Source organism: Limisphaera sp. 4302-co, from assembly GCF_049537155.1.
GTDB lineage: Bacteria > Verrucomicrobiota > Verrucomicrobiia > Limisphaerales > Limisphaeraceae > Limisphaera.
On the sequence record NZ_JBMVQZ010000006.1, the window covers coordinates 1 to 56,416 of the forward strand.

A 56,416-nucleotide genomic window follows, 5' to 3' on the forward strand; every position below is an offset into this window, starting at 1 on the left:
TTTTGCAGAAGTGCCTGGCTTGTACAAGCTTGAAGTTCAGGTAGCGACCCCCTGGGTTTTGGCTGGTTTGGGCTCGCTACCTGGGTTTTCGGGGGTGCGGTTGGGGGTGTGGAGGTCCGCGGAGGTCCGGGGTCGGGCTGACGCGAGCGGGGTGAAGGCGGGCTGCGGTGTGGGTGGTGAGTCAAATGAGGTAGCAGACGACGCGGTCGGTGCAGACCATGGTGCCGGCGGTGAGGGTTTGGCGGGCGGCGTGGGCGTCGAGGCGATAGGCCACGAGGCGGTCCTGCTCCGGGTCGATGAGGTCCAGGAGGGTGAGCCAGAGGGTTTCGAACGTGTCCGGGTCGAGGTGGCATTCGAAGATGGAGTATTGAACGCGTACGCCGTAGTCCTCGCAGGCTTTGGCCACGCGGGCGAGGCGTTTGGGGTCGGCGATGTCGTAGGCGAGCACGATGAGCATACGGTCTTGTGCGGGAGGTTTGTGGGCGTAGGGTGCAGCGGGGAAGGCTTCGTACCACCAGGGGTTCATGGTGCGGGTTCAGTTGATGAGGAAGGGTTCGAAGGAGTCGGGGTTTTCGAGTGCGGTTTTGAACATGACGGCCTGTTGTTCGAGTTGTTGTCTGATGGTGGTGCGGTGGCCGACGGCTTCGCTGAGGAACTGGCGTTCCATGCGGCGCTCGTATTGGAGGAAGAATTTTCGGCGGCCGTCGGGGTTGAGGAAGCAGCCGCCGTCGCGGGATTCGAAGTGGCCGTGGTTGAGGATGCGATGGGAAAAGAGGTCGAGGGCGAGGGCTTCGACCAGGGCGGGGCGGAAGGGTTCGATCAGGTCGAGTGCCAGGGACCAGCGGCCGTCGTCGGGCGCATGGAGGGTGCCGAGGGCGGGGTCGAGGCCGTGTGCGTGGCAGAAGGCGGTGGCTTCGCTGTAGAGGAGGGTGGCGGCGAAGGAGATACAGGCGTTGACGGGGTTGAGTGGGGGTCGGGTGGAGCGGCGTTCGAAGGGGAAATCGTCGGGCAGGAAGGTGGCCCAGGCCTGGTAGTAGCAGGCGGTGGCCAGGCCTTCAAAGCCACGGAGTTCGTCGAGGGTGCCGGCCTGGCGTACGGGGGTGAACAGTCCCTCGAGCCGGTCGATGGTCTGGCGGGTGAGGGTGGTTTCGGGGTCGGGGGGCTCCTGTTGGGGTCGGCCGGCCTGAAGGCGCTGCAGCACGCGGCGTTGGTTGTAGAGCTTGGCGGCCACGATGCGCCGTGCGATCTGCAGGGCGAAGGCGGGGTTCAAAGTGCGCTGGTACTGGCGGATTCGGGTTTGGCCGGCGGGCTGGAGGGCGGGGAGGAAGCCGCCCAGGTAACGGCCCTGCCAGGAGAAGATCTGTACGGGGATGCCGCGGCGGAGGAGTTCGGCCAGGGCGGGGGAGGTGAAATGGACGTCCTCGCCTGCGACGACGCGTTCGAGGTCGTGTAGGGGGATGGGCCAGAGGAGGGTTTCTTCGCCGGTTTCGGGGTCGGGACCGTGCACCTCGAGTCGTTCGCTGGTGAGGCGGACGTGGAGGTTGGGTTGTGTGAGGATGGCTGTGGGCATGGCAGCGGTCGGGTTCAGGTTCGAGCGGGATGGGTGAGGGGCCGGGCGGCGCGGGGCGTCGTGGTTCGGACCGCCGGGGCCCGGCGCGCGGACCGGTTGTGGCGCGGGCGGGCGGTGCAGTCGGTCTGAGCGGGTGTGTGATGGTCGTTCGGCATATCCGGTCATTTTGGTAGCGCGGGCGGGCGGGGTTTTGCCAGTGTTCGGAGGTCTGCGGAGGTCCGGCCGTGGCGGCGCTGCTGCGGGGGTGCGGGAGGGTGGTCCGGGCGTGGGGGGGCAAACCGGGCAGGGGGGGCCGCTTTACACTGGGAACGGGGCGTCTCTATGCTGCGGGGGTGCGCACGGTTCATGTATCGCTGGGGGAACGGAGTTACGACATTCACGTGGGGACGGGCCTGTTGCCGCGGCTGGGTGAGTGGTGCCGTGAGTTGGGGCTCAGCCGGCGTGCTGCGGTGATTACGGACACGCGGGTGGCGGAGCATCATCTGGAGGCGGTGATGCGGAGTCTGCGGGCGGCGGGGTTCGATCCGGTGGCGGTGACGGTGCCGGCGGGGGAGGGGTCGAAGCAGTGGCGGCAGGTGCAGCGGTGTCACGATGCGCTGGCAGCGGCGCGGTTGGAACGGCGGTCGTTGGTGGTGGCGTTGGGCGGGGGTGTGGTGGGGGACCTGGCCGGGTTTGTGGCGGCGACGTACCTGCGGGGGGTGCCGTTTGTGCAGGTGCCCACGACGTTGTTGGCGCAGGTGGACAGTTCGGTGGGGGGCAAGGTGGGGATCAACCTGCGGGCGGGGAAGAATCTGGTGGGGGCGTTTTACCAGCCGCGGTTGGTGGTGGCGGATCTGGAGACGCTGGGGACGTTGCCGGAGCGGGAGTACCGGGCCGGGTTGGCGGAGGTGATCAAGTACGGGGCGATCGCCGACGCGGCTTTGCTGGGGCTGGTGGAGTCGGGCATGGACCGGCTGTTGCGGAAGGACCCGGGCGTGTTGGAGCCTGTGGTGGCGCGTTGTTGCGAGATCAAGGCGGAGGTGGTGTCGGCCGACGAGCGGGAGGGCGGGCGGCGGGAGATCCTCAATTTCGGGCACACGATCGGGCACGCGTGGGAGGCGCTGGCGGGGTACGGCCGTTGGCTGCATGGTGAGGCGATTGCCGTGGGGCAGGTGCTGGAGGCGGAGCTGTCGTGCCGGCGGTTGGGTCTGGCGCGGGGCGATCGTGACCGGCTGGAACGCGTTTTGGCGGCGGCCGGGTTGCCGACGCGGGTGCGTTGGACCGGACGCCGGGTGGATCGGTTGTTGGAGGTGATGCGTCTGGACAAGAAGGTGCGGGACGGGCGGATCCGGTTCGTGCTGTTGGCGGAACTGGGTCGGGCCGAGTGGGGGCATGTGGTCGAGGAGGCGCAGATCCGGGAGGTTTTGTTGGGATAGGGAAAGGGGGTGGCGATGGCCGGCGTGGTGGAGACGATGGTGCGGGAGTATTTCGAGCAGCTGGGCTTTCTGGTGCGCCAGGAGCGGAAGTACGTGACGCCGTCGCGGCGGGAGGCCGAGGACGGCGACTTTCTGGTGGTGCATCCGCAGCCGGTGCAGGGTGAGGAGGCCCTGCCGTTTGTGCTGGGGACGGCCGAGGTGCTGCGGTTGGCGCGTGCGGTGGTGGGGGTGCGGGGCTGGCACGTGGAGGTGCTGAGCCCGGCGCGGCTGCGGTCCGTGCCGGAGGTGCTGCGGTTTGTGGAGCCCTCGGCGTGGAAGCGGGCCCTGCACGCGCTGGGGCCGGGGCCGACACCCCACCGGTTGCTGGTGATATCGGGTTTGCCACGCGACGAGTCGGAGCGACAGGAGACGGTGGAAGTGCTGCGCCGGCGTGGGGTGGACGGTGTGTTGCCGTTGCGGACGATTCTGGCGGAGCTGGTGGGCGCGGTGGAACCGAACCGGAACTACCTGCGGTCGGACCTTTTTCAAACGCTGCGTCTTTTGAAGCGTTACGGTTTTCTGGCGCTGCCGCAGATGGAGTTGTTCCCGCGGCAGGGCCGGTCGCGGTCCTGAGGAGGGGTGGACCGGGGCAGCCGGGAGGAAGGAACCGTGCCTCCGGCGCGGGGCGGTGGAGAATCGTGTGGGGGTGGGGTCGGCTGAAGGGCGGGTGGATGGTGGCGGGGAAAGGGCTTTACAGGGGCGGTGAGGGCGGCATACGTTACGGGCGGTTCAAACAGCGATTTATGGAATCGAAGAAACAGATTATTGACAGTTTCAAGCTGCACGAGCGGGATACGGGATCGGCCGACGTGCAGATCGCGCTTTTGACACAGCGGATCAACCACCTGACGGAGCATCTGCAACGGAACAAGAAGGATCACAGCTCGCGTCGGGGGTTGTTGATGATGGTGAGCCAGCGTCGGCGGCTGTTGGATTATCTGAAGCGGACGGCGCACGACCGGTACGTGGCCGTGACGCAGAAGCTGGGCTTGCGCCATTGACACGCTGTGTCCAGACGGGTCGGCCCGGGCGTCGTGGGGACGCACGGGTTTTCGCATTTCTCGGACCCCTGCTTTTCGGGATGGCGGGCGCGGTCGTCCCGCGAGGCGGCAAGGTGAAGCAACCGCGCCGAAACCGGCCCCGTTGCCGGCGGGCAATTTCAATCAGTTCCGATTCTGCTGATTCGGGTTTGATTGAAGTTTCTCGGCGGCAACGGCGGCCCACAGAAGATCCGACATGCAAACCAAAGTGACCGCCCTGGTGGGCGAAGCTCCGATTACCATTGAGACGGGCAAGATTGCCAAGCAGGCCGACGGGGCCGTAACGGTTCAGCTGGGAGAGACCATCGTGATCGTGGCCGCGGTGGGGGCCACCAAACCGCGTGAGGGCGCGGATTTCTTCCCTTTGACGGTGGACTACCGGGAGAAGGCTGCGGCGGCGGGTCGTTTCCCCGGCGGTTACTTCAAACGGGAGGGCCGGCCCACCGAGAAGGAAATCGTCACATCACGCATGATTGACCGGCCGATCCGGCCGTTGTTTCCCAAGGGATGGTTCAACGAGGTGCAGGTCCAGGCCATCGTGCTGAGCGCCGACGGGCAGAACGACCCCGACATCCTCTGCGTCAACGGTGCCTCGGCGGCCCTGATGGTGAGCGACATCCCCTGGGACGGCCCGGTGGCGGCCGTGCGCATCGGCCGCATCAACGGCCGGTTCGTTATCAATCCCACGCACGACGACCTCGAGCGGAGCGACCTGGACCTGGTGTACGTGGGCACCGAAAAGGAGCTCATCATGTTCGAGGGCTCGGCCAGGGAGATCAGCGAGGCGGATTTCCTGGCGGCGCTGGAGTTCGGCCATCAGGCCATCCAGCCCCTCATCGCGGCGCAAAAGGAGCTGGCCGAGCGGGCCGGCAGACCGAAGCGGAGCATTACGATTCAAAAGGCGCCGGAGGCCATTCTGCAACGGGCGCGCGAGCTGGCGGGGGACCGCGTGGTGCCGGCGCTGTTGACGCCGGGCAAGCTGGCGCGTGAGGAGGCCGTGAACGCCCTGTTCGAGGAGGTGAACCGAAAACTCGTGGAGGAATTCGGCACCGAGCAGGTCACCGAATTCGTCCAGAGAGAGGTTCAGTACCACATCCAGCGCGCGGCCATCCGGGACCTGATCCTCAACCAGGGCAGGCGGATGGACGGCCGGCCGATGGACGCCCTCCGGCCCATCTCGTGCGAGGTGGGGCTGTTGCCGCGGGCGCACGGTTCGGCCCTCTTCACCCGCGGCGAGACGCAGGCGATGGTGCTGGCCACGTTGGGCACCGGCGAGGACGCCCAGGAATTCGACGCCTACACCGGTGGTGCCACCGAGAAACGGTTCATCCTGCACTACAACTTCCCGAACTTCTCGGTGGGCGAGACCGGGCGGATCACCGGGCCCGGCCGGCGGGAGATCGGCCACGGGAACCTGGCCGAGCGCTCGCTGGCGCCGCTGCTGCCGCTGGACGACTACCCGTACTCGATCCGCGTGACCAGCGAGATCATGGAGTCGAACGGGTCCACCTCGATGGCCACCGTGTGCGGGGGGTCGCTGGCCCTGATGGATGCAGGCATTCCCCTGCAACGGGCCGTGGCCGGCATCAGCATCGGATTGGTCACGGAGTACGATCCGGAAGGAAACCTGGCCCGGTACCAGTTGCTGACCGACATCATCGGCGCGGAGGACCACTTTGGCGACATGGACTGCAAGATCGCCGGGTCGGACCGCGGGATCACGGGGTTTCAGCTGGACTTGAAGCTGCGCGGGCTGCCGCTCAACGTCATTGCCGAAGCGGTTGAACGCGCTCGCGTGGCGCGCCTGGCGATCCTGGAGGAGATGAACAAGGTCCTGCCGGCGCCGCGGCCGCAGCTCAGCAAGTACGCCCCGAGGATCCTCACCCTCAAGATCGATCCGGAGAAGATCGGCACCCTCATCGGGCCCGGCGGCAAGAACATCAAGAAGCTGGTGGACGAGTCCGGGTGCGAGATCGACATTGAGGACGACGGGACGGTTCACATCTACTCGGTGTCGGAGGAGGGGATGAAGATTGCCCGGGAGGCGATCGAGGCCCTGTCCGCCGAGGCCGAGGTGGGTAAGATCTACCGCGGCAAGGTGGTCACGATCAAAGACTTCGGTGCGTTCGTGGAGTTCCTGCCGGGCAAGGACGGTCTGGTCCACATCAGCGAGCTGGCCAACTTCCGCGTCAAGAAGGCGGAGGACATCGTCAAGATCGGCGATGAGATCTGGGTCAAGGTGCTGGGCGTGGACGAGAAGGGACGGGTGCGCCTGTCGCGCAAGGCGGCGATGAACGAGCGCGACGCCCAGATGGCTGCCCAGCAGGGAGGTGGTGGCGGAGAAGGTGCGGCGGCTGCGCCGGCAGAACGGGAGTCAGGTGCATCCGGCGCGTCCGGCGAGGACACGCACCGGTCAGAGGGGGCATCCGCAGCCGCTTCCCAGGGTCGGTCCCAGGCTGCGACGGCGCAGGGGCCTCATGGTGGCAACCGGCCGGCTGAGCGTTCGCAACCGCGGCACGAATCGCGTGACCGGGGCGGGCACCGTCCCGACCGCGGTCACGGCCATCGGCGTCGCGGCGGCCGGGGCGGGGGAAACCGCAACCGCGATCGCCGGTAGACCCCTACGCCTGCCTGGCCCGAGGCGCGTCCGCCGGAGGCCACCCCACGCGGCCAACGGTCGAATGGCCCGCCGTGGTTGTCCGGGCTCACCCGGGCGGGCGGATTGGTTTTTCCCGACGGCGCTCGATCGAGCGCCGTCTTTTTCGTTTGCCAGCATCGAGGGCACTGGCCGGTTCCGGGGCGACCTGCGGAGGCGGGGGCGGCGCGCCATGGTTCAGCCGCGGGTTCGGCTTCGCCGGCTGCATCGCAGTCCTGCGAACCTTGGAATGCCCCGAAGTGATTGGCAAACATTCGAACCGCTCCTTGCACAGGGCACGGCCCCGCAGCCGCGCCTGCCCGCCACAGGAAGGTGACGGCCGTTTGATCGGGCCCGGGTGAGCGTATCCGCGTGGGCTGTGGAGTGCGCCGGATCTTTTTTGCACGCACAAGAACCGCGCGGGCTGGAGGTGTCGTGTGGACGGGGCCCTGTGGCACCGCGGCAGCGCACGCCGCGCCGCGCGGCGTTGCCGGAGGCGATCCCGCCGGGGGCAGGGTCAGGGTTTGCGCACGATGGTGTCGCGGCCTTCCCAGGCAGGGTCGGGTTGGGGATGATCCAGGGTGTAGTGGAGACCGCGGCTCTCGGGCCGTTGCAGGGCCGATTGCACGATGATTTCGGCCACGGTGGCCAGGTTGCGCAACTCCAAGAGGTCCGGCGTGACGATGAAGTTCCAGTAGTATTCCTGGATCTCCTGCTGGAGGTTGGTCAGGCGCTTCTGGGCGCGCAGGAGGCGTTTGGTGGTCCGGACGATGCCGACGTAATCCCACATGCAGCGGCGGATCTCGTCCCAGTTGTGGGAGACGACCACCAGTTCATCCGGGTTGGTGGCGTCGCCGGTTTGCCAGGCCGGGATCTCGAAGTCCACCGGGGGCAGTTCATGACGCAGGGCATGTTGGGCGGCGCGGTGCGCGCAGACGACCGCTTCCAGGAGCGAGTTGCTTGCCAGGCGGTTGGCACCGTGCAGGCCGGTGCAGGCCACTTCACCGATGGCGTACAGGCCGGGCAGTTCGGTGACGCCGTCCACGGTGGCGACGACGCCTCCGCACTGGTAGTGCGCGGCGGGGACGACGGGGATCGGCTCCTTGGTGATGTCTATGCCGTAACGGAGGCAGGTTTCGTAGATGGTGGGGAAGCGCCGGATGATGAAGGGGGCCGGTTTGTGGGTGATATCCAGCAGGACATGATCGGCGCCGGTGCGTTTCATGACGCTGTCAATGGCGCGCGCGACGATGTCGCGTGGTGCGAGGGATCCCATGGGATGGACATCTTTCATGAACTCGACGCCGTCCACGGTCTTGAGCACGCCGCCCTCGCCCCGGACGGCCTCGCTGATGAGGAAAGACTTGGCCTTGGGATGGTAGAGGCAGGTGGGATGGAACTGGATGAACTCCATGTTGGCGATGGGCACGCCGGCGCGGTAGGCCATGGCGACGCCGTCGCCCGTGGCGATGTCGGGATTGGTGGTGTAGAGGTAGACCTTGCCGCAGCCACCGGTGGCCAGGACGGTCACCGGCGCGGCGAAGGTTTTGACCCGGCCGGTTGCGTTGTCCAGGACGTAGGCGCCCACGCAGCGGTTCGGACCGGGCCGGCCCAGTTTGCGCGTGGTGATGAGGTCGATGGCGAAGTGGTTTTCGAACAGGGTGATGTTTCGTTGGGCGGCCACGGCGCGGAGCAGGGCGCGTTCGATTTCGCGTCCGGTCATGTCCCGGGCGTGAAGGATGCGGCGTTTGCTGTGGCCGCCTTCCCGGCCGAGGTCGAGCTCCTTCCCTCCGTCCTCACCCGGGGCCTCGCGTTCGGTGAAGCGCACGCCCAGCTGCATCAGCTCGGCAATGCGGGCGGGTCCCTCCTCGATCACCGTGCGCACGACCTCCGGTTTGCACAGACCTGCTCCCGCGTTGAGGGTGTCGCGAATGTGAAGTTCGAAGGAGTCCTCGCGGCTGGTGACCGCCGCGATGCCGCCCTGGGCGTAGTTGGTGTTGGACTCGGCGCGATCTTTCTTGGTGACGATGGCGACGCGGCCGCGGGACGCCACCTTGAGCGCGAACATCAGGCCGGCGATGCCGCTGCCGAGCACGAGAAAGTCGTAACGTTCCATGGGCAGGCATTCTAGCAGGGAGCCTCGGGTAAAGCGACGGGCAGGTCGGCCCTTCCGGACCCTGCGGGCCCCGGCTCAGAGCCGTGCATTGTCGATGAGCCGCGTCCGACCGATGAAGACCGCCAGGGCCATGTGGGTTCCGGCTCGGACCTCCCGGACGGGTTCCAGAGTCTCGGAGTCGAAGAAGGCCACGTAATCCAGACGCGCCAACGGCTCGGCGGCCACGAGCCGGGCCACGGCGCGTCGGAGTTGGGTCGCCGGAACCGGTCCCTGCCGCACGCGTTGGCGGGCGTACTGAAGCGCGCGGAACAGAACCGTTGCCTGCCTCCGTTCCTCGGGATCGAGATAGGTGTTGCGCGAGCTCATGGCCAGTCCGTCGCTCTCCCGTACCGTCGGGGCCACGACGATGCGCACGGGGAAATTCAGATCGGCAACCATGCGCCGAATGATGGCGGCTTGTTGCCAGTCTTTGGCGCCGAAGACGGCCACGTCCGGCAGGACGAGGTGAAAAAGTTTGGCGACGATCGTGGTCACGCCGCGGAAATGGCCGGGCCGGGACGCGCCCTCCATGATGGCAGAGAGTTTCTCCTCCACCACATAGGTGCTGTAGCGGCCCTGGTGCAGGCCGGGGTACATGGCCTCGTCGTCCGGGGCGAAGACCACGTTTACGCCCTCGCTCCGGCACAGGTTCAGGTCCCGCTGAAGGTCCCGGGGGTAACGGGTGAAATCCTCCCGTGGCCCGAACTGGGTGGGGTTGACGTAAATGCTCACCACCACGATGCCCCGTGCGCCGGCATGACGGCGGGCCACCCGGATCAGGCTGAGGTGCCCCTCGTGCAGGTAACCCATGGTGGGGACGAAAGCGACGCGAATGCCCTGGCGCTGCCAGCGCCTGGCCAGGCGCTGCATGACGGACGGTTCACGAATGAGCCGCATGGCAGGAGATTGCCCGTGTGCCGTCGGCGCGGCAATGCCCGGCTGCGTGGGAATGTGACGCCGGAGGTCATGCGGCCGTGTGCCGGCGGGTGGGGCCGCCGGGGATGGAGGCACGGCCTGCGAACGGGGCAGACCGTGGCTTCAAGGATTCCACTCTCCGGTTCGGAGGTAGGGTTTGAGGCGGCGTTTGAGGGTTTCGCGGGCGCGGAAGATGAGGGATTTGGTGGCGGAGAGCGAGCAGCCAAGGACCCGGGCGATTTCCTCGTAACTCCAATCGCCCTGGCGGCAGAGGAGGATGGCCGTGCGTTGGTTTTCCGGGAGGTCGGCGAGGGCCTCCTCGATTTTTTGTTCCAACTCGGCCTGCAGGAGGGCGTCGGTGGGCGGAGGGACGGCGCGGTCGGGCGGGGGTTGCGCGGCGTGCTGGGGTTCGGCCGGTGCGGGTTCGAGGGGTTCGGCCGGGTGACGGGTGCGGCGGCGCAGTTCGTTCAGGCAGAGGTTCCGAGCGATGGTGAAGAGCCAGGTGCGAAACGGTGCGGTGGGTCGGTAGCGGGCGGCAGATCTCCAGACCTGGACGAACACGGCCTGGGTGATGTCCTCGGCTTCGACGGGGTCATGGAGGGTGCGGGCGACGAGGTTCCAGACGGCGCGGGCATGGCGGTCCATGAGGGTGGCAAAGGCCCGGCGGTCCCCGCGCTGGACGCGCAGCATCAGTTCGGCGTCGGGGTCCGGGGCCGATCCCATGGCAGGGCCGAGTCTAGGACGAGGCGGTCAGGGGGACAAGCGGACCACCCTCCAGCCGGGAGGGGCACACGGTGACGGTCCGCTTGCCCCTCAAAACGGGGCAGACGTCGGGAGGGCAGGTCAGCGTTTGGCGCGGGTCCGGGCGCCGGGGGTGCGACGCAGCCGGCCCTGCCTGGCCGCGGCCTGCACCTGCGCAGCCACGCGCAACCGCAGCGAGTTGATGCGGATGAAGCCGGTGGCGTCGTCCTGATTGTAGGCCTGGGTGGGATCGGCCTCCATGGTGGCGATGGCAGGTTGATACAAACTGACGGGTGATTTGCGGCCGGCCACCATGACGTTGCCCTTGTAGAGCTTCAACCGGACGGTGCCGGTGACGTTTTTCTGGCTTTCGGTGACGAAGGCCTGCAGGGCGAGCCGCTCCGGACTGAACCAGTAGCCGTAGTAGACGAGTTCGGCGTACCTCGGGATCAGACTGTCGCGCAGGTGCATGACCTCGCGGTCCATGGTCAGGGATTCGATCTGGCGATGGGCGAAGTGCAGGATGGTCCCGCCCGGGGTCTCGTAGACGCCGCGCGATTTCATCCCCACGTAACGGTTTTCGACCATGTCCACACGTCCGATCCCGTGTTTGCCGCCCAGCCGATTGAGGACCTTCATCACGCCCAGGGGTGTCAGACGCCGGCCGTTGACGGCCACGCAGTTGCCCTGCTCGAAGTCCAGCGTGACGTACTCGGGCTGATCGGGCGCGTCCTCGGGCGCCACGGTGAGCTTGAACATGTCCTTGTTCTCCGGCGCAAAGGCGTCCATCCAGGGGTCCTCGAGGATCCCGGCCTCGTAGGAAATGTGCATGAGATTGCGATCCATGGAGTACGGCTTTTTGGCCGTGGCCTGGACCGGGATACCCTTTTCCTGGCAGAAGGCGATCATCTCGGCACGACCGGGGAAGCGGCGTCGGAATTCGGGATCGCGCCAGGGGGCGATGACCTGCAGGTCCGGCGCCAGCGCGGCCACGGTGAGTTCGAACCGGACCTGGTCATTCCCCTTGCCTGTGGCGCCATGGGCCACGGCCTGTGCGCCCTCCTTGCGTGCGACCTCGATCATGGCCTTGGCGATCAGGGGCCGCGCGATGCTCGTCCCGAGGTAGTACTGGCCCTCGTAAATGGCACCGGCCTGGATCATGGGAAAGATGAAGTCGCGCGCGAATTCCTCCTGGAGATCCTCGATGTAACACTTGGAGGCGCCGGTGCGCAGGGCCTTCGCACGCAGGCCGCGCAGTTCCTCTTCCTGTCCGATGTTGGCGCAGAAGGCGATGATCTCGGCCTGATAGCGCTCCTTCAGCCACGCCAGAATGACCGAGGTGTCCAATCCGCCGGAGTAGGCCAGCACGATCTTCATAGGCCCGCCATGATGGACGGCGCGGGCGCCCCGCCAAGCGCAAAAATGTCCGCCGGGTGAAGCTGCGGTCCGGTGCTCGAACGATGCGCAGGCGAGTGCGTTCCGCGCGTGCTCAAGCCGGGGCGGGGTCGTCGGCGCCGGCCGGGGCGTTCGGGGTGCGGGCTCCGACGGCTTCGCCGGCCTCGGGCTCCGGCGGGGCCAGTATGACGTCGATGCCGCGCGACCGCAGCCCGTCCACCAGCTCCGGCGGCGCGGCACTGTCGGTCACCACCACGTCCACCGGTTCGAGCCCGCACAGGAAGGCCAGCGAACGGCGGCCGAACTTGGTGTGGTCGAGGCACATGATGACCTTTGCCGCGGCGCGAATCATGGCCCGCTGGATGTCCACCAACAGGGAGTGCGAGTTGGTCAGGCCCTCGAGGGTGATGCCGCCGGCGCTCATGATGGCCACGTCGGCATGGATCTTGGAGAAGGTTTCCACCGCTAGGGGGCCCACCAACACGCCGAGCCGCGGGTAAAGGACCCCGCCGCTGACCACCAGTTCCACGCGAGGCGTGGAGGCAAACAGATTCGCCACCGGCAGGGAATTGGTGATGATCTGGGGGGACTTGTCCTCCAGGTGGCGGGCCACGTGATAGACCGTGGTGCCCGCGTCCAGGATGAGGCTCTGGTTGGGTTGGATGAGCGCGGCGCAGGCCCGGCCGATTGCCTCCTTTTCGGCCAACTGGTGCGTATCCCGTGCGGAGAAGATGAACTCCTCCGTCTTCGGTGTGAGGGTGCGCGCGCCTCCGTGGATGCGTTTGATCGCGCCGGCCGCTTCCAGAACGGTCAGATCGCGTCGGATGGTGGAAAGGGAGACGCCGAAGGACCGGGCCAGCTCGTCCAAAGAAGCGAATTCCACCCTGTCCAAGTATTCGCGGATTCGATGCTGGCGCTCTTCCGCCGTCATTGTGACTGGATTCTGGCAGGTTTTGACTGTTTGTGCAACATTCTGATTGACAGGCTGGCGCTTTTTGTTCACATTTGGGCGCGGATATGGCTGTCGGTGTATCAGCGCCGCCGCGTGCGGTTGTGGAGCATTGGGTGCGGCAGGCCGTGTATCAGCGGCTGGGCAAGCCGTTGCCGCGGATTGCGCAGGCGCCGAATCCGTTGGTGGTGAACATCAGTGCGCGGCATTGTCATTTGACGCAGGAGGCGGTGGAGGCGTTGTTCGGCAAGGGGTATCAACTGCGGGTGTTGCGGTGGTTGTATCAGGAGGGGCAGTTTGCGGCGCAGGAGACGGTGACGTTGATCGGGCCGCGCAGTCGGGTGATTTCGAACTTGAGGATCCTGGGTCCGTGTCGGTCGCTGAACCAGGTGGAGCTGGCTTACACGGATGCGATTGCCCTGGGTTTTGACGTGCCGTTGCGGTTGTCCGGGGACATCAAGGGGACGCCGGGCTGCATGTTGATGGGGCCGGCGGGGTTTTTCGAGTTGAAGGAGGGCGTGATTCGGGCTGCGCGGCATGTGCACATGCATCCGGACGACGCGGCCTTTTACGGGGTGAAGAACGGGGACTACATGCGGCTGAGGGTGGGTGGGGATTGCGGGGTGGTGTTCGAGAAGGTGCTGGTGCGGGTGGATCCGGCCTTTCGACTGGAGGTGCATCTGGACACGGACGAGGGCAATGCGTGCAATTTGCAGCCGCACACGCCCTGCGAGTTGCTGAAGGCGTGAGCGGCCGTGCTGAGGGAAGCCGAACTTTACGAGGAGATCCAGACCTATGAGCGAAGCACTGGGCATGATTGAGACGAAGGGCTACGTGGGCAGCGTGGAGGCCAGCGATGCGATGGTGAAGGCTGCCAACGTCAGCCTGGTGAAAACGATCCCGATCGGCGGCGGATTGATCACCGTCCTGTGTCGGGGGGACGTGGGCAGCGTGAAGGCTGCGGTGGATGCTGGTGCCAAGGCGGCCGGCCGGGTGGGCGAGCTGGTCAGTGCGCACATCATCGCGCGGCCGCACGAGGATCTGTTGTCGGTGTTCGTGGGCGAGCCGACGCCGCAGAAGGCGGGGAAATAACCGGAGAGAGGTCGGAAAGGGAGGATTTTCGAGGGAGGAAGATTTATGGCGCAGCAAGCTCTGGGAATGATCGAGTGCAGGGGATTGTGTGCCCTGTTGGAGGCGACCGATGCGGCGCTGAAGGCGGCCAACGTGACGCTGACCGGCTGGGAGAAGATCGGCAGCGGATACGTGACGGCGTTCTTCCGCGGCGACGTGGCGGCGGTGAAGGCGGCCACGGATGCTGGTGCGGCCGCGGCGGCGCAGGTGGGGCAGGTGATCAGTGTGCAGGTGATTCCGCGCCCGCACGAGGGCTTGTCGGGGCTCGGCAAGTGGCTGCAATGACCCTTGTGGTGAGGGGCCGGTCTGCTGCCGGTCTGCGGGATGCGGACCGGGCCGGGCGGGGCCGGCCCGTCGGGGGCCCGCTGGGTCGGGTCGGATCCGAACCTTTGGCCTGTCGTTGATGAAGATCCTGGTGGCCAATCTGGGCAGCACCTCGCTCAAGTGGCGGTTGTTCCATTTTGCGGGCGGGGAGGAGCGCCTGTTGCATCGCGGCGGGCTGGAACGGGTCGGGGATTACGGGGCGGCCATTGAAGCGTGTTTGCAGCAGCTGACGACGGCGGGGCACCTCCGTGGGGCGTCGGACCTCGACGCGGTGGGGTTCAAGACCGTGTTGGCCCGCGGGGTGACGGGCTGCGTGCGGGTGACGGACGAGGTGTTGTCGGCGATGGAGGCGTTCAACTGCCTGGCGCCGGCGCACAATCCGCCTTATGTGGCCGGGATGCGACTGTTTCGGCAGCGGCTGCCGGGGGTGCCGTTGGTGGCGTTGTTCGAGACGGCCTTTTACCAGTGGGCGCCCGAGGAGGCGATGCTGTACGCGGTGCCGGAGAGCTGGCGTGCGGCCGGGGTGCGGCGCTGGGGCTTTCACGGGGCCAGCCACAAATACATTGCGGAACGTTCGGCGGAACTGTTGGGGCGGCCGGACGTGGCGGAGCGGGCGCGGCGTTTGTATGTGGACGGCGGTCGGACGCCGGTACAGGGGCCGCGGTTGCGGGTGATTTCATGTCATCTGGGCGGCAGTTCGAGCATCACGCCCCTGGAGAACGGCGTGGCGCTGGGCAACAGCCTCGGGCTGAGTCCGCAGTCTGGCCTGCCACAAAACAACCGTGTGGGGGATCTGGATGCGTTTGCGATCCCTCTGGTGATGCGGACAATGGGGCTTTCGTTGGAGGAGGTGGAACGGCAGCTTTGCCGGGAAAGCGGGCTGCTGGGGCTCAGCGGGCTGTCCAATGACATACGGGATCTGGTGGCCGCGAGTGAGCAGGGTCATGCGGGGGCGAAACGGGCGTTGGCGGTCTGGGTGCATGCGGCGCGGCACTGGATCGGGGCGGCTCTGGCGCAGTTGGGCGGGGCGGATGCGCTGGTGTTCACGGCCGGGATCGGGGAGAACCAGCCCGGGTTGCGGGCAGCGATTTGCCGGGGCTGGGAGGAGCTGGGGATCGAACTGGATCCCGAGAAAAACCCGTCGGTCCGGGGAGTGGAAGGCTGCATCAGCAGCGGGCGGTCGCGGGTGCAGGTCTGGGTGATACCGACCAACGAGGAGTTGGTGGTGGCCCGGGAGGTGAAACGGCTTTTGGACGGGCAAACGACCCGTGGCGGCCTGGCGACCGACGCTGCCACGGGCGGGCCGGTTTCGAATGCGAACGGATAGTCAAGCGAGGTGAGACCATGGCACAGCAAGCAATTGGAATGATCGAGACGCGCGGTCTGGTGGCGTTGGTGGAGGCCACGGACGCGATGCTGAAGGCGGCCAACGTGGAGTTGGCCGGTCCGATGATGCAGGTGGGCAACGCGCTGGTCACCGCGGTGGTGGTCGGCGACGTGGCGGCGGTGAAGGCGGCCACGGACGCCGGAGCCCAGGCGGTCAAGGCGATGAAGGGCGAGGTGATCAGTGTGCACGTGATCGCCCGACCGCATCCTGACGTGGAAGCGGTCCTGCCGAAGAAGAAGTGACCGGGGGCCGGGGCTGCAGCGGAAGCCGCCGCTGGGCGGGTTGGCGCGCGGCACCGGCGACGAGGAGGCGCGCGAGATGTTTCTGGCCCGTGTGGAAGGCACGGTCGTGGCCACCAAGAAGGATCCGCAGATGCAGGGGCGGAAGCTCCTGTTGCTGCGGCCGCAACTGGTGGACGAGAAGGATCCCACGCGCTTTCGGCCGGGTGTGAACACGATTGTGGCGGTGGACAGCGTGGGGGCGGGTGTGGGCGAGATGGTGATGTTCACACAGGGCAGTTCGGCCCGGTTGGCGCCGGGCATGCGGGACGCGCCGGTGGACGCGGTGGTCATCGGCATCGTGGACACGGTGGATGTGCTGGGCCGGATCATTTACCAGGCGCACGGCACGCAAACCTGAGCCGGCTGCGGCGGCGCCGGGTCGGGCCCTGCTGACGGCGGGCGGGTTCCAACATTCGGAGCTGTGAAGGGAGCATGAGCACGGTGAACGAGACGTTGATACGGGAGGTGGTGGCCGAGGTGTTGGCCCGGCTGGGTGGCCCGGCCGGGGCAGCCGGGAGTTCTCCGGGTGGCGGTGGGGAAGGGTCGGGCGGGCAGAAACCGGCCGCGACCCGCGAGAAGGGCACGCCTTCCTGCGGATGTCCCGGGTCGGGTACGGCGGCGGGTCGGACGGTGCACGGCCGGTTCGGTGTGTTTGCCGATGCCACGGAGGCCTGTGCGGCGGCGTACGAGGCCTATCAGCAGCTCTCGGCCGCCGGTGTGGCCGGCCGGCGGAAGGTGATCCGGATCGTGAAGGAGATCTGCACCGCCCGTGCCGAAGAATGGGGCCGCCTGGAGTTGGAGGAGACGAAGATCGGGCGGCTGGATCACAAGATCGAGAAGCTGCGCAGTCTGCAGGCGGTGCCGGGGGTGGAGTTTCTGCAGCCCTACGGATTGAGCGGCGACCACGGGATCACGCTGGAGGAGTATGCCCCGTTCGGGGTGATCGGTGCGGTGACGCCGAGCACGCATTCCATTCCCACCCTGGCCTGCAACATCATCAGCATGGTGGCGGCGGGGAATGCGGTGGTGTTCAACGCCCATCCCGCGGCCTACCGGTGCGCGGTCACCGCGGTGCGGACGTTCAATCAGGCGATTCACCGCGAACTTGGGATCGAGAACCTGGCGTGCATCATCGAGCCGCCGACGCTCGAATCGTTCCAGGCGATTGCCCGGGACGAGCACGTGCGGTTGTTGTGCGTGACGGGCGGGCCCGGCGTGGTGAAAGCGGCGATGGCCAGCGGCAAACGGGCCATTTGCGCCGGTCCGGGCAATCCGCCGGTGCTGGTGGATGGCACGAGCGACCTGGACCGTGCGGCGCGTTGCGTCATCGAGGGCGCCGCTTATGACAACAACCTGCTGTGCATTGGTGAGAAAGAGGTGTTCGTGCTCGAGAGCTGTTTCGACCGGTTCCTGGCGGCGCTGGAACGGCACGGGGCGGTGCGCCTGAACGAGGCGCAGATCGAGCGGCTGACGCAGGCGGCTTTCGTGTTTCCGCAGGGACAGGGTGCCGGGTGCGCGCACCCCACGGTGAACCGCGAGCTGGTGGGCCGGGATCCGGAGGTGCTTGCGCGTGCGGCCGGTCTGGACGTGCCGCCCGGGACGCCCCTGTTGTTCGGGGTGACACCGGCGGATCATCCCTTCGTCATGGAAGAGCAGATGATGCCGTTCCTGCCGGTGGTGCGTGTGCGCACGGTGGAGGAGGGGATCGAGGCGGCCAAACGGGCCGAACACGGCTACAAACACTCCGCCATGATCCATTCCTTGGACGTGGCGCACATGACGGCCATGGCGCGCGCGTTGGAGACGACGCTCTTCGTCAAAAACGGCTCCTGCCTGGCGGGTTTGGGCAACGGCGGCGAGGGTTACCTGAACTTCTCCATTGCCACGACGACGGGCGAGGGGATCTGCAATCCGCGGACCTTCACCCGCGTGCGGCGGTGCGTGATGGTGGATCAGTTGCGGATTTTTTGACGAACAGGTCGGCACCCGGCGGGACCGGCTGGGGCCGTTTCCCGGGGCCGGACCGCGGTCGGGAAAAAGGAAACGGACCATGTTGCTGGCACGGGTGGAAGGGCATGTGGTGGCGGTGCGCAAGCATCCCAGTCTGGAGGGCTGGCGTTTGGTGGTGTGCCAGCCGATCGGTACGGACGGGCGCCCGGAAGGGACCCCGCAGGTGGCCATTGATGCCCTGGGCGCCGGCATGCATCAACAGGTGGTGATCTCGTCGGACGGCGCGGCGGCGCGTCGGGCCGTGGGCGACGAGAAAAGTCCGGTCCGCTGGTTGATCATCGGCATTGTGGACGAAAAGGCTCCGGGTCAGCGTGTATGAAACTGGGTTGGGTGATCGGGCGGGTGACGTTCAGCCGGATCGTGCCGGCACTGGAGGGCGGGCGTTTCCTCCTGGTCAGTCCGCTGGGGCGCGACCAATACGCGGCGGGCCTGGAGGGGCCGCCCCGGATGGGCGCCGACCCCAGCCCGGTGATCTACGACAATCTGGGCGGCATGGTGGGTCAGGTGGTGGGATATGTGGAAGGGCGCGAGGCGGCGCAGCCGTTCGACCGCCCGACGCCCGTGGACGCCATCAACGTGGCGCTGGCCGACGAACTGTTCTACCGCCCTTGGACGGGATGAGAAGGGCTTGCCGATGAAAGCGGTGATCAGTGTGCGAGATTTGGAGAATCTGCTCCGGCAGGGACGGGATCTGCGCCAATTGCCGGCCGATGCCATCCTGACGCCTGCGGCACGGGATTTTTTGCGCGATTGGGAGGCCAGCCAGGGCGGCCCGGGAGGCAAAAGCGGGGAACGCAGCCCTGGCCCGGCTGATCCGGCCCAGGAGGCTGCGGGGCCGCCATCGGACCTTTCCTCGTCCTCGCCGCCGGCCGAATTGGAGGCGTTTTTCAACTCCGCATACTGCAGGGAGCTGAAGGAACAGATGTGCGACATCGGCCGCCGGCTGTGGATGCGCGAGTACGTGGACGGCAACGGCGGCAACCTGGCCATTCGCGTGGGTCGGGACCTCGCCCTGTGCACGCCGACGCTGGTGAGCAAGGGCTTCATGAAACCGGAGGACATGTGTCTGGTGGACTTCACCGGGCGCCAGCTCCTGGGCCGCAAGAAGCGGACCAGCGAGATCCTCATGCATCTGCAGATCTTCCAGCGGCAGCCACGGGCCGTGGCCACGTGTCATTGTCATCCGCCCTATGCCACGGGATTCGCCGTGGCGGGTCTGGTGCCGCCCACGTGTCTGATACCGGAATTCGAGGTCTTCGCGTCGGTTGCGGTGGCGCCCTATCGGACGCCGGGCACGCCGGAGATGGGGCAGTTGGTGGCCGAACTGGTGGATCAGCACAACACCATTCTGATGGCCAACCACGGCGTGGTCAGCTGGAGCCACCTGAGCCTGGAGGACGCCTATTTCAAGATGGAGATCCTCGAGGCCTACTGCCGCACCGTGCTGGTGACGGCGCAATTGGGGAAACCGCCCCGGACCATGACGCCCCAGCAGTTGCGCGAGCTGCTCAAGATCAAGCAGGAACTCGGCATCCCCGACCCGAGGTACGGCCTGCGGGAGTGCGAGCTCTGCGACAACGATCAGTGGCGTCCCGGGGTCACCTGTGCCGTGCCGCCCAGGCCGGTTGAGGAAGCCGATCTCGACCCGGAAGCGGAGAAGGCGGTGCAACTGATCACCGATGAGATCCTGGCCCGGTGGAAATGAATCCCCAGTCTGCAAGGGCCGCGTCTGCGCAGCAGCCGGTCAAGTCGCTGGACCGCAAACTGGCTGAGATACGTGCCCAACCGGGCGGGCGGACCTTCATCCTGGCCGACGCGAAGGATGCGGACATGGCATACGGCGTGCGCGCGCCGGGGCCGCGCTACTGGCTCTCCGGCCGCGGGCCGCGACCGGCCCATTTCTCGCCCGAGGTCTGGACCCGCGAGGAGTTCGGTTACCGCAACCTGCCGGAGTTCCTCGACATCATCCGCGAGATCGTTCATCAGGGTATCGTGGACATCATGTTGATGTCGCCCTATGTGAACGATCTTCTGACCATTCAGGAGGGGCTGTTCCGCCATTCCACCGTCACGCCGGCGGCCCGGGCCAACGACACGACCGACATCTGGGCCGTGCGCCACGGTTGTTACACGGCCGAGCCCTCGCGACCGTTCCGGACGGCCAGCATCGATCAGATCCAGTGTGGTCGCGTGGAATGCGACCGCTCATCCACCGATTTCCCGGGTGCCAACCTCGGCCTGTATTCGCTGACCTTTTTGAACGACCCGGACCGCGACCGCGAAATGCTCCTGGCCTACAAGACGTTCCGCGAGGAGGCGGAACGAAAAGGATTCCGGCATTTCCTGGAGGTCTTCGACCCCAACGTGCCCACCGGCTGGCCGCCCGAGCGTTTGGGCGAGTTCATCAACGATCACATCCTGCGCACCCTGGCCGGTGTGCCCGAAGCCGGCCGGCCGTTGTTCCTCAAGATCGTGTATCACGGACCGCGCGCGCTGGAAGAACTGGTCCAGTACGATCCCCGCATGGTGGTGGGCATCCTGGGCGGCTCGGCCGGGACCACCTACGACGCCTTTCTCCTGCTGCACGAGGCGCAGCGGCACGGTGCGCGCGTGGCACTGTACGGCCGGAAAATCAACCATGCGGAGCATCAGCTTGCCTTCATCGAGATGTTGCGCCTGATCACCGAGGGTCGGATCGGGCCGGAGGAGGCCGTCCGGGCCTACCACGCCGTGCTGCAGGCGAAAGGGATCCGGCCCAGGCGCACTCTGGAGGAGGACCTCACATTGACCGATCCCGTGTTGCGCGCGGACCGGACCGGCCGGAGCCGCCCCCTGTGGGAGGTCCACCGGGAAACGATCCCTGGCCGAGAGAGGGCAACGTCCCGTTCCGGGCGGGAGGTCGGACAGACCCCGTTGGGGGCGGTTGCCGGCTCGTCGGGCGGTGAAAAACCGGGCGGGCGGAGGGCTGCGCCCGTGGATTTCGACCGGATGACTCCCGAGCAACGTCGGGATTATCATCTGGAACGCCTGCGCCGGCGGTTCGGCTGACCCGGCACGGTCACGGCTCAGATGTCCACGCGGCGCGTCTCGAACAGCAGAGGGGCGGCATCACGGGCCAGTTCCTCGCAACGCCGCAGAATTGCGGAGGCCGACTCCTGGGTCAGCGCCCATTCCGCCAGGTCGCGTGCCTCGTTCATGCGGATGCGGCGCACCAGATACTTGATGCGCGGCACCAAGGGTGGCGCGGCGCTCAGCTCGTGGACGCCCAGGCCGAGCAGGAGGGGAACCAGGACCGGTTCACCGGCCATTTCGCCGCACACGCTGACCCGCAGACCGGCCGCCTCGGCCGCCCGGGTGGTCATGCGGATGAGACGCAGGATCGCCGGGTGGGTGGGCTCGTAAAGATGAGCGATTCGCTCGTTCATCCGGTCCACGGCCAGGGAATACTGGATGAGGTCGTTGGTGCCGATGCTGAAAAAGCGGCTGCGCCGGGCCAGGGCGTCGGCCACCAGGACGGCCGAGGGGATTTCGATCATGGCGCCCGTTTCGATCTGCTCGTCGAACGGCAGGCCCTGCCGGCGCAGTTGCGCCTTGCACCGTTCCAGCAGTTCATTGGCCTGGCAGAGCTCGTCCAACCCCGAGATCATGGGATACATCACCTTCACCTTGCCTTCGGCGCTGGCGCGGAGGATGGCCCGGAGCTGGACGCTGAACATTTCCGGTTGCTGCAGGCACAACCGGATGGCGCGCCATCCGAGGAAGGGGTTCATCTCCTGCTGGGCCACCAGGTGCGAGAGGAACTTGTCCCCGCCCAGGTCGAGCGTCCGGATGATCACCGGCCGCGGTCGAAGAGTGGAAGCCACGCGCCGGTAGGCCTCGTACTGTTCGTTTTCGGCGGGTGGATGCGGCCGGTTGATGTAGAGGTACTCGGTACGAAAGAGGCCCACGCCCTCGGCGCCACAGGCCAGAACCGCCTCCACATCGTCGGCCTGTTCAATGTTGGCGAGGATGGGAACCCGGACACCATCGAGGGTCACGCCCGGCTGGTCCACCACCTCGCGCAGTTTCTCCTCCAGGCTGATCTGGCGGCGGACGAGCTGGCCATATTCGAACAGGACCTGGTCGCTGGGATTGAGGACCAGCAGACCGTTGAAACCGTCCAGGAGCGCATACACGCTGCTCTCGACCTCCTGAAGGACGCGGCCCACACCCACGACGGCGGGCAGGCCCAGCGACCGTGCCAGAATGGCAGCGTGCGAAGTTTGGCTCCCGATCTCGGTGACAAAACCCAGCACCTTGGTCTTGTCCAGTTGCACGGTGTCGCTGGGCGTCAGGTCGTGGGCCACGATGATGACCGGTTCGCGGAGGTGCGACAGGTCCAGCCCGTGCGCGCGTCCCATGAGGTGGCTGAGCACGCGAGCGGTCACATCCCGCATGTCGGCCACGCGTTCGCGCAGGTACTCGTCCTCCACGCGCGCCAGGGCGGCCATGTACTTTTGGGCGACCTGGTTGAACGCGTATTCGGCGTTGACGCGGTCGCGGCGGATGACGCGGACCACCTCGTCCAGGAGGACCCGGTCCTCCAACACCAGCAGATGGGCGTCAAAGATGCTGGCCTCCTCGGCGCCCATGACTTCCGTGACCTGGCGTTGGACCTCCAGGAGCTGCTGGCGGGTGGCCACCAGGGCCCGCTCGAGACGATCCAGCTCGGCCGGGATTTCCTCCTCGCGCAGTTCCCACCGGGGCACCTCCGCCTCGGCACGGTGCCAGACGTACGTTTTGCCCCGGGCCACGCCGGGCGAGACCGGGATGCCCCTCAGAACTCGGTTGCCCTGATCACCTGCGGCCGCCACGGCACCCTCTTACCCGATTCAGCCCCGGCGAAAAATGCAAAAGTTGGGCATGCCCGCGGCCGGGTCCGGGCGCGCTTGTGCCCTGCCCGGCAAGGATGGTGCGGGAAAGGAACGGGCCGTCTCCGGATGACGGACGCGTCCACCGGGTGGATTCGGGGCGGCCTCCTGCACGGTCTTCACGCCACGTGGGGATCTGGTGGCTGGAGGGTGATTTCCCGACCGACCTCGAATGCGCGGGCCACGAAATCGTTCAGGGCGTAATAGGCCTGCGAGTCGGGCGCAAATGACAACGGCTTGAGTCGTTCGGGGTCGGTCCGGCCCTCCTCGTCCAGAATGCCGGGATCGGCCTTGACGTCCATGATTTCTCCCACAAAGAGGGTGTGCAGCCCCAGTTCCAGCGTTCGATACAGCCGGCACTCCAGCGCCAGCGGGAATTCCTCGATATAAGGGGCGTCCACCAAAAGGCTGCGGACCGGCGTCAGACCGGTCACACGGAACTTGTCCACGTCACGGCCGCTCACCAACCCCAGGTAGTCCACCACCCGGACCTGGTCCCGGGACGGGACGCCCAGCGTGAACGCCCGGCGGTTGATAACGTTTTCATGAGTGTAGGTGGCGCGGCGGAGGGCCACGCCCACACACGGGGGCTGGGAACAGCAGATCCCTGCCCAGGCGGCGGTCATGGCGTTGGGCCGGCCTGCGGCGTCGTACGTGCCCACGACCACCACGGGCGTGGGATGGAGAAGGGTCTGGGCTCCCAGCGACTTTTTCATACGGGCAGCAGCATAAGGAATCCTCAGGTTCATGGCCAGCCTGCACGGCGTGGGCAGGCCCGGCATGGGCCCGCGCACACGCGACGGCCCGGAGCCCGCGCATGAACCGGGTCGCAAACCCGGGTGGGCGGTACCCGGTCGGCGCCTAGCGGGAGGCTCTCCGGCCCCGTGTCAGCAGCCCGTCCACGGGGGCGTAATCATCGGTGAGCAGGTCGCACCGGCTGAAGTGAGACGGGGGCTGCTCCCGGAGGTTCCGGACGCGGTGGAGAAACTCCGGCAGTTTGATGTGGCCGGCCCGGAGGAGGGCCCGGGCGGTTTGTTCCAGTTCGACGAGGCTCCGGCGTCTGGCATCCCGACTGGCCACCAGCACGATGTTCTGACTGCTGGAGGCCGGGAACAGATACACCTGCGGGAAAACCGCCTTGAGGGTCTGGTGAAGGGAGCCAATGACGTCGGAATGCCAGGCGTTCAGCGTGCCGATGGCGTTGTAGGCGAGCACGCCGTTGGTGGAGAGACGGTCGCGGACGATTTCAAAGAACTCACGGGTGGCCAGGTGGTAGGGGATGAACGCGCCGTAACGGTTTTCGGTGTAGGCGTCCACCAGAATCACGTCCCAACTCTGGCGGGAACGCCGGAGGTACATGCGGCCGTCTTCGACCACCACGCGTTGTGTAGGACCGGTTTGCAGGTGGAAGTACTCCCGGGCGACCCTCACCACCACGGGATCGATCTCCACCGTCTCGAACTGGACCTGCGGGTACCACGCGGCCCATTGCCGTTGAGCGCTGCCCCCACCCAGGCCGATCATCAAGACCTGACTGACCTGTGTGTTCCAGAGCCAGGGCAGGTGAAAGTACTCGATGTACTCGAAATGCCCGGCCAGGGGATCGCGGAGCGACATGCGGGTCTGGAGCGTACCGTCGAAGGTCAGCCAGCGATAACCCGCCCGGTCCTCCACGCGGATGTTGTGATAGGGCGAGGTGGCTTCGAACAACACCTCCCCCCGCGCGGCCGCAACGACGCCGGTGATGGCCAGACATGCGACCTGGTATGCCAGACAGATGGGCACGGTTCTCTTTTGCATGAGCTTCAGGCGCGTCGGTACCGCCGGTCCACGATCCAGCACACCGCCGCCAGGAAAAGGATGGCCAGGCCACAGCCCCGGAAGATGGCGGACAGGCTCATCATGTCCACCAGAAGGTAACCCGCTACAAACACCCCGGCAATGCTGCCGGCGGTGCTGGCGGCGATAATCAAGCCGCTGATCCGTCCCACGTGGGCAATCTGCCGGCTGCTCAATCGGATGAAGTACGGCGAGAGCATCGCCAGCATGAAACAGGGCAGCAGAAATATCACCGCACTCCCGAGGGCCGGATCGAGTTTCTGCCAGACCGGTGGAATTGGTTCATCGGGCGGATGCCGGTTGACCAGCGCTTCCAACACCGGCGGGGCCAGCCGGGGGATCACATACACGAACGCTCCCGTGGGCACCAGCAACCAGATCAACCGGCCTGGCCGGCGCCAGCGATCCGCCAGCGCGCCACCCACATAATAGCCGAGGGCCAGCGCCACCATCACCACGCCGATCTGGCTGACCCACACGTAGAACGAACTGCCGAAGTCCCGTGCCAGGTAACGTGCCCCCACGATTTCGAGCACCAGAATGACGAACCCGCCCACGGCAGCCACGCCCGCGCCCAGCCAGGCCGGCAAGGCGTACGCATCTCCGGGCGGCCCCTGTTGGTCCGCCGCACCGGCGGGCGATGCACCGCCCCCGGCATGAGGTTGCATGGAGCGGGCTGCAGGGATCGGCCCGGAGGAAGCGCGGGAAGGTGACATGGGACGGGACGGTTTCATGGGGCCGATTCCACCGAGGGGTCCATGGGCAGCCCCAGGGCCTTGTACAAATTGCGGCGAGCCGCCTTGTCCTGTTCCAAAGTGACCCTGGCGTAGGCCGCCACTTCCTCGGCCCGTGCCCGTGGGACCACAATGACACCATCTCCATCGGCCACGATGATGTCGCCGGGCCTGACCAGTACACCTCCACAGACGATCGGGGCGTTGACCGATTCGATCTCGTTGCGGCCGGGTCGAACGCCCCGTCCCGGCCGGCGGAAATACAGGGGCACGCCTTGGGCGGCGATTTCGTCCGTGTCCCGCGCCGTCGCACTGGTGACCACCCCCACGCACCCGCGTTGTTTCCAGACCAGAATGTTGTTCGAACCGATCGAGCCGACGTCGTGTCCGTGTTCCTCGATGACCAACACCGTGCCCGGCCGCAGCAGGGAGACGAAGGGCTCGCTGCTGCGGTCGCGGTACCACGTGCCCATCCAACGATCGAAGGCCTCGGTGGATTGCGGACCGGTGGCGGGTTCCTGGGTGGGCACGTACCGGGCGGTGACCGCGATCCCCACGATGCGGTGCTTGAAGGTCCGTACATCCGTCCAGAGCGGGCGAATGTCCGGGTCCATCCGGCCCACGTGCGACAACCCGGCCTTGTCCATCCCGTCCGAGACGTCCGCCACTCTGAGCCCCGCAAACAGGCGCAACAACCGTGCGTCCTCGCTTTCCGGGTACACCTGCGTGGGGATGAAATGCCTGCCTTTGCGGAGTTCCTCCACCTCCGATCCGGCCCCGTTCTGGCCCCGGACCGGCTGATTGAAATGACATGCAACGAGGAGGGCCGACATCAGCCAGAGGGATCGCGGATATCCGACCATCTTCATGTCGGCCAGCAAAGCGGGAACCACCCCGGGCGCCAAGTCGGAAAGTGCACCTGCCAACACGGCAGGTGCCGTCCCTGCAGCGGCCGGGAGCAGATTTGGACGGGCCCCCACGTCATGCGGCACCTGAAGATCATTGCAGCGGCATGGGGAAAGGATTGTGCGGAAGCCGGTCTCGGGCGCCGCGGACAGGCGCAGTTCTTTCTGACGGAGCGCGCATACGAAAGCAGGGCCCGGACGGCAGGGCCGAACGGGCCGGCGGTGCAAAAAGAACCCGGGGATGTCGTGGCCGGCACCGTTTCCGTGATGGGCTGCAGACCCTGTTGGCGAAGTGCAACCGATGGCGGCCGCCGGGGAGGACTGCGCTGGCGGAGGTTGTCTCGCCCGGGAAAAAAGAAGCGGCCCGTCCACCCGGACGGGCCGCCCTTTTTCAAATCCCACCCGCGGCAGCGGAGCCGGGCGGGCCGTGTAGCGCCATTACCGAGAGTTCTTCCGCCAGAATTGAAGTCCGACCAACCCCAGACCGAGCAGCATGGCCGTGGTGCCGCCGTCGGGCATCGAATGCTGGCGCGTGTAGGGCAGAGAGCCGCCCGAGACGCCACCGCCCGGCAGCGGGGGATCGCCGATGTTGCGGTAGGCATCCTGCCAGATTGCCGCGTAGGGACCGTCGGTTGGCCCCAGAGGCGAGATGAAACCAAAGTGGTTCACGTAGGGTTCGTACTCGTCCTCGCCCCACGCCGCGTTGTAGCCAACAGGCACGATGCTCTTTTCAAAGCTGATTCCCTCGTACAGCTCGTAATCGTACCATTGCAAAACCCAGCGGGAGTCAAAGGGATTGGGGACACCGTATTCGTTCAAGTAATCCTCCGCGCTGAGGAACCGATAGGACCATGTTTCCGGCGAGGTCACGTCGGACACAAAAGCCGGAGAATCCAAGGGAATCTCCCAGCCGATAATCCGCGGCCAGACGTAAACCTTCCCATCCAGAGTGGGGACGGAGTCATTCCACACCGTGTACGAGTATCGGTAGAAACCGTTCCCGAGATCCGTGACCACCGTTTCCACATGGGACTGCCGGTTCACCGGGTCGGGAATCTGGACGAACGCGTGGGCTTGGGTGACACAACCGACCACCATCGCGGTTGCCGCTGCCGTAAGCATCCATTGGGATTTCATACTGCCTGTCCTTTCTACTCGTTGCTGTTCTCGGTTTTGCGCTACGCTCTGTCAGAATACCAGCCATTTGCATGCCAACCGTCTGACGACGTGCGCAAATGGCTTGTTGCAAGTTCGTTGCACACAGCCGAGCAAAAACAAGCTTCGCGGGGGAATGTAAAAATTGCCTTACACTTTTGGAGGAGCCAATGTGCCCCTGGGCGCGCGGTGGCTCCTTAAATCGTTGAGCCGCAGTCGAGTTGATGGCGTCCGGACCCGGGCTCGAAAATCGTAAAATCTACCGACGCCATGTCGGGAAACTGAACACTTTGGATCGGGTAGGGACCCGAGGCTGCCCGGGGGACGCGGTGTGGGGGGCCGGTCGTTGGTCCCACCGCGCACCCTGCAGATCGCCGGGGAGCCGGCGTTTCGGACGGAGGTGCCGGGGGAAGGTGCGTGGTTTGCTTCACCAACGGGTCGCACCACCCTCATGTGTTCGGAACGGGCTTGGATCCGGTGCGGGCAGGGCCAATCGGGCGGGGCCCAGCACTGGATGCACGGCTTGAATGGCCCCGGTACATGTGCAAAACCGGCGCGGCATCGGCCCGCGAGGAGTGCCGCGGCCGGCGTGTGCAAACTTGCGGATGGGGCGTGAGGGCTTGGGTCAGGCGTGTGGAGGTTTGCGGCCTGCGGGCACTTGGGAGAGCGGCTCGTTGACATGTGCGGGAGGTGTTCTAATTTGCAGAGGCGCACGTTCCCGGGACATGGAGGGAGGCGAGGTTCGCCGGGGCGGTTTCCTCCCGGAAACGGCGCAGGAGCACGGAGACGATGAGCACGCCAGTCGACAGCATCGAAAACCTGGTCAGGAAGGAGTACAAGTACGGCTTTTACACCGACATCGAGGAGGAGTCGGCGCCGCCGGGATTGAACGAGGAGATCATCCGGTTCATCTCGGCCAAGAAGAAGGAGCCCGACTGGCTGACCGAGTGGCGGCTGAAGGCGTATCGGCACTGGTTGACGATGAGGCCGCCGAACTGGCAGTTCGTGAAGTACCCGCCCATCAACTTCCAGGAGATCGTTTATTACGTGGCGCCGAAGATGAAGACCGACGGCCCGAAGAGCCTGGAGGAGGTGGACCCGAAGCTTCTGGAGACGTACGAAAAGCTGGGGATTCCGCTGCGGGAACGCGAGCGTTTGGCGGGTGTGGCGGTGGACGCGGTGTTCGACAGCGTCTCGGTGGGGACCACCTTTCAGAAGCAGCTGGCCGAGAAGGGGATCATTTTTTGCTCGATCAGCGAGGCGGTGCGGGAGCATCCCGAGCTGGTACGGAAGTACCTTGGCAGCGTGGTGCCGTACACGGACAATTTTTACGCGGCCCTCAACTCGGCGGTCTTCAGTGACGGTTCGTTCGTGTATGTGCCCAAGGGGGTCCGGTGTCCGATGGAGCTCTCCACGTACTTCCGGATCAACGCCGCCAAGTCGGGCCAGTTCGAGCGCACGTTGATCATTGCGGACGAGGGCGCCTACGTGAGCTACCTGGAGGGCTGCACCGCGCCCATGCGCGACGAGAACCAGTTGCACGCAGCAGTGGTGGAGTTGATTGCGCTGGACCATGCGGAGATCAAGTACTCGACGGTCCAGAACTGGTATCCGGGGGACGAGGAAGGCCGGGGCGGGATTTACAACTTCGTGACCAAACGCGGCCTCTGCAAGGGGCGTCACTCGAAGATCTCGTGGACCCAGGTGGAGACCGGCTCGGCGATCACGTGGAAGTACCCGAGCTGCGTGCTGTTGGGCGACCACTCGATCGGGGAGTTCTACTCGGTGGCCGTGGTCAACGGCCGCCAGCAGGCCGATACCGGAACCAAGATGATCCACATCGGGCGGAACACCCGGAGCACGATCGTGTCCAAGGGCATCTCGGCCGGGCGCGGTCAGAACGTCTACCGTGGCCTGGTGGAGATCCGGAAGTCGGCGGTCAACTCCCGGAACTTCTCGCAATGCGACTCCATGTTGATCGGGGACAAGTGTGGTGCGCACACGTTTCCCTACATTGACGTGCGCAACTCGAGTTCCTCGGTCGAGCACGAGGCCACCACATCCAAGATCGGCGAGGACCAGATCTTCTACTGCAATCAGCGGGGGCTCTCCACGCAGGACGCCGTAAACATGATCGTCAACGGCTTCTGCAAGGAGGTGTTCAAGGAATTGCCCATGGAATTTGCCGTGGAAGCCCAGAAGCTGCTCGGCGTGAGCCTGGAAGGCAGCGTGGGCTGACCCGGGAGATTCACCCGGCGTTGGGGTTTGTACGGGGCCGTCCGGGCGGCGGGCCGCCCCCGCTTTTTCCCCCACCGATGCCTGAATGGCCCGGGCCGGATCGGCTGGACAGTTCGTGACCGACACGTCACGCTGGAGCCGCGGACACTTGGATCGAACCGGCGAACCGAACACTCCATGAGCGTTGACCCGGAAGCTCCTTCCCCGGCCGGACCGACTTCGGGTCGGCCGGTGCGGCGTCGTTCCTGGCTCTGGTACACCGGCGTGGTCCTGGCATGCGTGGCGTTGTTGGGCCTGTGCGGTGTGGCGGGGCTGGTCTGGTACTGGCGTACGTTGATCCGGACCTATACCACGCCGGCGCCGGTGGAGCTGCCGGCCGCGCGGGATTCTGAACTGGATCGGACGGCGCTCCTGATCCGGTGGCAGACCTTTTACGAGGGCGTCCGGCAGGGGCGGCTCGTGCCGCCGTTCGAGCTGACGGCTGACGAGATCAACCTGTTGATCACGGGCAATCCGGAGCTGCGGGATCGCTTGCGGGTCGGCATCACCAACGGGATGATCTACGGACGGTTCAGCTTCCCGCTGGGGCGGGCTGACCAGAAAGATTTCCAGGGCCGTTTCCTCAACGGCGAGGCGAGGCTGCGCATCCATTTTGCCGATGGCTGGTTGACGGTGCAGGTGGCCGAGATGGAAGCCAACGGCAAGCCGATCCCGAACTGGCTGCTGCGCCGGATCGGCCGGGAGAACCTGGCTCGCGACCTGGATCGGAACCCTGAGGCCATCGAGTTTCTGCAGCAGCTCGAGGCGGTGGAGGTGGTGGGCGACCGGCTGGTCCTCCGGCCGCTGCCGCCCGGTTCCTGAAGGCACGGTGTTGCGAGGGGCGGGCACTTTCCGAAGTTGCGGATGCATGTCGCCGGCCTGCGGCGCCACTTGATTCGGGACCGGGCATCGGGGATGGTGACCCCGCGGTGCGTGGGCTCCCCGATCACCGGGTGGACGCGGAGTCCGGCGGCGCGCCGATTTCATCGGGTTCGTCGGTCTCCAGGCGCAATTCCCACCCGAACCAACGGCGCAGCACATGCGCCAGGTCTTCCAGGATGAGGTAGGCCGACGGGACCAGGATCAAGGTGGTCACGGTGCAGTAGAGGACACCGAACCCGAGCGAGACGGCCATGGGGATGAGGAACCGGGCCTGCACGCTTTTTTCGAGGATGAGCGGCATCAGCCCGGCGAAGGTGGTCAGCGAGGTCAGGAGGACGGCACGGAACCGGGCCGGGCCGGCCTGGCGGAGCGCCTCCAGCAAGGGCACGCCGGCCCGGCGCCGCGCGTTGATGGCGTCCACCAGGACCAGGCCGTCGTTCACGGCCACGCCTGCCAGCGCCACCAGTCCGAAGAGCGAGAGCACGGTCAGCATCAGTCCCATGACGAGGTGCCCCAGCACGGCACCGACAAAGCCAAAGGGGATGGCGGACATGACCACCAAGGGATGGATATAGGACCGCAAAGGGATGGCGATGAGGGCGAAGATGAGGAACAGGGCCAGGACAAACCCGCGCATCAGGCTCTGCACCGTTTCCTGCTGCTCGCGTTGTTCGCCCTCGAGGGAGTAGCGGAGCCCGGGATATTTCCGGAGGAGTGCCGGCAGCTCCCGCTGTTGGAGCGCTTGCAACACCTCGTCGCTCGTGGTGCGGCGCAGGTCCACGTCCGCGGTGACGTTCAGGGCGCGCTGGCGGTCGACGCGAAGAATGGATGCGTAGCCCGTCTCCCAGCGGGCCTCCGCCACCTCGGCAAACGGGACCTCGGCACCGTCGGGCAGGCGAATGCGCATCTGCTCGAGCGCGGCCAGGGAACGGCGTTCCTTCTCCGGATAGCGCACCATGACGCGCAGGTCGTCACGGCCGCGCTGGATCCTCTGGGCTTCCTCTCCGTAAAAGGCCTGGCGCACCTGCCGCGCCAGATCTTGGAGGGTGAGACCCAGGGCTTCGGCTGCCGGTTTGATCGTGAGGCGGATCTCCGGTTTGCCGGCCCGATGGGAATCGGCAATGTCCAGCACGCCGTCGTATCGGGCCAGGGCGGCTTTCAATTCGCTGGCCGCCATGCGCAGGTGTTCCACGTTGGGTCCGGCCAGCTGGATGTTGATGGCCTCGCCGGTGGTGAAAAGGGCCGAGGTGAAGACCAGCTCGACCGCACCGGGGATGTCGCCCGCCAGTTCCCGCCAGCGCCTGACCAGCTCGGCCGAGGTCACGTTTCGGCTTTCCGACGGAGCCAGTTGGATGTGCACTTCACCCATGTTGGGGCGGGCGAAGTCGCCGCCCGGTCTGCCCCCGTTGCGGCTGATGGCGGTCCGGTACGGCTGATCCCCGAGCGAGGTGAGGATGTGACGGAACAACGGGCCTCCATCGGTGGTGCGGACATGGGCGTATTCGGCCCGGAGTTGTTCGGCGGCTTGTTCGATCCTGCGGACAGCTTGCTCGACCATCTCCGGCGGCGCGCCTTCGGGCATGGTGACGAATGCGGCAATGTCATCCCCTTCCACGGGCGGGAAGAACTGGAACCGCACGATCCCGCCGGCCACCAGGCCGACCGCCAGCAGGAGTGTGGCGACCGCGCCGGCCAGGACCTCGTAGCGATGCTGCAGGCTCCAGTGCAGCGCCGGGGTGTAGACGTCGCGGATGAACCGGTCCAATCCGTCGGCAAAAGCGCGCTGCAACCGCCGGAACGGGTGCCAACCGCCGGCGGCTTCCGCGCCGGTGCGGAAGTGACTCAGATGATTCGGGACGCAAAAAAGGCACTCCAGCAGGGAAAAGATCAGCGTGGGGATGACGATCAGCGGGATGTTGCGCATGATCTTGCCGGTGTTTCCCTCCACGAAGAGCAACGGGAGAAAGGCCGCCACGGTGGTGAGCACGGCGAAGATGACCGGTTTGCTGATTTCGGTGGCGCCGTCAATGGCGGCGCGCAGCCCGGGTTTGCCCCTCTGGTAATGGGTGTGAATGTTTTCGCCCACCACGATGGCGTCGTCTACCACGATGCCCAGCACCAGGAGGAAAGCGAACAGGGAGATCATGCTGATGGACACATCCAGCGCCGGCATGAGCCAGAGGGTGCCGAGGAAGGAGACGGGGATGCCCAGGGCCACCCAGAGGGCAAGGCGGAGACGGAGGAAGAGCGCCAGCACCAGGAACACCAGCACGAAACCCATGCGTGCGTTGCGGAGCAACAGGTCCAGGCGGCTCTGCAGGTACTGGGCGTAGTCCATGTAGGTGGTGAGCCGGATTCCGGCCGGCATGCGGGCCCGGGCGCGCGCCACGTACTCCTTGACCTTCCGACTGATTTCGAGCGCGTTTTCGTCGCCGGTCCGGTACACCACCACCACCACCCCGGGTTTGCCGTTGAAACGTGCATGGCGCGCGGTGTCCTCGAATCCGTCCACCACACGGGCGACCTCGCCCAACAAGAGGCGCGACCCATCCGGCAGGGTTCGGAGCGGGAGTTTTTCGAAGTCGGGCGCGCGATAGGCCTGCCCTTTCACGCGGAGGAGGAACTCGCCGGCATCGGTCTTGACCGAACCCCCCGGCAGGTCCAGCGACGAACGTCGCACCGCTAGGGCCACCTCGTCGAAGGTGAGGCCGTAACGACGCAGGGTTTCCTCGGAGACCTCGATGGAGATCTCGTACGGACGGGCGACGGCCAGTTCGACCTGGGAAATGCCCGGTTCGGCCGAGAGTTCGTCCCGGACCTGCTCGGCCACGCGCCGCAGGGTGTGTTCGTCGGCATCGCCGGAAACGGCCACGTTGATGACCTGGGCGCGGAGCAGGACCTCCCGCACGACCGGTTTCTCGGTCTCGGCCGGGAAGGTCTCAATGGCGTCCACGCGGGCCTTGATGTCGTTGAGCAGGCGCTGCGTGTCGGTGCCCGGGCGCAGCTCCACCACCACGGTCCCCACGTTTTCATTGGCGACCGATCGGATCCGTTTGATGCCTTCCAGCCCCTGCAGCGCCTCCTCGATCCGCACGCACACGGCTTCCTCCACCTCCTCGGGTGAAGCCCCGCGGTACACCACCGACACGGTGATCATGTCGGACGAAAACTCCGGGAAAATCTCCTTGCGGATCCGCCCCAGGGAGAGCAACCCGCCGACCACGATGACCAGCAGCAGCAGGTTGGCCGCCACTCCGTTGCGGGCAAACCACGCGATGACGCCTCCACGGTTCATGGTCGTGCGGGTTCTGTGGCGGCTGCAGGCATGGACACGGTGTCCCCCTCCGTCTCTGCCAGTATCCTGACCTGCATGCCGTCGGTTGCCACGTCCAGCGGCGTGATGCAGATGCGCTCGGCCGGTCCCAGTCCGCCGCGAAAGATCACCCGGTCCCGCTCCCGCCGCAGGATCTCCACCATCCGGAGCCGGAGGTGGTTGTCCGCGTCCACCACCATGAGCTCCCGGTCGTGGCGGAAGGCCTTCCGCGGCGCCACGTACACGTTGGAAACGGTTCGTCCCTGAATGGCCGCATGAACGAACAACCCCACGACCAGCGGGGGTTGACCGTTGCGCGCCTCGTACGGGCGTTCCACCCGGGCGACGGCGTGCAGCATCCGGGTGCGGAGGTCCACCTCGCCCTCCGTGCGGGCAATGCGACCGTGCCAGGTGCAGTCGCGGCCGCCGATGCGTGCGGTGAGGGCAACCTCCGGGCCTGCTGCGTCGCCGTTGGTCTCCGCAAGGGCGAGGGGCAGGTCCAGGAAGGCCAGGTCATCCAGGGCCAGAGGGACCCTGACCTCGGCGCAGTCAAGGGCGTGAATCCGCCCCAGGACCTGTCCCCGGCTGATGAACTGGCCCAGGTCCACCCGCTGCGCCAGCACCCGGCCGTCGAACGGCGCGGTCACCCGGCATCGCTCCAGGTCGTGCTGCGCCTGCAGGAGGGTCGCCCGGGCCGATTCGACTGCGGCCCGTGCCTGGGCCAGTTGCGGCTCCCGCAATGCCAGCGGGTGGGGCGGGCCGAGCCCGTTTTCCTCCCATTCCTCACGAGCCACGCGTGCCTCGGCTTCCTCGCGCAGAAGATTGCTTTCCGCCTGGACCAGCGCCGCGCGGGCCCGGGTCACCGCCAGTTCGTAGTCCGTGGACTCCAAGGCCACGAGCAAATCGCCCTTGCGGAACAACCCGCCGGGGCGGAAAGCGGGTGCGACGTGCACGACCCGACCGGCCACCTCGGCCACCAGATCCATTTCTGTGCGCGGCGTGACCGTGCCCTGACTTTCGACCACGAACCGATGTTGCGTCGGGGTCAGCTTCATCACGCGGACCAGGGGGAGGGAAACCTCAGGCGGGGCCACCTCCGGCTCGGGCCGCAGCAGGACCAGCAATGCTGTCAGAAGGAGGCCCGTTGCGAGGATGGCCAGAGAGAGCAGGGTTCTGCGCATGGCTTGCATGTCAGGGTCCGGAGATGCTGTGTGCGGCCCAATTGTCCGGGGGCCGTTCGAATCCGCCCCCCAGGGCCAGGTGGAGATCCACGCGGTTTTCCAAGCGTTGCCGCCGAACTTGGAGCAGATCGCTTTCCGCCTGAAAAACGGCCCGTTGAGCCTCCAACAGGGTGAGGAGATCCACCAGGCCGGACTGGTAACGCCGCTCCGCCAGGCGGTGGGCGGCCCGGGCATGCTCGAGCGAACGTTCGAGTGCGGCTTCCCGTTCGCGAAGTCGTTGCTCCGACACCAGGGCGGTTTCCACCTCGGCAAAGGCCCGCAGCAGGACCGAGGCATAGTTTTCGAGTGCCTCACGTGCCTGTGCCTCTGCCAGGCGCACGTTGGCCCGTAGCCGACCGCCCTGCAGGAGCGGCTGGGCCAGGTGTCCGGCCAATGACCAGACGTCGAACCGGTTGTCCAGAAGGTCCTCCAGTTGATTGCTGGTGCGGCCGCCGGCGGCGGTGAGGCTGATCTGCGGCCAGAGGGCCCGCCTGGCCTCCTGCACCCGTTCCAAACGGGCGGCCAGTTGGCGCTCCGCCGCCACCAGGTCAGGACGGCGTTCGAGCAGTTCGGAAGGGAGTCCGGCCGGCACTTCGTTCGTGAGCACGGGGAGCGGCCCCTCCATGCTCAGTGCGCCGGCAGGGTACCGGCCCAGCAGGATCTCCAGTTGCCGTAGTGCGGCGTCGCGTTCGCGTTCGCGTGCGGCAAGGAGGGCCTCCGCCGCTGCGAGGTTCTGCCGGGCCATCTGATGCTCCAGGGCCGTGCGGATTCCCCGGCGATGGCGCGCGCCGATTCGTTCGGCGGTTCGTGCCAGGTTGTCGCGCATGGCACGGGCCAGGTCACACTGACGCCGGGCGGTCAGCAGCGCCACCCAGGCCCGTGCGGTTTGCGCGGCCAGGGACTGTTGGGCCGCGCGGTAGAGGGCATCGGCGGCCTGCCATTCGGCCAGGGCCGCCCGTTGCCCGGCCCGGATGCGACTCCACAGGTCCAGCTCCCAACTGACATTGAGCGACACACCGTACGAGGTGGATCGCGACCCCAGCGGCTCGTTTTCCCGACCCGGGATGGGCAGGCCGACGAACACCTGTTGCCGGCGGGCGACGTCACCGCTCAGGGTCCACTGTGGGTGGAACGGGGCCCCGGCGATCCGGGCCTGGGCGGCGGCGGCCTCGACCCGTGCCGCCGCCTGTCGCAGGTCCCGGTTGAACGCCAGGGTCTCGGAAACCAGTGACCCCAATTCCGGTCCGCCCAGCGTTTCCCACCATGCGCCCTCTTCGACCCGACCGGCCCGGGCGGATGCAGCCCAGTGCGCCGGCAGCGGAAGGTCGGGGACGGCTACACGCGGGGGCGGCGTGACGCAGGAGACGCACAACGACGCGACAGCCAGCCATGCAACTTGCCGGATCATGGGGCAGTCCGTTTTTCCCGGCGGCCTGCGGTGCGGGCCGCCGGGGCGCGCAGACCGGCGGCCGCGTAGTTCAGGAGATCCTCGAACCCGGCGTCCGCCCCGGGCAGGTTGCGGGCCAGGGCCCGGAACCCCGGCGGTTTGAAAAGGCCGTGGGCGGCGGCGCCGATCGTGTAGAACAGACGTTGAACCAGCACCGGCTCGGGAACCCCGGGGAGCGCGCGGGCCAGAGCCGAGGTGAACCGGCGCAGGACGGTGCCGAACTGCCGTTCCAACAGGCCGCTCCACGATTCATCGGCCTCGGCGATCAGCCGGCCGTACAAGCGTCGGAGCCGGTCGGGGACCTGCCCTCCCTCGTGAGCCTCGTGCATGGGTCTCAAAAAGGCGTCCAACACGGGCTTCAGGGGGAGTCGTCCGCGGGGGTGGGCCCGTTCCAGGGTGGCGAGCAGTTCGAGCCGACGCGCGTTGACGGGGGCCACGCGTCTCTGGATGACGGCATCGACGAGCCCCTCCTTGGAGCCGAAATGGTAGTGCACGGCCGCCAGATTGACGCCGGCGCGACGGATGATCCGGCGGATGGAGGCCCGGGCGAAGCCCACCTCGGCGAACACGGCCTCGGCCGCGTCGAGGATGGCGGTGCGGGTGTCCCGGCTGGGGCGCTGTGCGGACATGATCAAACGTTCATTTCAAACGATCGTTTGAATCCTGCCGGGGACGCCTGCCGGTGTCAACGATCTTTTCCGGCGGGCAGGGTGCCTGCGCGCCGCCGTTCCGATCCCGGCCGGGGCGGGTGCACCGTGCAAATGGCTGTTGACGGGTTGGTGCGATTTGCTAGTGTGTGGGGCCTGTTTAGCGAAGGTTTTTGCATGAAGACGTATTTGCCAAAGGTCAATCCGGACACGCGCAAGTGGTATGTGGTGGACGCGGCCGGGCAGGTGCTGGGTCGGCTGGCCGCCGAGGTGGCGAACCTGCTGCGCGGCAAGAACAAGCCGATCTACACGCCGCATCTGGACACCGGCGATTTTGTCATTGTGATCAACGCGGAGAAGGTGGTTCTGACGGGCAAGAAGGAGACCCAGAAGACCTACATGAGCTACTCCGGTTGGAAGGGTGGCGAGAAGTACCGCACGGTGGCGGAGATGCGGGCGCGTCGGCCGGAGTTTTTGATCGAGCATGCCGTGAAGGGGATGCTGCCCAAGAACCGCCTGGGTCGGGCCCTGTTTCGCAAGCTGAAGGTGTACCGGGGCAGTGTCCATCCGCATGCCGCGCAGCGGCCCGAGCCGATTACCCTGTCGCGCTGAGTGACCCTGAGTACCACGTGTTCCCGAACAAGAGGAATCATCCATCAGCAAGCCTATGAGTGAGACGGTGCAGGAGAGCCAGCAAACGCGGATCGGACAGCAGCCGGAGGTTTACTGGGGCACGGGCCGGAGGAAGACGGCGGTCGCCCGGGTCCGGCTGTTGCCGGGCACGGGTCGCATTCTCATCAACGGGCGGCCTTTCGAGAACTACTTTCCGCTGGAGGCATTACGGGTTCATGCGCTGCAGGCGCTGGTAACCACGGGCTTGAAGGACAAGTTTGATGTCCGGGTCAATGTGCAAGGTGGCGGGTTGTCCGGCCAGGCCGGCGCGGTCCGGCTGGGCATTGCGCGGGCGTTGCTGAAGATGGATCCGAATCTGCGGCCGGTCCTGCGTGCCGAGGGCCTGCTCACGCGCGATGCGCGCGAGAAGGAACGCAAGAAGTACGGTCAACCCGGCGCGCGCAAACGGTTCCAGTTCTCCAAGCGCTAACCGGGTTTTCCTCCCATCTTTGGGCCGCCCCGGCGTTTTTGTGCGGGGCGGCCTTTTCGCTTTGTGCCCGGGAGGCGCCCTTCGTGCATGGCTGCGTGGGAGCCGGCCGCCGAACCGGGATCGCCGAACTGAAGGGCAGGCCGATGAAATGCATCCTGCCCTCAGCCGCTCCTGCCTCGTCACACTGAACGCTCTTCCTGCGCCACGCGCGCCTTCGAGGGGCGGGCCCCTTCTTCGGGGTCTGCCTTGCCATGCGGTGGCCTTTTGAAGGGCGTGCCCTGCTCATCGCCACGGGGGGATGTGCCCGTTGGGGGAGGCGGACCTGGGTCCTGGTGCCGCGCCCGGCCGTGCAGGGGGAAGAGGCCGAAAACCGATCTGACGACCGGTTGATCCCCGCACGGCCGAAGAGGTGCAGGCCGACCTCCAGCGTCCGATTTCAGACCTGCCCGACCCCGGGCCGGGATGAAAACGCGCATTCCCGCTTCAAACGATCGCCCGGCGGGAAACACCCGCCCGTCTCGCAAGGCGTATGTCGGTTTGCTAAGCCTTCGGTGGGACCGGGCGACAAGACCACGGGCCTGATGAGGTGCTGTGCATTTACCGGGTCCGGCGACGTGCAGCCCACCAGCCACTCATTCCCAGTCCCATCAGGGCGAGCAGAGAAGGCTCGGGCACGATCTGGCCCCGGATCTCTCCACCGGGGAAGGCCTCGCTGTGAATGTTGATGTACCAGAGGCCGGAATGAAGTTGGTTGAGCTGCTGGGCAAGGCTGAATCCGGCCTGGCCATCCACGAGATTGAGGGTCCCACTGATGGTTCCGGAAGTTCCACCGAGCTGGGTATAGGTGGGAGCCAGTCCGTAGATCACTCCCGCATTTTGGCCCGGGGCGGCCGGGCCGTGGATGTGGGCGAGGGTGGACGGCGAGGAGAGACCGCCCCATACGATGTTGTTGAAGGTCAGCGTGTGGAGCTGGTCGTCCAGCGTCAGGGTGCCGGACCCCGATCCGGTTCGGCCGCCGCCGCCGGCTTGGTTGGCATCCAACGTGATGGAGAACTCGAACAACGCACCCTGGGCCGTGGCCAGGGCGAATGCCAGCATTCCTGCCGACAGGATCGATTTCATGTGTGACCTCCTGGTTGGGATGGATGGGATGCTCGACAGTCGTCGCATCAAGGATAACTAACAAACTCGATATGCCAAGCTGATGTCAGATCCGCCGGGGCGCCTGGCGGATTCTCCCGCCGGACGGCCCATCGCCGGGGGGAAACGAGGGCGGCAGTGAGTCGGGTCGGCAGGGACGCGGGAACTCCCGTGGATCGGTAGGACAGGAACAGGGGGTGAATCGCGGACGGGATGAGGGCACGGGGAGCCCCGACTGCCCGGAGCGCGGACGGCATGCCCTCGAGGGATCGGCGGCTGCACCGCCTCAGGCCGTGCCCGGGGGCTCCGAGGTTTCGGCGGGGACCGCATCCGGGATGGCTCGTGAAGGGTTTGTGGCGGCCGCGGGTTGGAGCGCCGGGGGATGGGGGCGGGTTGCGGCCGGTCTGGGTGGGATGGGGTGGCCGGGTTGCCTGCCTCGAGTGAAGCATGTTGCGGGAGCCTCTTTACCGCCGAAGAAGGGATTCACCCCGGGCGTGCCCATGCGTGGTACCGGGCTTCTATGGGTCGGCCGGTGTTTCTGGCCGGGGCGTTTCCGCCGTTTGCGGAGCCGACGTTGTGCGCCTTGCGATGCGCGGAGCCGCAGATGCCGTTCTCTGGCAGTTGTCGCCAGCCAACGAACTGCCGGAGGACGGAGAATCCAGCGAGGGACACTTGCTGAGCCCACCGGAGAATACCCGGGTCTGTTTCTCGCCTCAGAGAGGCCGGGTCCCGGTGGACCATGCGTAGCGCGCCCGTGCTGCTGGTTCGCTGCTCGGAGGCGGCGCACGCGACCTGGCGGGAGGAGCCGCGGTTCGAAGGGGGCGGGTGGAAGCGGGACCGCCCGGCGCCGGATTGTGCGCGGCCCTGCTCCGGCCGGCTCTCCACGGCGGGCGTCGCGCGCGGAGGGTACGCGTCCGGTTCCTCCTCGGAGGTGGTCGGGACGTCCTCCCGAGGCAGCAGCGCTTTTTTTTTTTTACGGGCGCACCAAACGCCGGAAAGTCGGTCCGTCGGGACGAGGAAATGGGAGCAAGCCCTGTTGTCCGGGCGCAAGCAGCGGCAGGGCCATGACCTCGGTCCACGGACCGGTCACCGCGGGCGCTTGCTCCAGCCGCCAGCCGTCCAGACCGCCCCGATCGAGCGTTCGATTTCCGAGCCGTCGCCCGAGAGCCGGGCGCTGAGCGTGGCTGCGTACGGGCTCGATCTCGACGGCGTAATCTTCGACCTCGCCCGGGCTGCCGGGGCCCGTGAGTCGGTCCACGCCGTCCGCGCTGAGCCGGAACCGCACGCAGGTCTTGCCAACGGCGGCGCCCGGCGGAATCGCGGCGCTCAGCACGTTCGTGCCCTGACAGGCTTCGAGGTGATCGAAGATGCGTTCCTCCGGATCGGCCCAATCGCTGTCCCGGTCGAAATCCGCCCCCGCATCCGGCCGCGCGGTGACCAGGTCGGAGCCGGTATGCACGATCACCTGCAAACGCGCGTGACCGCCCGGCGCCCAGGGGGCCGGCATCGCCACGCCGTCTTCGTCATCGCGCAGTCCCGGCGATAGCTCGCTGTCATCGCCGAGCGCCTTGGGGCCCGGCTGGCCGTCGCCTTTGCCATCGGGAGGCCCGCCCATCCAGAACAACGAGGCCGTGTGCTCCGCGCCGTCGTCGCACCGCAGGGTTGGATAGGGCGCCGGTGCATCGCTGAAGTCGGTCGGTTCGCCGATCCAGACCAGGTAAGCCTCGGCCTCGCCATCGGGCGCGCGGCCAGTGGGACCTGGGGTGGATTTCGTGCTGAAGCGGACGCGCGAAGGTGAGGCCGTTGGCGGGGTCGGCCGGAACGACAAACGCCAGGTCCGGCCAGTCCGTGCCGGTCGGCAGCGCGCCGGCCAATCCATCGTCCTGCGGATCGTTGGGATCGGTGTTCGGCCGGAACACGTCTTCGGCATCGTCATCGGGATCGAGCGGGTCGTCCCAACTGCCGTCGCGGTGAAAATCGATCCAGACGCGGAGCTGAGCGGTCTTGGTGTTGAGGGCCCGCAGGTAATGGACGTCGTGCGGCAGGATGGGCAGGCGTCGCTGATCGACGGCGAACGGCTGATCGGGCATGCTGGCGGGCGGTCTCGTGGCGCCGAACCACATGACGCCGTCTTCGTCCGGCAGGTTGTTCAAGTCATCGGCGTTCGCGAGACCTGAGGGTTGGCCGTTGGGTCCTCGTCGATGGCTGGTCCGAGGCGGGTTGCCGGATCCACGACACGGAACGCGCCGTTGACCACGCGGGTGACGGGATAGCCGGCAGGCAGCCACTTGAGGTTCTGCGGCGACTCGAGAGGATCGAGGAACTGCCGCGTATCGCCCCAATCCATGGGCGGACGTTTGCCGAAGAACACGAAGGCCATGTCACCCGAGACCACGTTCACCACAACGCGGGTCGGCTTGGTTGGGGTCCACAAGGAGGGCACGACTTCCTCAAAGGGGTGTTGTCCGGGATCGACCGCGCAGACGGTGACACCGGCGGATCCGAAGAAAAGTCCCGGCCCGGTCACGTAGTGCTGTCCGCCCGTCGGGCCGCCTTCGACCATGATGGCGACCCCGTGGACATCGAACTCGCCGCCGTCCCAGTCACCATTGCCGTTCAGGTCGGCGAATTTGATGACCACGATCAGAGCGAGGTTCTCTTCCGGGTCGGGGATGTCCGTCGGGAGCGGTGCGTTGCCGGAGCTCAATTCGGTGACCTGGTTGGAGGCCACGGTGGCTTGGACCGATGTCTGCGTTGGTGCGGAAGCGGTATTGCGAAAGGGTTTCGTTTTGAATGCGGCCATCCCGCTCTGCTTCACGTCCCCAGCGATGGAATCGTCCCGGGGCTGGTCGGGGGATAGCGCCTTTCGAGGCGCGAGCCGACTATTCGCGGCAATGGCAGCCGGTGGGTGCGGTCCTGTGGGTGGGCGGGGCGCTCGTTTTCTCCGAGGCACGACCCGTCCATGAGGCTGATCAGCGGGGGCCGGCGGCCGAGATGGAGGTGGAAGGAAGGTACCCGGTGCCCCGTCAACACGACGCGGACAGTCCCGAGAACCGTGATGGCGGCGCTGCAGAACGGCACAGTGGGCGGGGCGGAAGAAGCGGGTTGCTGCCCCAGCAGGCCGAAGGGACATATGAGGCCGGTTGGCCCGGAGCAAATGGCGCGGGCGACGAGGTTGTGCGGGACAGCGCGCTTTTGCGAGCGCAACGGGGGGTGAATGTATTTTGGCGGGGAACGGGTTGCGACCGGCGCGGGACCCGGTTTTGACGAAGGTTGGGGCAATGGCATCAACTTGGGCTTCTCGTGAATTGCACAATTTTTAGCGGTTTTTTGCTTGCGGGGACTTTTGCAGGTTGGATAACGTCTGGCCCACGATTTTCGGGGCGCTCGGCTCGCTTGCCGGGGGATGGATGATCACCCTGTTGGAACTCTGGCAGGTGCGGTGCTGCCGGTGCTGCCGGTGCTCCGGGTTCCGGGAAGGTTCTTCTCGGGTGTGTGGTTCACAAGGGAGATTGAGAACGCTCGTGAGAGCACGGGCTTGAGGAAATGTCGGCCGTTTTTCCAAAGTGGACAAATCGGCTGCCGCTGATGATCGTGGCCGGCGCGTTGCTGGTCGGGGGCGGCGTGGTGGCGGGGGTTTGGTATTACTTCACGCCGAAGTACACGCGTGTGGGGTATCAACCGCTGCAGCCGGTGGCGTTCTCCCACAAGGTGCATGTGGACCAGTTGGGGTTGGACTGCCGGTACTGCCACAGTGATGTGGAGCGGTCGTGGTTTTCGAACATTCCCGCCAGCAGCACCTGCATGAATTGTCACAACCAGGTGCTGAAGGACGATCCGCGGCTGGCGCTGGTGCGGGAGAGCGTGGCCACGGGCCGTCCCATCGCGTGGGTGCAGGTGCACAAGGTGCCCGACTACGTGTATTTCAATCACGCGGTCCATGTGAACCGCGGGATCAGTTGTGTGGAATGCCACGGGCGGATTGATCAGATGGATGAGGTTTACCACGCCAAGCCGCTGAGCATGTCGTTTTGTCTGGATTGCCATCGGGATCCGGCCTCGTTCATCCGGCCGCTGGACAAGATCACGGATCTGGGCTGGCGGTGGAGTGAGGATCCGGCCGAGCATGCCCGCCAACAACAGGCGCAGGGGCGCCGTATGGTGGAGCACTGGCGGGTGGAGTCCCTGCAGAATTGTTCCGCTTGTCACCGATGAAGACGCAGCAGACGCCCGCTCCTGGACCCGAGTTCGGTCGCCGGTACTGGCGGAGCCCCGACCAGTGGTCGGGCAGTGCCGAGTCGGGCCAGTGGCTGGAACGAGAGTTTCCCGAGTCGGTTTTGGAGGAGCCGGACGCGTTGTCGCGGCGCGAGTTCGTGCGGCTGATGTCGGCTTCTCTGTTGCTGGCGGGGGTGGGCCTGGGTTCGACCGGGTGCCGGCGGCCGGAAGAACGGCTGATGCCGTTTGCGCAGCAGCCGGAGGGTTATGTTCACGGCCGGCCGGAGTTCTATGCCTCGGCGATGCCGACCCGGACGGGCGCCATTCCGCTGGTGGTGAAGGTTCACGAGGGCCGGCCCATCAAGATCGAGGGCAACGATCGGTATCCCGATGGCAACGGTGGCACGGACCGTTGGGCGCAGGCATCCATCCTGAGCCTGTATGATCCCGACCGCGCCAGGCGGGTGACCCGCGACGGTCAGACCGTCCCCCGCCAGATGGGTCTGGACTTTTTGACCGAGTTGTCCGGGCAACTGGCAGCGCAGCGGGGTCGGGGTCTGGCGATTCTGGCCGAGCCGGGCACGTCGCCGTCCCGGGCGCGGCTGCGGCGGGAGTTGATGGAGCGGTTGCCGGAGGCGGCGTGGTACGAGCACGACCCGTTGGATCTGGCGGTGCATCGCCGTGCGGCGTCACGGGCTTACGGCCGGCCTGTGCAGCCGAGGTTTCGGTTCGATCGTGCCCGGGTGGTGGTGTCGTTGGACTGTGATTTCCTCGGCACGGAGGATGACGCTTTCCAACACATCCGGCGTTTTGCCCAGAGCCGGCGGTTGGAACAGCCCTCGGACGAGATCAGCCGGTTGTACGTGCTGGAGGCCCTGCTGACGCTCACGGGTGCGCAGGCCGATCACCGGCTGCGGCTGCCCGCCTCGCAGGTGGCTGCCGCCGCCGTGTATCTGGCCCGGCGCTGCGGGGTGGGTGGTCTGCCGGAGGTGTCCACGGAGGGACTGTGGACCGAATGGCTGGACGAGTGCGCCAGGGACCTGGTGGCGCATCGTGGCCAGGTGCTGGTGTTGGCGGGGCATCGCCAACCGTTGGCCGTGCATTTGCTGGCGCACGCGATCAACCACGTGCTGGGTTCGGTGGGCCAGACGGTGGAGCTGGTGCCGGCCGAGGAAGCGGCCGGGACGGACGGTTTGGCGGAACTGGCGGCGGCCCTGCGGGCCGGTCGGGTGGACACGCTGGTCATTCTGGGTGCCAATCCGGTTTACACCGCGCCCGCGGATTTGAACTGGGCCGAGGCGCAGCAGAAGGCCCGCACGGTGGTGCGGCTCGGGTATTACGAGGACGAGACCTTTCCCCACTGTCACTGGCACTTTCCGTTGGCGCACTTTCTTGAGAGCTGGGGGGACGTGTTGACCAGCGACGGCGCCTACCTGCCGGTGCAGCCGATGATCCAGCCGTTGTTCGGCGGGTTGACGGAGCTGGAGTTTCTGGCCCGGCTGGCCGGACGTACCGTCTGGCAACCTTACGAAATCGTCCGCGAGACGTTCCGGCAGCGGGAGAAGCCGGCAAATTTCGAGGAGGAGTGGAAGTTCTTCCTTCACGACGGTTTCCGCAATGGGCCGGCGGCCGGGCTGGGTCGGTTGCCCTTGCAGGAATCGGAGGTGCGTGAGGCCGTGAAGGCGTTGTCGATTTCGCGGCCCGGGCCGGACCGGCTGGAGGTGATCTGGCATAGGGACCACAGTGTGGATGACGGCCGGTATGCGAACAACGGCTGGCTGCAGGAGTTGCCGGATCCGATCACCAAGATCACCTGGGAAAACGTCGTGTTGATGAGCCGGCGCACCGCCGAGGCGCTGGGCGTGGCCAACAGCGAGCTGGTGGAGGTGCGGATCGGCGATCGGATGGTGACGGGCCCGGCCTGGGTCCAGCCGGGCATGGCGGATCATGTGGTGGCGCTGGCGCTGGGGTACGGCCGGGAGCGGGCCGGGCGGGTGGGCCGCCGCGTGGGTTTCAATGCCTACACGGTGCGGACATCGGCCGCGCCGCACGTGGCCGTGGGCGCCACGGTCAGGGGCACGGGCCGGCGCCATGTGATCGCCTGTACGCAGGACCACTGGTCCATGGAGGGCCGAGCCATCATCCGCGAGGCGAATCTGGAGCAGTTCCGGAAGCACCCGGATTTCGTCAAGCGGCTGAACCTGCACGAGCCGCCGGTGGTGGCGCCGCTGTATCCCAACCCGTTGGACCGGGAGAAACAGAAGGCGCTGCATCAGTGGGGGATGTCCATTGATTTGAACGCCTGTGTGGGATGCTCGGCCTGTGTGATTGCCTGTCAGAGCGAGAACAACATCCCGATCGTGGGCAAGGATCAGGTCCGGCGCGGTCGAGAGATGCACTGGATGCGGATTGACCGTTACTACGCGAGCGATCCGGCTCGGCAGGGCGACAAGCGGGTCTGGAACCGCGAGGAGAAGCAGTGGCGCGAGTCGTGGATCGAGGATGTGCAGGTGGTGATGCAGCCGATGCTCTGCCAGCACTGCGAGGCTGCGCCGTGCGAGAACGTCTGTCCGGTCAACGCCACGGTCCACGATCACGAGGGGTTGAACGTGATGGTGTACAACCGTTGCGTGGGCACGCGCTACTGCTCCAACAACTGTCCGTACAAGGTGCGGCGGTTCAATTTCTTCGACTACAACAAGCGCCCGCTGGACGGCCTGTACAAGGGACCTTTTGCCCGTCGCCCGCAGGAGGAGCTGGAGCTGGTCAAGATGGTGAAGAACCCGGACGTGACGGTCCGGATGCGCGGGGTGATGGAGAAATGCACCTTCTGCATCCAGCGGATCGAGCAGGCCAAGATCCAGCGCAAGGTGCAGGCCCGGGACTCGGGCGACGTGGTCGTGCCGGACGGAACGTTCACCACCGCCTGTGCCCAGGCCTGTCCGGCCGGTGCCATCGTGTTTGGCAACATTGCCGATCCCGACAGCCGGGTATCCCGGCTGAAACGGCAGTCCCGCGATTACAGCGTGCTGGAATTTCTGCTGACCAAACCCCGAACGACCTATCTGGCACGGATTCGCAATCCGAATCCGGCCATGCCGGATTACCGGGAGATTCCGTTTACGCTGGCGGAGTACACGGTTCGGTCGGGCGATCCGTTCGGGGAGGGACACGGTGCGGGTGGCGGGCAGGAGCCCGGGCACGGTGCCGCCGCGCCGGCCGAACATTGAACCGGGTAGAGTCAGTGCCATGTCCGAGGTAGCGATTTCCATGACCCCCCCGCCGGTGCCGAAGGAACTGGAACGGCCGCCGCTGGTGTTGAACCAGCGCAGCCTGGGCTGGATCTCGGATCACATTGCCGGGATTGCGGAAGGGGAGGCGCCGGTCTGGTGGTGGCTGGCGTTCATACCGAGTTTCCTGATGTTCCTGGTGCTGGTGGCCATGCTGGCCTACCAGATCAGCACCGGGGTGGGGGTCTGGGGCAATCATCACCCCACCATGTGGGGGTGGGACATCATCAACTTCGTCTGGTGGATCGGCATCGGCCACGCCGGGACGTTGATCTCGGCGATCCTGTTTCTGTTGCGGCAGCGGTGGCGGACGGCGGTGAACCGCGCGGCCGAGGCCATGACCATCTTCGCGGTGATGTGCGCCGGCATCTATCCTGCCGTGCACGTGGGACGGGTGTGGTTCGACTGGTTCCTGTTCCCGATCCCCAACTCCAACGGGATCTGGCCGCAGTTCCGGTCGCCGCTGATGTGGGACGTGTTCGCGGTTTCGACCTATTTCACGGTCTCGGTCCTGTTCTGGTACATGGGGTTGATCCCCGATCTGGCGGTGATGCGGGACCGGGCCCGGACCAAGCTGCGGCAGATCCTCTACGGGTTTTTCGCCCTGGGCTGGACGGGTGCCAACCGGCACTGGACGAATTACGAGAAGGCCTACCTCATCCTGGCCGGCCTCAGCACGCCGCTGGTGTTGTCGGTTCACTCCATCGTGTCACTGGACTTTGCGGTCTCGCAGCTGCCGGGCTGGCACACGACGATCTTCCCGCCCTATTTCGTGGCCGGGGCGATCTTCTCCGGGTTCGGCATGGTGCTGACCCTGCTGATCCCGCTGCGGAAGCTCTGTCACCTGGAGGACATCATCACGATGCGGCACATCGACGTGATGTGCAAGGTGACGCTGGCCACCGGCAGCATCGTGGGGTACGCCTACGGGATGGAGTTTTTCATCGCGTGGTACAGTGGCAGTCCCTTCGAGCGGTTCGCGTTCATGAACCGTGCACTGGGTCCGTACTGGTGGGGTTACTGGCTGATGTTGTTCTGCAACGTGGCGGTTCCCCAGTTGTTCTGGTTCCGCAGCGTGCGGCAGAACCTGTGGCTGGTGTTCATCCTTTCGATCCTGGTGAACATCGGCATGTGGTTTGAACGGTTTGTGATCATCGTCATTTCGCTGCATCGCGAGTTTCTGCCGGCCAACTGGGGTTATTACATGCCCACCTGGGTGGACGTGGCGACCTTCCTCGGGACGTTCGGCCTGTTCTTCACGATGTTCCTGCTGTTCATGCGGTTTTTGCCGATGATTGCCATTTCGGAGGTCAAGGGAGTGACGCCCCAGGCGGATCCGCATCATCCGCTGGGCGGCGCCAAACCGCACGGAGGTGGACACGGATGAACGGTTCGGTCAACGTGTTCGGGATTCTGGCCGAGTTTCCCACGCCGGCCGATCTGATGCACGCGGCGGAGAAGGTTCGTGACGCGGGTTACACGCGCTGGGACGTGTACACGCCGTTCCCGGTGCACGGCATGGACCACGCGATGGGGTTGAAAAACTCCAAGGTGGGCTGGTTTGCCTTCTTCGGCGGGCTGACCGGTTACACCACCGGGATGCTGATGATCTGGTTCATGAACGCCTTCGATTATCCCATCGTGGTGGGGGGCAAACCGATGTTCAGTCCTTTCTCGGCCTTTCCGCCCTCGTACGAGTTGACGATCCTGTTCGGCGCATTCGGCGCGTTGGGGGGCATGCTGATCCTGAACCGGCTGCCGCGCTGGCATCATCCGCTGTTGAAGCATCCGCGGTTCATCGAGCGCGGGGCCAGTCACGACAAGTTCTTTCTGGTGATCGAGGCGAGGGATCCGAAGTACGACGAAGCCTCGGTGCGGCAGTTGCTGGAGTCGCTGGGTGGTCAAAACATCGAGGTGGTGGAGGAGTGATGCGCTATTTCCTGCTCATCTACGCCCTGGTGGTGGCCGTGATCGTGGGGATTGCGGGGTGTCGGGGCAGCCTGTCGCGCAAGCCGCCCATCGAGGTGTTTCCGGACATGGACCGGCAGTTGAAGCTGCGGCCGCAGCAACCCAACGGGTTTTTTGCGAACGGCGTCAGTTCGCAACCGCCGGTGCCGGGGACGGTGCGGCGGGCCGGGCCGATTCAAACGGCGGCCGGGCCGGTCTACCCGTTCGAAGACGCCCCGGTCAACACGGGTCGCCTGTCCGGGAGCACGAATTTCGTGGAGTTGAATCCCATGCCGGTGACGGGGGCCTTTCTTCGCCGTGGCCAGGAACGGTTCAACATCTACTGTGCGCCGTGTCACGGTCCGATGGGCGACGGCAACGGGGTGACACGGAAGCTCGGGATGTCGGTGGTGGCCAACCTGCATGACCAGCGGATCGTGGAGATGCCGGATGGCGAGATTTTCAACACCATCACGCACGGGAAGAACCTGATGCAGGGTTACGCGGCCCAGATCCCGGTGGAGGATCGCTGGGCCATCGTGGCGTACGTGCGGGTGCTGCAGCGGAGCTGGCTGGGCACGCCGGAGGAGTTGCCCGCGGAGATGCGAACGGCTTTGGAGCGTCAACCATGAGCGGCAAGCAGGTACCCTTGGGACCTCCGTGGGATCTGGCGCGGTGGCGCCGGGTTCCGGACTTCTGCATGATCGGTGGCGGGGCGCTGGCCCTGCTGGGGGCGTTGCTCGACCTCAGGGAGTTCGCCCACGCGTGGCTGTTGGGTTTCATGTTCTGGTTGAGCATCGGCCTGGGCGCCCTGTTTCTGGTGATGGTGCATCACCTTTTCGATGCCGGGTGGTCGGTGCCCATCCGGCGGCAGTGCGAACACATTGCCAGTCTGTTGTTCCCATGGTTGCTGGTGTTGTGGATTCCGGTGGGGCTGCTGGCTCCCCGGTTGTACGCCTGGATGACCTCTGATCCCCACGCGGATCATGCGCTGCACGCCAAGTGGCCGTTGTTGACGCGGCCGGCCTTTTACCTCGTGTCCCTGTTGTGTTTCGCCGCCTGGGGCTTCTTTGCCCACCGGCTGCGTCAGTGGTCGCTGCGCCAGGACGAGACGGGCGAGGCGTTGTGCACGCACCGGATGCGGTTCTATTCCGCGCTGGGGATTTTCGTGTTTGCCGTGACGCTGACGCTGGGTGCGATTCTCTGGATGAAGGCGATGCAGCACCAGTGGTTTTCGACGATGTACGGCGTGTATTACTTTGCCGGCAGCGTCTGGACCACGCTGACGACGGTGTATGTCATCACGGCGGTGCTGAACCGGCAGCGGGTGTTGACGCATGTGCTGCACGATCACCAGTTCTATTTCCTGGGCACGCTGATTTTCGCGTTCACCGTCTTCTACGCCTACATTCATTTCAGCCAGTATTTCATCATCTGGAACGGCAACATTCCGGAGGAAACCTTCTGGTACGTGATCCGGGAGCGCGGTGGCTGGTTCTGGGTGGGCATGATCATCATATTCGGCCATTTCTTCCTGCCGTTCCTGGCCTTGTTGCGGATTGATGCCAAGAGTCAGTGGTGGCTGATGGGGCCGTTGATGGTGTGGGCCTGGCTGATGCACGTTGTGGATCTGGGCTTCAACATTTATCCGGTGATTCATCCGGACGGGTGGCCCCTGGGGTGGATCTGGCTCACGGCCGGCTGCTGGGCGTTCATGGGCGGTTTGCTCACGAAGGTGTATCTGGCCAGGTACGCATCGGCCGAGCCGTATCCGGTGAAGGATCCGCGCCTGATCGAGGCCATGGGGTTGTACCATCCGCTGCCGACGCAAATTTCCGGGGGCGAACTGGACCAGGTGGACGATCTGCCGGACGCGCCGCCGGCGCCCGAGAGAGGTTGAGCGATGAACGGTTCGTCACACAGGAACGGTTTTTGGGATTACGTGGGGGCGGCGTTGGTCGCGCTCGGGGTCGTGGTGGTGATGGTGACCGCCACGCGCAGGCTGGTGACTCCGCCGGACCTGAACGCGGGTCGGATTGCCGAGCGTTACCAGGCGCGGGACGAGGTGCGGGCGGTTGCCCACCAGGCGGTGACCACGCCGGCCTGGATCAACCGGGAAAAGGGCGTCGTGCGGCTGCCCATCCCGGTGGCGCTGGAGCTGGCCGAAAAGGAATGGCGGGATCCCGCGGCGGCGCGCTCCAATTTGATCGAGCGGGTGCGCAAGGCTCATGAAGCGCCTCCGCCGCCGCCGGCGGAGCCCAGCCCGTACGAGTGAGGCTCTGCCCGCCACGGCTCTTGTTTTGCGGACACCGATGGAGAAGGTTTCTCAAAAAACGGCCGCGTGCCGGACTGTGGAAGGGGCGCCGGACGTGGGGCCGGTGCTGACTTGGGCATTGGGTGGCGCGTTCTGGTGGTGTGCCGCCGCCCTGCTGGGATTGATTGCCTCCATCAAGTTCCACGGGCCCGGCTTTCTTGCCGACGTGTCATGGTTGCCCTATGGGAGGGTTCGCGTGGCCGCCACCCAGGTTGGCTTTTGGGGTGCGGTGGTTCCTGTGGTGCTGGCGGCGGTGCTGGGTTGGCTGGGGCGATGGGCGCGGGGTGGGGTCGCTTTTCACGCGCTGGCGATGGCTGCCGGGAAGGTCTGGCATTTGGGAACCTTGTTGGCGTTGATCGGCATTCTGCGGGGGGACCTCACCGGTTACGACGGCTGGGGCCTGCCCCGGTACGCTGTCTGGATTTACGCGGCGGGGTTCGCACTGTATCTGGTGACGTTTGTGGGCACTTGGCACGGGCGCCGGGAGCGATCTCTCGAGCCTGCGCACTGGTTTTTGCTGACCGGTGTGCTCTGGCTGGCGTGGTCGGCGGCGACGGCGTTTGTGCTGCTGGAGGTGCATCCGGTTCGGGGGGTGACACTGGCGGTGGTAGACGGGTGGTTCCAGGCGAATGCGACCCTGGTGGCGGGCACGCTTCTGGGTTTGGGCCTGATGTATGGCTGGTTGCCGGTGGTGACAGGCCGGCCGCTGTACAGTCGTCATCTGGCGATCCTCACCTATGCGGGGCTGTTGGTGTTTGTGAGCTGGACCGGTGTTTTGCCTTCGAGTCCGGTGCCGGCGTGGTTGCCGGCGGTTGCCACGGTGGCGACGGTAATGGGTGTGGTGCCATGGTTGGCGGCGTGGTTGAACTGGCGGAATTCGGTGAGGGAGGCGGCGCACCGGTTGTCGGAGGAACCTGCCGGTTGGTTCCTGCGCGTGGCGCACGCGGCTTTTGTAGCAGCGGCGGTGGGGAAGCTGGCCCTGCACCTGCCGGGCTTGGATCGTGTGCTGGAGCTGACCTGGTGGGAGCCGGCGCGGCAGTGGGCGCAGGTCCAGGGGTTTCTTGGGTTGGCGGGTGTGGCGGGTGTGTACGCGTGGTTGGGCGGGGAAGGCCGACTGACGGTCTGGAGGGGGCTGGGTCGCTGGCAGGGTCGGCTGGCGATGGCGGGTCTGGCGGTTGGTGTGTTGGCACTGGCTGCTGCGGGGGTGGCGCAAGGTTTGGCGTGGCGGGATCCGGCTTTGTCGAATGTTGCGGTGTTGGGGCGGACGCTGATGTGGTTGCGGTTGAGCACCGTGGGTGATTTGTTGTGGTGGTTGGGGACGGTGCTGTTCGTGGTGAATCTGGGCGGGGTGACGCTGCGGTGGTGGGTGGGATGTTGGCGGAGTTGGTGGGCGCAGGTCACGGCGCCGGTGAAACTGCAGGAGGCTGCGGAATGAAAGGCGGCAGCTGGGTGTTTGCGATTGCGCTTCTGGGCCTGGCGGCTTCCTGGTACGGCTCGGTCTTGTATCCCCAGGTGCAGTTGGGTCGGCAGACCGAGACGCGGACGGTTCCGGACGGGCAGTTGTATCCGGTGGCGCGTCCGGGGCTGGCCGTGCAGGGGGGCGAGGTCTATCGGTCGGAGGGTTGTTACACGTGTCACAGTCAGCAGGTGCGTCAGGAGGGCGTGGCGGTGGGTCTGGCGGTCACGGATGCAGGGACGAACCTCACGGAGTTGGTGGAGGCGATTTTGACGGTGGCACCGCAGTGGGAACGGACGCGTGTGGCGCACGCGGTGGCGAACCTTCCGTTTCAGGTGCTGGATGGTGTGAGCCCGGCGGAGGCCGGGGCCGCGCAGAAACAATTGGAAGCGGCCGGTGCGAGGGCGGTCATCACAGTGCGCCCGTTGGGGCCGGAGATGGAACGTGGTTGGGGCCTCCGGCGCAGTGTGGCGGTGGATTATCTCTGGGATCGTCCGGTGATGTTGGGCTCGGTGCGGGTGGGGCCTGATCTGGCGGGTGTGGGTTCGCGCATTCCGGATGAGCAGTGGTTGCTGGTTCATCTCTGGGATCCTCAGATTCATTCGCCCGGCTCAATGATGCCGCCGTATCGGTACCTGTTCGAAGTACGGCCGCAGGGTGAGGGCGAAGCGGCTGACGCGCTGGCGTTGCCGGAGGGGGCCGGCCCGGGGCCCGGCTGGGTGGTGGTGCCCCGGCCGGAGGCCCGCGCGTTGGTGGCGTATTTGCGGAGCCTGCAGGTGACGGCGTCGTTGTTTGAGACGCCGGTGGTCTTTCCGCCGGGCGGCGGGACTGCGGCGGGGGAAACTCAGGGCCAGGAAGCGGCACAGTCATTACAGCCATGAACGGGGAGGGTACGAGCAACCGTTTGCCGGAGAACGAGCGGTCCCTGCCACAGGCGGGGGACGTGACGGTGCCCATGTGGCTGGTGGTGCTGCTGGCGGTGTTGGCCTATTGGGGGATGCTTTACTTCGACTGGCACAGTGGCTGGTTCGATCCCCGGGTTTACCGACCGTTCGGGTCTGTGGCGGTGGTGAACGAGCTGCAACCGGTTTCCGGGGCGGACGCGGTGTTGAAGCGGGGCCGGGTCGTGTACGAGACGACGTGTGCGCTGTGCCACGGTGTGGACGGCGAAGGGAAACCGGGGCAGGCTCCGCCATTGGCCGGGTCGGAGTTCGTGCTGGGTCCGGCAGGGCGGCTGATTCGAATCCCGCTGCACGGTCTGACGGGTCCGATCCAGGTCAAGGGGCAGACATGGAACCTGGCGATGCCGGCCATGGGCGCGGCTTTGTCGGCGGAGGACCTTGCGGCGGCGCTGACGTACATCCGGCAGGCGTGGGGCAACCAGGGCGAGCCGATCACGACGGCGCAGGTGGAGGCGGTGAAGGCCGAAACGGCCGGACGCACGCAACCCTGGACGGCGCAGGAATTGGAGGCTGTTCAATAGGCCGGTTGGCAGGGTTCGGGCCGGCAGTCAGGTGGCGGGCGCGTGATCTGCGGGTGGCGGCTTCTCAGTCTTCGGCAAAGAGGTACTCCAGGTCGGCCTGGGTGAGGCTTCGTGCGAAGCCTTGTTCGCCCAGGACATCGGCGATGGTTTGGGCCTTTCGTTGTTGGAGATCCCAGATTTTTTCCTCCACGGTTCCCGGGGCGATGAGGCGATAGGCGTTGACGGTGTGGGTCTGGCCGATGCGGTGGGAGCGGTCAATGGCCTGGGCTTCGACCGCCGGGTTCCACCACGGATCGTAGAGAATGACGTAGCTGGCGCTGGTGAGGTTGAGACCGGTTCCGGCGGCGCGGAGGCTCAGGAGGAAGACGCCCGGTTCGGCATCGTTTTGGAATGCGGAGACGAGTTCCTGGCGGTTGCGCGTTTGGCCGGTGAGCAGGTAGGTGGGGATGTTGTGCTGGCGGCACTCGGCCTCGAGGATCTGGAGCATTTGGACGAACTGGGAGAAGACCAGCACCTTTTGTCCCTCGGCGACGAGGGGATCGAGCAGTTCGAAGAGGGTTTCGGTCTTGCCGCTGGGGGCGTCGCTGCCGACGAGGCGCGGGTGACAACAGATCTGGCGGAGCCGGGTGAGGGCGGCCAGGACATGCATTTTGCTTTTTTGGAGGCCCTGGGTTTCGACGGCGCGCATGACCTGGTCGCGGCTCCGCCGCAGTTCGGCGAGGTAAAGCTTGCGTTGTTCGTCGCCCAGGGGACAGTCGCGGCGTTGTTCGATGCGGTCGGGCAGGTCGCGGGCGACGTGTTTTTTGAGGCGGCGCAGCAGCAGGGGCCGGAGTTTGGCGGCCAGGCGGCGGCGGGCGATGCGCTGGGCGACGGCGGCCTCCTCGGAGGCGCCGGTGATTTCATAGGTTTGGAGGAAATGCTCCTGGGAACCGAGGTAGCCCGGCTGGATGAAGTCGACGATGCTCCAGAGGTCGAGCAGGCGGTTTTCGAGGGGCGTGCCGGTGAGGGCCAGGCGGTATTCGGCCTTGAGTTGTTTGACCGACTGGGTGACCTGGGCGCCGGGGTTTTTGATGAATTGTGCCTCGTCGAGGACGAGGGCACGAAAGCTGAATTTGCGCAGGGCTTCCAGGTCGCGGCGCAGGAGGGCGTAATTGGTGACGATGAGGTCGTGCTGGGGGATTTGACGCCGCAGGTTGTGGCGTTCGGCGCCGCTTTCGAGCACGAGCACCGAGAGGTCGGGTGTGAACCGCTCGGCTTCCCGGCGCCAGTTGTGGAGGACGGAGGCCGGGCAGATGACCAGTGAAGGTTTGGGTTGCCGGGGGTGACGTTGTTTGAGCCAGAGCAGCCAGGCCAGGGTTTGGAGGGTTTTGCCGAGGCCCATGTCATCGGCGAGGATGCCGCCGAGTTTGAGCTGGGCGAGGTGACAGAGGAAATCGAAACCGGCTTTTTGGTAGGGCCGCAGCTCGGCGCGCAGGCCGACGGGGATTTCCTGGCTGGGCACACCTTTGAAGGACTGGAGGCGTTCGCGCAGTTCCCGTGCCTGCGGGCTGTCGGCGAATCGGCGCAGTTCTTCCTCTCCCCAGTGGGCGGCCTGTTGGAGGGGGATTTTGACCGGCGCGGTGGCGAGGCTGTCCATGCCGAGGTCGGCCATCATTTCGTGAGCCTCTTGGACAGCGGCGACGTCCAGTTCGACCCAACCTGCGTTTGGGAGGCGGACGAACCGTTGGGTGGCGGTGGCCAGGCGCTGGATATCGGCCGGGGTGAGTTGGAGGCCCTCGGCCTCCCATTCGGCCGAGACGGAGAGCCAATCGATGCCGCTGCCCCGGACGAGCAGGCGGGGCCGGAGGCGTCGCGGCTGGAGAAAGAGCCGGTGGAAGGCGGGATTGCCGAGGTACTCGGCTTGCTGTGGGCGACGGGGCCAGGCGCGGGCCAGCACGTTGAGGAAGTTCTCGTTGGGATCACCGGTCCAGAGCCCGGGCTCGGGAGAAAACCAGTCGAGCTCCTTCAGCCACTGGACGGCGGGACCGAGCCGTGGATCATCCAGGATCTCGAGTTTGTCGCCGGGGGCGGGCGGATGGAGGCGCCGCCATTCTGTGCCGGTCCAGAGCCAGGTGCTGCCGTCCCGCTCGCTGCGAGCGCGGAGTTGGAGTCGG

Annotated in this window: 51 protein-coding genes (1 of these 51 cut by a window edge); 30 read left to right on the forward strand and 21 right to left on the reverse strand. The window is 66.2% G+C overall.

The features are described from left to right. Positions 1-181: 181 nt before the first annotated feature. Positions 182-526, reverse strand: a complete 345-nt coding sequence (gene cas2 / locus ACPDIX_RS07585) for a CRISPR-associated endonuclease Cas2 (RefSeq protein ID WP_423431181.1) — start codon at positions 524-526, stop codon at positions 182-184. A 9-nt stretch (positions 527-535) separates the two neighbouring features. Next, entirely contained in the window at positions 536-1,570 is a 1,035-nt protein-coding gene (gene cas1 / locus ACPDIX_RS07590) for a CRISPR-associated endonuclease Cas1 (RefSeq protein ID WP_423431182.1), read from the reverse strand. A 332-nt stretch (positions 1,571-1,902) separates the two neighbouring features. Between cas1 and aroB the strand changes: the two genes are divergently transcribed. The 4 genes from aroB to pnp all read left to right on the forward strand — a co-directional run bounded on the left by aroB (position 1,903) and on the right by pnp (position 6,681). Then, entirely contained in the window at positions 1,903-2,985 is a 1,083-nt protein-coding gene (aroB, locus tag ACPDIX_RS07595) for a 3-dehydroquinate synthase (protein ID WP_423431183.1), read from the forward strand. Positions 2,986-3,000: 15 nt separating this feature from the next. After that, the gene (locus ACPDIX_RS07600; protein WP_423431184.1) at positions 3,001-3,597 is read left to right on the forward strand and encodes a hypothetical protein; all 597 of its coding nucleotides are present in this window, start codon (positions 3,001-3,003) and stop codon (positions 3,595-3,597) included. A gap of 170 nt (positions 3,598-3,767) precedes the next feature. Further along, positions 3,768-4,025, forward strand: coding sequence for a 30S ribosomal protein S15 (gene rpsO / locus ACPDIX_RS07605; RefSeq protein WP_423431185.1), 258 nt, complete (start codon positions 3,768-3,770; stop codon positions 4,023-4,025). 235 nt (positions 4,026-4,260) lie between these two features. Then, complete coding sequence (pnp, locus tag ACPDIX_RS07610; protein ID WP_423431186.1) at positions 4,261-6,681, forward strand: polyribonucleotide nucleotidyltransferase; 2,421 nt, start codon at positions 4,261-4,263, stop codon at positions 6,679-6,681. Positions 6,682-7,216: 535 nt separating this feature from the next. Here pnp and nadB read toward each other — a convergent pair. The 5 genes from nadB to ACPDIX_RS07635 all read right to left on the reverse strand — a co-directional run bounded on the left by nadB (position 7,217) and on the right by ACPDIX_RS07635 (position 12,836). After that, a complete protein-coding gene (gene nadB / locus ACPDIX_RS07615) occupies positions 7,217-8,815 on the reverse strand; it encodes an L-aspartate oxidase (protein WP_423431187.1) in 1,599 nt (532 codons plus the stop codon). 75 nt (positions 8,816-8,890) lie between these two features. Beyond that, on the reverse strand, positions 8,891-9,751 hold the full coding sequence (panC, locus tag ACPDIX_RS07620) for a pantoate--beta-alanine ligase (protein WP_423431188.1): 861 nt from the start codon (positions 9,749-9,751) through the stop codon (positions 8,891-8,893). Between the two features lie 141 nt (positions 9,752-9,892). Continuing rightward, complete coding sequence (locus tag ACPDIX_RS07625) at positions 9,893-10,492, reverse strand: RNA polymerase sigma factor (RefSeq protein ID WP_423431189.1); 600 nt, start codon at positions 10,490-10,492, stop codon at positions 9,893-9,895. Between the two features lie 120 nt (positions 10,493-10,612). Then, the gene (locus ACPDIX_RS07630; RefSeq protein ID WP_423431190.1) at positions 10,613-11,887 is read right to left on the reverse strand and encodes an argininosuccinate synthase; all 1,275 of its coding nucleotides are present in this window, start codon (positions 11,885-11,887) and stop codon (positions 10,613-10,615) included. 112 nt (positions 11,888-11,999) lie between these two features. After that, complete coding sequence (locus tag ACPDIX_RS07635; protein WP_423431191.1) at positions 12,000-12,836, reverse strand: DeoR/GlpR family DNA-binding transcription regulator; 837 nt, start codon at positions 12,834-12,836, stop codon at positions 12,000-12,002. An 86-nt stretch (positions 12,837-12,922) separates the two neighbouring features. Here ACPDIX_RS07635 and pduL point away from each other — a divergent pair, with 86 nt between their 5' ends. The 11 genes from pduL to ACPDIX_RS07690 all read left to right on the forward strand — a co-directional run bounded on the left by pduL (position 12,923) and on the right by ACPDIX_RS07690 (position 21,035). Then, entirely contained in the window at positions 12,923-13,603 is a 681-nt protein-coding gene (pduL, locus tag ACPDIX_RS07640) for a phosphate propanoyltransferase (RefSeq protein ID WP_423431192.1), read from the forward strand. Positions 13,604-13,649: 46 nt separating this feature from the next. Next, positions 13,650-13,946, forward strand: a complete 297-nt coding sequence (locus ACPDIX_RS07645) for a BMC domain-containing protein (RefSeq protein ID WP_423431193.1) — start codon at positions 13,650-13,652, stop codon at positions 13,944-13,946. A gap of 45 nt (positions 13,947-13,991) precedes the next feature. Further along, complete coding sequence (locus ACPDIX_RS07650) at positions 13,992-14,270, forward strand: BMC domain-containing protein (RefSeq protein ID WP_423431194.1); 279 nt, start codon at positions 13,992-13,994, stop codon at positions 14,268-14,270. Positions 14,271-14,388: 118 nt separating this feature from the next. After that, entirely contained in the window at positions 14,389-15,636 is a 1,248-nt protein-coding gene (locus ACPDIX_RS07655) for an acetate/propionate family kinase (protein ID WP_423431195.1), read from the forward strand. Between the two features lie 17 nt (positions 15,637-15,653). Beyond that, a complete protein-coding gene (locus tag ACPDIX_RS07660; protein WP_423431196.1) occupies positions 15,654-15,938 on the forward strand; it encodes a BMC domain-containing protein in 285 nt (94 codons plus the stop codon). A 76-nt stretch (positions 15,939-16,014) separates the two neighbouring features. Further along, positions 16,015-16,335 carry a EutN/CcmL family microcompartment protein gene (locus ACPDIX_RS07665; protein ID WP_423431330.1) on the forward strand — a complete coding sequence of 107 codons (321 nt, stop codon included), beginning with the start codon at positions 16,015-16,017 and terminating at the stop codon, positions 16,333-16,335. 74 nt (positions 16,336-16,409) lie between these two features. Next, complete coding sequence (locus tag ACPDIX_RS07670) at positions 16,410-17,948, forward strand: aldehyde dehydrogenase family protein (RefSeq protein ID WP_423431197.1); 1,539 nt, start codon at positions 16,410-16,412, stop codon at positions 17,946-17,948. A 79-nt stretch (positions 17,949-18,027) separates the two neighbouring features. Next, on the forward strand, positions 18,028-18,306 hold the full coding sequence (locus ACPDIX_RS07675; RefSeq protein ID WP_423431198.1) for a EutN/CcmL family microcompartment protein: 279 nt from the start codon (positions 18,028-18,030) through the stop codon (positions 18,304-18,306). Beyond that, entirely contained in the window at positions 18,303-18,608 is a 306-nt protein-coding gene (locus tag ACPDIX_RS07680; RefSeq protein WP_423431199.1) for a EutN/CcmL family microcompartment protein, read from the forward strand. Before ACPDIX_RS07675 ends, ACPDIX_RS07680 begins: the two co-directional genes overlap by 4 nt. A 13-nt stretch (positions 18,609-18,621) precedes the next feature. Next, positions 18,622-19,692: a class II aldolase/adducin family protein gene (locus tag ACPDIX_RS07685; RefSeq protein ID WP_423431200.1), complete on the forward strand. Its 1,071-nt coding sequence runs from the start codon at positions 18,622-18,624 to the stop codon at positions 19,690-19,692. Then, positions 19,689-21,035, forward strand: coding sequence for a hypothetical protein (locus ACPDIX_RS07690; protein WP_423431201.1), 1,347 nt, complete (start codon positions 19,689-19,691; stop codon positions 21,033-21,035). The genes ACPDIX_RS07685 and ACPDIX_RS07690 overlap by 4 nt, the downstream gene beginning before the upstream one ends. 17 nt (positions 21,036-21,052) lie before the next feature. On the opposite strand, the gene ptsP is transcribed toward ACPDIX_RS07690, so the two are convergent. The 6 genes from ptsP to ACPDIX_RS07720 form a co-directional block, all read right to left on the reverse strand. Then, positions 21,053-22,840 carry a phosphoenolpyruvate--protein phosphotransferase gene (ptsP, locus tag ACPDIX_RS07695; RefSeq protein WP_423431202.1) on the reverse strand — a complete coding sequence of 596 codons (1,788 nt, stop codon included), beginning with the start codon at positions 22,838-22,840 and terminating at the stop codon, positions 21,053-21,055. 176 nt (positions 22,841-23,016) lie between these two features. Next, positions 23,017-23,613 carry a flavin reductase family protein gene (locus ACPDIX_RS07700; protein ID WP_423431203.1) on the reverse strand — a complete coding sequence of 199 codons (597 nt, stop codon included), beginning with the start codon at positions 23,611-23,613 and terminating at the stop codon, positions 23,017-23,019. Between the two features lie 145 nt (positions 23,614-23,758). Further along, positions 23,759-24,697 carry a spermidine synthase gene (locus tag ACPDIX_RS07705; protein WP_423431204.1) on the reverse strand — a complete coding sequence of 313 codons (939 nt, stop codon included), beginning with the start codon at positions 24,695-24,697 and terminating at the stop codon, positions 23,759-23,761. Between the two features lie 5 nt (positions 24,698-24,702). Next, positions 24,703-25,404, reverse strand: a complete 702-nt coding sequence (locus tag ACPDIX_RS07710) for a fused MFS/spermidine synthase (protein WP_423431205.1) — start codon at positions 25,402-25,404, stop codon at positions 24,703-24,705. 62 nt (positions 25,405-25,466) lie between these two features. Then, a complete protein-coding gene (locus ACPDIX_RS07715) occupies positions 25,467-26,339 on the reverse strand; it encodes an RraA family protein (RefSeq protein ID WP_423431206.1) in 873 nt (290 codons plus the stop codon). Between the two features lie 474 nt (positions 26,340-26,813). Beyond that, positions 26,814-27,512: a VPDSG-CTERM sorting domain-containing protein gene (locus ACPDIX_RS07720; RefSeq protein WP_423431207.1), complete on the reverse strand. Its 699-nt coding sequence runs from the start codon at positions 27,510-27,512 to the stop codon at positions 26,814-26,816. 807 nt (positions 27,513-28,319) lie between these two features. Here ACPDIX_RS07720 and sufB point away from each other — a divergent pair. Further along, positions 28,320-29,768 carry a Fe-S cluster assembly protein SufB gene (sufB, locus tag ACPDIX_RS07725; RefSeq protein WP_423431208.1) on the forward strand — a complete coding sequence of 483 codons (1,449 nt, stop codon included), beginning with the start codon at positions 28,320-28,322 and terminating at the stop codon, positions 29,766-29,768. A gap of 177 nt (positions 29,769-29,945) precedes the next feature. Further along, on the forward strand, positions 29,946-30,629 hold the full coding sequence (locus tag ACPDIX_RS07730) for a hypothetical protein (protein ID WP_423431209.1): 684 nt from the start codon (positions 29,946-29,948) through the stop codon (positions 30,627-30,629). 124 nt (positions 30,630-30,753) lie between these two features. Here ACPDIX_RS07730 and ACPDIX_RS07735 read toward each other — a convergent pair whose 3' ends face one another. Genes ACPDIX_RS07735 through ACPDIX_RS07750 form a run of 4 tightly spaced genes read right to left on the reverse strand, consistent with a single transcriptional unit; the run spans position 30,754 to position 37,298 of the window. Next, the gene (locus ACPDIX_RS07735; RefSeq protein WP_423431210.1) at positions 30,754-33,984 is read right to left on the reverse strand and encodes an efflux RND transporter permease subunit; all 3,231 of its coding nucleotides are present in this window, start codon (positions 33,982-33,984) and stop codon (positions 30,754-30,756) included. Beyond that, the gene (locus ACPDIX_RS07740) at positions 33,981-35,183 is read right to left on the reverse strand and encodes an efflux RND transporter periplasmic adaptor subunit (protein ID WP_423431211.1); all 1,203 of its coding nucleotides are present in this window, start codon (positions 35,181-35,183) and stop codon (positions 33,981-33,983) included. The genes ACPDIX_RS07735 and ACPDIX_RS07740 overlap by 4 nt, the downstream gene beginning before the upstream one ends. Before the next feature lie 10 nt (positions 35,184-35,193). After that, the gene (locus ACPDIX_RS07745; RefSeq protein WP_423431212.1) at positions 35,194-36,630 is read right to left on the reverse strand and encodes an efflux transporter outer membrane subunit; all 1,437 of its coding nucleotides are present in this window, start codon (positions 36,628-36,630) and stop codon (positions 35,194-35,196) included. After that, positions 36,627-37,298, reverse strand: a complete 672-nt coding sequence (locus ACPDIX_RS07750) for a TetR/AcrR family transcriptional regulator (protein ID WP_423431213.1) — start codon at positions 37,296-37,298, stop codon at positions 36,627-36,629. The genes ACPDIX_RS07745 and ACPDIX_RS07750 overlap by 4 nt, the downstream gene beginning before the upstream one ends. A gap of 195 nt (positions 37,299-37,493) precedes the next feature. Here ACPDIX_RS07750 and rplM point away from each other — a divergent pair, with 195 nt between their 5' ends. Both rplM and rpsI read left to right on the forward strand, forming a co-directional pair. Continuing rightward, complete coding sequence (rplM, locus tag ACPDIX_RS07755; RefSeq protein WP_423431214.1) at positions 37,494-37,928, forward strand: 50S ribosomal protein L13; 435 nt, start codon at positions 37,494-37,496, stop codon at positions 37,926-37,928. Between the two features lie 55 nt (positions 37,929-37,983). After that, on the forward strand, positions 37,984-38,418 hold the full coding sequence (rpsI, locus tag ACPDIX_RS07760) for a 30S ribosomal protein S9 (RefSeq protein WP_423431215.1): 435 nt from the start codon (positions 37,984-37,986) through the stop codon (positions 38,416-38,418). Between the two features lie 597 nt (positions 38,419-39,015). On the opposite strand, the gene ACPDIX_RS07765 is transcribed toward rpsI, so the two are convergent. Continuing rightward, positions 39,016-39,540, reverse strand: a complete 525-nt coding sequence (locus tag ACPDIX_RS07765; protein WP_423431216.1) for a CHRD domain-containing protein — start codon at positions 39,538-39,540, stop codon at positions 39,016-39,018. A 991-nt stretch (positions 39,541-40,531) separates the two neighbouring features. Further along, positions 40,532-41,173 carry a GEVED domain-containing protein gene (locus ACPDIX_RS07770; protein ID WP_423431217.1) on the reverse strand — a complete coding sequence of 214 codons (642 nt, stop codon included), beginning with the start codon at positions 41,171-41,173 and terminating at the stop codon, positions 40,532-40,534. A 148-nt stretch (positions 41,174-41,321) separates the two neighbouring features. Here ACPDIX_RS07770 and ACPDIX_RS07775 point away from each other — a divergent pair, with 148 nt between their 5' ends. Then, positions 41,322-41,735, forward strand: a complete 414-nt coding sequence (locus tag ACPDIX_RS07775; protein ID WP_423431218.1) for a hypothetical protein — start codon at positions 41,322-41,324, stop codon at positions 41,733-41,735. On the opposite strand, the gene ACPDIX_RS07780 is transcribed toward ACPDIX_RS07775, so the two are convergent. Further along, positions 41,708-42,376, reverse strand: coding sequence for a hypothetical protein (locus ACPDIX_RS07780; RefSeq protein ID WP_423431219.1), 669 nt, complete (start codon positions 42,374-42,376; stop codon positions 41,708-41,710). The two genes, ACPDIX_RS07775 and ACPDIX_RS07780, sit on opposite strands and share 28 nt — an antisense overlap. A 728-nt stretch (positions 42,377-43,104) precedes the next feature. Between ACPDIX_RS07780 and ACPDIX_RS07785 the strand changes: the two genes are divergently transcribed. From ACPDIX_RS07785 to ACPDIX_RS07830, 10 genes are all read left to right on the forward strand, one after another. After that, a complete protein-coding gene (locus tag ACPDIX_RS07785; RefSeq protein WP_423431220.1) occupies positions 43,105-43,773 on the forward strand; it encodes a cytochrome c3 family protein in 669 nt (222 codons plus the stop codon). Continuing rightward, on the forward strand, positions 43,770-47,003 hold the full coding sequence (locus ACPDIX_RS07790; protein ID WP_423431221.1) for a TAT-variant-translocated molybdopterin oxidoreductase: 3,234 nt from the start codon (positions 43,770-43,772) through the stop codon (positions 47,001-47,003). The genes ACPDIX_RS07785 and ACPDIX_RS07790 overlap by 4 nt, the downstream gene beginning before the upstream one ends. A 19-nt stretch (positions 47,004-47,022) precedes the next feature. Continuing rightward, on the forward strand, positions 47,023-48,450 hold the full coding sequence (gene nrfD, locus ACPDIX_RS07795; RefSeq protein WP_423431222.1) for an NrfD/PsrC family molybdoenzyme membrane anchor subunit: 1,428 nt from the start codon (positions 47,023-47,025) through the stop codon (positions 48,448-48,450). Further along, on the forward strand, positions 48,447-48,992 hold the full coding sequence (locus ACPDIX_RS07800; RefSeq protein ID WP_423431223.1) for a DUF3341 domain-containing protein: 546 nt from the start codon (positions 48,447-48,449) through the stop codon (positions 48,990-48,992). The genes nrfD and ACPDIX_RS07800 overlap by 4 nt, the downstream gene beginning before the upstream one ends. Then, a complete protein-coding gene (locus tag ACPDIX_RS07805) occupies positions 48,992-49,642 on the forward strand; it encodes a c-type cytochrome (protein ID WP_423431224.1) in 651 nt (216 codons plus the stop codon). The genes ACPDIX_RS07800 and ACPDIX_RS07805 overlap by 1 nt, the downstream gene beginning before the upstream one ends. Continuing rightward, positions 49,639-50,910, forward strand: a complete 1,272-nt coding sequence (locus tag ACPDIX_RS07810) for a hypothetical protein (protein ID WP_423431225.1) — start codon at positions 49,639-49,641, stop codon at positions 50,908-50,910. Before ACPDIX_RS07805 ends, ACPDIX_RS07810 begins: the two co-directional genes overlap by 4 nt. A 3-nt stretch (positions 50,911-50,913) precedes the next feature. Continuing rightward, on the forward strand, positions 50,914-51,285 hold the full coding sequence (locus ACPDIX_RS07815) for a hypothetical protein (protein WP_423431226.1): 372 nt from the start codon (positions 50,914-50,916) through the stop codon (positions 51,283-51,285). Positions 51,286-51,388: 103 nt separating this feature from the next. Further along, a complete protein-coding gene (locus ACPDIX_RS07820) occupies positions 51,389-52,759 on the forward strand; it encodes a cbb3-type cytochrome c oxidase subunit I (protein ID WP_423431227.1) in 1,371 nt (456 codons plus the stop codon). Then, positions 52,756-53,661, forward strand: coding sequence for a cbb3-type cytochrome c oxidase subunit II (locus tag ACPDIX_RS07825; protein ID WP_423431228.1), 906 nt, complete (start codon positions 52,756-52,758; stop codon positions 53,659-53,661). Before ACPDIX_RS07820 ends, ACPDIX_RS07825 begins: the two co-directional genes overlap by 4 nt. Beyond that, positions 53,658-54,263 (forward strand): c-type cytochrome, encoded by a 606-nt coding sequence (locus ACPDIX_RS07830; RefSeq protein ID WP_423431229.1) that lies wholly within the window; start codon positions 53,658-53,660, stop codon positions 54,261-54,263. Before ACPDIX_RS07825 ends, ACPDIX_RS07830 begins: the two co-directional genes overlap by 4 nt. Positions 54,264-54,327: 64 nt before the next feature. Here ACPDIX_RS07830 and ACPDIX_RS07835 read toward each other — a convergent pair whose 3' ends face one another. Beyond that, positions 54,328-56,416, reverse strand: partial view of an SNF2-related protein gene (locus tag ACPDIX_RS07835; protein ID WP_423431230.1) — the 3' portion only. Its footprint extends 1,178 nt past the window's final position; the window shows 2,089 of its 3,267 coding nt (coding positions 1,179-3,267); the start codon falls outside the window, past its right edge — the gene reads right to left on this strand; its stop codon occupies positions 54,328-54,330.

Coding starts and splice junctions, on each gene's coding strand:
- cas2 (WP_423431181.1), bottom strand. CDS start 526: ATGAACCCCTGGTGGTACGAAGCCTTCCCCGCTGCACCCTACGCCCAC.
- cas1 (WP_423431182.1), bottom strand. CDS start 1,570: ATGCCCACAGCCATCCTCACACAACCCAACCTCCACGTCCGCCTCACC.
- ACPDIX_RS07600 (WP_423431184.1), top strand. CDS start 3,001: ATGGCCGGCGTGGTGGAGACGATGGTGCGGGAGTATTTCGAGCAGCTG.
- rpsO (WP_423431185.1), top strand. CDS start 3,768: ATGGAATCGAAGAAACAGATTATTGACAGTTTCAAGCTGCACGAGCGG.
- pnp (WP_423431186.1), top strand. CDS start 4,261: ATGCAAACCAAAGTGACCGCCCTGGTGGGCGAAGCTCCGATTACCATT.
- nadB (WP_423431187.1), bottom strand. CDS start 8,815: ATGGAACGTTACGACTTTCTCGTGCTCGGCAGCGGCATCGCCGGCCTG.
- panC (WP_423431188.1), bottom strand. CDS start 9,751: ATGCGGCTCATTCGTGAACCGTCCGTCATGCAGCGCCTGGCCAGGCGC.
- ACPDIX_RS07625 (WP_423431189.1), bottom strand. CDS start 10,492: ATGGGATCGGCCCCGGACCCCGACGCCGAACTGATGCTGCGCGTCCAG.
- ACPDIX_RS07630 (WP_423431190.1), bottom strand. CDS start 11,887: ATGAAGATCGTGCTGGCCTACTCCGGCGGATTGGACACCTCGGTCATT.
- ACPDIX_RS07635 (WP_423431191.1), bottom strand. CDS start 12,836: ATGACGGCGGAAGAGCGCCAGCATCGAATCCGCGAATACTTGGACAGG.
- pduL (WP_423431192.1), top strand. CDS start 12,923: ATGGCTGTCGGTGTATCAGCGCCGCCGCGTGCGGTTGTGGAGCATTGG.
- ACPDIX_RS07645 (WP_423431193.1), top strand. CDS start 13,650: ATGAGCGAAGCACTGGGCATGATTGAGACGAAGGGCTACGTGGGCAGC.
- ACPDIX_RS07650 (WP_423431194.1), top strand. CDS start 13,992: ATGGCGCAGCAAGCTCTGGGAATGATCGAGTGCAGGGGATTGTGTGCC.
- ACPDIX_RS07655 (WP_423431195.1), top strand. CDS start 14,389: ATGAAGATCCTGGTGGCCAATCTGGGCAGCACCTCGCTCAAGTGGCGG.
- ACPDIX_RS07660 (WP_423431196.1), top strand. CDS start 15,654: ATGGCACAGCAAGCAATTGGAATGATCGAGACGCGCGGTCTGGTGGCG.
- ACPDIX_RS07665 (WP_423431330.1), top strand. CDS start 16,015: ATGTTTCTGGCCCGTGTGGAAGGCACGGTCGTGGCCACCAAGAAGGAT.
- ACPDIX_RS07670 (WP_423431197.1), top strand. CDS start 16,410: ATGAGCACGGTGAACGAGACGTTGATACGGGAGGTGGTGGCCGAGGTG.
- ACPDIX_RS07675 (WP_423431198.1), top strand. CDS start 18,028: ATGTTGCTGGCACGGGTGGAAGGGCATGTGGTGGCGGTGCGCAAGCAT.
- ACPDIX_RS07680 (WP_423431199.1), top strand. CDS start 18,303: ATGAAACTGGGTTGGGTGATCGGGCGGGTGACGTTCAGCCGGATCGTG.
- ACPDIX_RS07685 (WP_423431200.1), top strand. CDS start 18,622: ATGAAAGCGGTGATCAGTGTGCGAGATTTGGAGAATCTGCTCCGGCAG.
- ACPDIX_RS07690 (WP_423431201.1), top strand. CDS start 19,689: ATGAATCCCCAGTCTGCAAGGGCCGCGTCTGCGCAGCAGCCGGTCAAG.
- ACPDIX_RS07700 (WP_423431203.1), bottom strand. CDS start 23,613: ATGAAAAAGTCGCTGGGAGCCCAGACCCTTCTCCATCCCACGCCCGTG.
- ACPDIX_RS07705 (WP_423431204.1), bottom strand. CDS start 24,697: ATGCAAAAGAGAACCGTGCCCATCTGTCTGGCATACCAGGTCGCATGT.
- ACPDIX_RS07710 (WP_423431205.1), bottom strand. CDS start 25,404: ATGCAACCTCATGCCGGGGGCGGTGCATCGCCCGCCGGTGCGGCGGAC.
- ACPDIX_RS07715 (WP_423431206.1), bottom strand. CDS start 26,339: ATGAAGATGGTCGGATATCCGCGATCCCTCTGGCTGATGTCGGCCCTC.
- ACPDIX_RS07720 (WP_423431207.1), bottom strand. CDS start 27,512: ATGAAATCCCAATGGATGCTTACGGCAGCGGCAACCGCGATGGTGGTC.
- sufB (WP_423431208.1), top strand. CDS start 28,320: ATGAGCACGCCAGTCGACAGCATCGAAAACCTGGTCAGGAAGGAGTAC.
- ACPDIX_RS07730 (WP_423431209.1), top strand. CDS start 29,946: ATGAGCGTTGACCCGGAAGCTCCTTCCCCGGCCGGACCGACTTCGGGT.
- ACPDIX_RS07735 (WP_423431210.1), bottom strand. CDS start 33,984: ATGAACCGTGGAGGCGTCATCGCGTGGTTTGCCCGCAACGGAGTGGCG.
- ACPDIX_RS07740 (WP_423431211.1), bottom strand. CDS start 35,183: ATGCGCAGAACCCTGCTCTCTCTGGCCATCCTCGCAACGGGCCTCCTT.
- ACPDIX_RS07745 (WP_423431212.1), bottom strand. CDS start 36,630: ATGATCCGGCAAGTTGCATGGCTGGCTGTCGCGTCGTTGTGCGTCTCC.
- ACPDIX_RS07750 (WP_423431213.1), bottom strand. CDS start 37,298: ATGTCCGCACAGCGCCCCAGCCGGGACACCCGCACCGCCATCCTCGAC.
- rplM (WP_423431214.1), top strand. CDS start 37,494: ATGAAGACGTATTTGCCAAAGGTCAATCCGGACACGCGCAAGTGGTAT.
- rpsI (WP_423431215.1), top strand. CDS start 37,984: ATGAGTGAGACGGTGCAGGAGAGCCAGCAAACGCGGATCGGACAGCAG.
- ACPDIX_RS07765 (WP_423431216.1), bottom strand. CDS start 39,540: ATGAAATCGATCCTGTCGGCAGGAATGCTGGCATTCGCCCTGGCCACG.
- ACPDIX_RS07770 (WP_423431217.1), bottom strand. CDS start 41,173: ATGGGCGGGCCTCCCGATGGCAAAGGCGACGGCCAGCCGGGCCCCAAG.
- ACPDIX_RS07785 (WP_423431220.1), top strand. CDS start 43,105: ATGTCGGCCGTTTTTCCAAAGTGGACAAATCGGCTGCCGCTGATGATC.
- ACPDIX_RS07790 (WP_423431221.1), top strand. CDS start 43,770: ATGAAGACGCAGCAGACGCCCGCTCCTGGACCCGAGTTCGGTCGCCGG.
- nrfD (WP_423431222.1), top strand. CDS start 47,023: ATGTCCGAGGTAGCGATTTCCATGACCCCCCCGCCGGTGCCGAAGGAA.
- ACPDIX_RS07800 (WP_423431223.1), top strand. CDS start 48,447: ATGAACGGTTCGGTCAACGTGTTCGGGATTCTGGCCGAGTTTCCCACG.
- ACPDIX_RS07805 (WP_423431224.1), top strand. CDS start 48,992: ATGCGCTATTTCCTGCTCATCTACGCCCTGGTGGTGGCCGTGATCGTG.
- ACPDIX_RS07810 (WP_423431225.1), top strand. CDS start 49,639: ATGAGCGGCAAGCAGGTACCCTTGGGACCTCCGTGGGATCTGGCGCGG.
- ACPDIX_RS07815 (WP_423431226.1), top strand. CDS start 50,914: ATGAACGGTTCGTCACACAGGAACGGTTTTTGGGATTACGTGGGGGCG.
- ACPDIX_RS07825 (WP_423431228.1), top strand. CDS start 52,756: ATGAAAGGCGGCAGCTGGGTGTTTGCGATTGCGCTTCTGGGCCTGGCG.
- ACPDIX_RS07830 (WP_423431229.1), top strand. CDS start 53,658: ATGAACGGGGAGGGTACGAGCAACCGTTTGCCGGAGAACGAGCGGTCC.